This window comes from Sphingomonas sp. T1 (genome assembly GCF_902506585.1).
GTDB lineage: Bacteria > Pseudomonadota > Alphaproteobacteria > Sphingomonadales > Sphingomonadaceae > Sphingomonas > Sphingomonas aerolata.
Genome location: NZ_LR733875.1, coordinates 2,236,391 through 2,294,061 on the forward strand (window position 1 = coordinate 2,236,391; position 57,671 = coordinate 2,294,061).

Sequence of the window (57,671 nt, forward strand, 5' to 3'; positions counted from 1 at the left end):
ATAGCCGGCCATGCCTGCGCCGATCATCATGCCGAGGAAGGTCATCGACATGAACACCGCGGCCTGCGCCAGCGTCGAGAAGCCCTCGGCCTTCAGCGCGGCGATGACACCCCCCGCGAGATACACGTCGAACGCGTCTAGGAATGCGCCCGCGCTGATCAGCCCCAGGATGCGCCAGTGGAATCGGGAGATAGGCAGACGGTCCAGCCTGGCTCCTGCGTTGACGGCGATGGTATCGGCCATGGGGCTACCTCTCTTCGTAATGACGACGGGCCGGGACTTCTTATGTCGAAGTTCTCGCAGGCCGCGCTGGGGGCGTCCGGTCACCAACGGCGACCGGTTAGTCGATCAGTCAGGCTATTTGTCGTCGGGAGATTCGCCGCGCTTGTAGACCAGCGAGTTGCGCGTGAACTCCATGATCTGCGTGGCGTCCTGGTTGAACGCCCGAGTGCGGGTGGTGACGATCCCCTGCGTCGGGCGCGACTTGGACTCGCGGATTTCGAGTACCTCGGTTTCCGCGGTCAGCGTGTCGCCGCCGAACACCGGATGGGTAAGCTTGATCTCGGTCCAACCGAGATTGGCGGGGGACTTGCCGCTCACGTCGTTGACGGTCATGCCGAGCACGATCGCCAGGGTCAGCCCGCTATTCACCAGCAGCCGCCCGAACTCGCTCTTGGCGGCATATTGCGCGTCGCAATGCATCGGGTGCGAATTCATCGTCATCAACGAGAACTGGATATTGTCCGCGTCGGTTATCGTCCGCCCGGGGCGATGCTCGTAAATGTCGCCGACGACGAAATCCTCGAGATACCGGCCATAGCTCGCGCGGTAGCGCTGCTCGCCAACCTTGATAGCCGAAAGGCTCATACATCCTCCTTATCGCTTTGTACGGACATTATCGAACTTATGATACGCTGGCAAGGTGAAGCCGGCGTCGACGGTCAGAACGCCACTTCGGCCCTTGCCGCGAACGTGTCGCCGCTATCGCGCCCGATGAAACTGCCGGTCCGGTTGTCGGTACGGAAATGGGTATAGTCCGCCATGAATCGGAAATTGTTGGTCAGCGACCAGTTCAGGCCGAGCGTACCCGCCGTACCGGTGCCGCCGAGCGGGAGGCTCGAACTGTCGAGATCCTCGTAGCGTATCACCGCCTCCAGCGCCCCCCATCCGCCATCGAGCACCGAGTTCAGCACGTTCGGCGCGACATAGGTGCCGCTGCGCGAGGCATAGGTCGGCGTCTCGCCGGTGATCCAGAAGCCGCCATTGACCGACAAGGCCTTGATCTTGCCGCTGCGGAAGGTCGAGGTCGGGCCGCCATGCACGGTCCGCTGACCATATTCGCCGAACGCGTAGAATGGCCCGAGCGTGCCGCCGAGTTCAAGGCCGAACGCCTTTGATCCGTCCGCGCCAGCCAGCGCCGCGGACTCGACACGGACGCTGTTGTTGAGCGCCCCCGCCATGCCTTGCGCGAACGTGGTCGGCAGCGTCGTATCGGGGATGTTCTCGCTATACGCCCAACCGCCGATGTGGATCAGGCCATGCTTGGTGAGGATCGGGTTCCAGTGCGCACGGCCCAGCAGCATGCGATTGTCGCTACGCGTGAAATCACTGTCGATCGCATCGCCGTGAACGCCAAGGCTAGCATGCCAGTTCTTGCCGCCCGCACGGCCGACCGCGCCCATCAGGAAGACCTTGCCGCCCTGCGTCGCGAGCGCGGTGGTGTTGATGTTGGTGGTGATGAAGGGGTTGGCGGTCGACGCGGTGCCGATGTCGATGCCGCGATCGGTGATGAGGTTGCCGAACCGGACATCGGCGTCGGTCTTGCCGAACTTCTGGCGGTAGCCGACGAACGCCTGCACGACCTCGGTCGCGTTGCGCCGGAAATCGGTTTCGAACTGATAGAAGAGGTGATCGCCGATCGTGCCAATCGCGCCGACGCGAAACTGGCGCAGCGTCGAGACGGTGATGTTGCGACGGTCGAAATCCGACCCCCCGGTCGAAGAGATATCGGCCAACGACCGCCCGCGCATCTTGAACGTGAACTTTCCGTCGCGGCTGCTGAACACGGGGGCCCCCCGGCTCCAGTCGACCGCGAGATCGGCGGGCAGCGCGACCCCGCCGGCGTTGACGACCTGCGGGTTACCGACCGGCACGGGAGCGATCTTCGCGTCGGGATCGGCCGTCTGGTTGGCGACCTGCACGCGGGTCGGGGCCGCTGACGGGGGTGCTGGCACAGGCGCTGCCAGTTGCGGGGCCGTTGATGGCGCAGCGGCCGGAGGTGGGGCATTCGCGGCAAGCGCACGGCCGGCTTTCGCCTTGGCATTGGCGATCAGCGTATCGGCGCGCTCGCGGCTGACCAGCTTGTTCTCGACCATCTCGTCGATCAGCGCCAGCATCGTCTGGTACGACGGATCGGTATCGAGCGGCGACGCCGTCTGCGCCTGCGCTGCCGATGGCAGCACGGCTAGCAACGCGCACAGCGATACGGCGTACGAATGACGCATACAGACATCCTCATCGATTGGGATCGTCCGTCTTGCGCGGCGCGACATCCTGGAACCAGCTTCCCTGGCGTAAGATGATCCTAATGTCCGTACAAATGCGCTGTCAACATGGTTTTACGCGGCGACCCGATCCGGGGTGCACCGATCAGGGCATATGCGGGATCGTCGTACGTGGCGCGAGATCGGGCCGCATCCGGATCAATCCCTCTTGCGTGACATGTGCGATCGCTCGCCCGTCGCGGCTATGGAAGACACCGCGCGCGATGCCGCGGCCATGTCCCGACCACGCGCTTTCGCTGGTATAGAGCAGCCAATCGTCCAGCGGCACATCCTCGTGGAACCACATTGCGTGATCGAGGCTCGCGGTCTGCATGCTGTGCTCGAACATGTTGACGCCGTGCGGGATCAGCGACGCACTGAGCAGCGCATAATCGGACAGATAGGCGAGCACGCCGCGGCGCACGACGGGATCGGTTGGCACACTTCCCCGAAACCGGATCCAGACATGGGATACGGGCGTGCCGGGCTTGGTCTGGAGGAACGCGGGCACGCCGCAGGGCCGGATATCGAAGGCGGACGGCTGGCCGAGGAACGCGACGGCTTGCGCGGAGATACCCGCATAGTCACCAGCGAGGATGTCGAGCGAGCGCAGTTCCTCTGGCGGGGGAAGGTCGGGCATCGCGACCGCATGCTCCAGGCCGGCTTCCGGGCGCTGGAACGATGCGGCCAGCGTCAGGATCGTCGCGCCGTTCTGGCTTGCGGTGACGCGGCGGTTCGCGAACGACTTGCCGTCGAAATCGCGTTCTACCTGGAAAATGATCGGTTGCGTCTCGGTGCCGGCGCGCAGGAAATAGGCGTGCATGCTGTGCGCCACGGCGGGTGCGTCGACCGAACGCTGCGCCGCCATCAGCGCCTGCGCCACGACCTGACCGCCGAAGACGCGCGCGGTTGCGCCGGGTCGCTGGGGTCCGCGGAACAGGTCGGTATCGAGCGGTTCGAGGTCGAGCAGCGCGACCAGTTCGGCGGCGAGGTCGGGCGTCGATAAGGTTTCGGTCATCGCCGCCCGTACCGCGCGCGGGGCCAGTGGCAAAGTCGCGCGGTCAGCTTTGTTCGGCAGCGAGCACCTTGGTCGGGGCGATTTCGTCGACGCGACCGGCAAGGTCGAGCAGGTCGCGGTGAAGCCGACCCGCGGCGAAGGCGAGCCCGAATACGCGGCCCGATGCGTCGAAATCCAGGGTCGCCGCGGCCTCGCTCCGTCGGAACAGATCGAGCGCGGTACCGAACATCCGATAACAGGCTTCGACGTCGCCCCGATCGACCTTACCCCGCGTACGCAGCGCCTCCGAACACCGGCTCGCCAGCGCGGCATGCGCGGTCAGCATCGCCGCCGATGGCTTGGCGAGCGCTGCCATCGCAGCCGGGGGCAGCGGCTCGTCGAGTGCGCGACCGCTCAGCACCAAATCATTGCGGATACGCCAGAGCGTGCGCGGTACGGCGGCGGGGATACCGTGATCGGCGAGACGCGAGGCGCGTTCGCGGTCGGCGTCCTTCATCGCCAACTCCACCGCGGCGAGCGCATGACGCAGCGCGGCGTGTTCGGGGGACAATGGCAGCGCCAGCCCGGTGGTCAACGCGTCGGCCTGCGCCCGCAGCATCCGTTCGATATGGCTCAGCACGGCCAAAGTGCGCGCGATCACAACGCCGTGCGAGCGTGCCGGCAGGATCAGCATCGCCGCCAGCACACCGATCATGCCGCCCAGGCCGATCTCGATGATGCGATCCCGGACGAAGATCTCCACCGAAGAGCCCGGCGGCGCGCTGAGCAGCATGATTGCCGCGGTGACCGGCGCGATGCGCAACCGCGGCCGGAGCGACGCGACGAGCGCCGCGATGCCGGTAACGGTGACGAGCACCAGCCCGAGTTCGAGCGTATCGGTTCGTCCGAGCGCCGCGCCGATGCCGCCCAGCACCGCGCCCAGCAAGGTCCCCAGCAAGCGATCGGTCGCTGCGCCGAGCGTTCCCCCGATCGATGCCTGCATCACGATCAGCACGGTGAACACCGCCCAATAGCCTTCGTGCAGGCCGAGCGTCTTGTACGCCGCAAACGCTGCTGCAGTAGCGACGATCACGCGGACCGTCTGGCGCAGGCTATCCGCATTCGCCTTGATCAACGCGCTTGGTCGGAGTTCCAATGTCAGCGCTTTTCCCCCCAACGTTCTGTAAATCAGTCCGTCGGCGGTAATGCTCTTACCTGCAATCGTAATTCGCCTTGATTGGCTTAGTTACAAGCCGATTGGCTGATATCGTCGCCCCCCGGGCTTGGTCTTTGCTTCAGCCTTACGCTCGCGCAGGACGCCTAGGATCTGACTCTCGGAAGATCGGCCATGCTGCATCACTCCCCCTCCATCTGACGAGATAACTTACCAATCGGATGAATTCTGAGGAGCGGGTCAAGGGAGATCGCTGCACCGTTTATAGGTCGCTGGCCCGCTCAAGCTGCTCCGTACCGCTGGCATGATCGAAAGCTCAAGTCAGCGGCGAACATGAACGGATGTCGGAAGCTGGAACGGCAAAAGCCGCATCGGGATGACCGAATGTTGGTCTTGGCAGCCCTGCAATGCCCAACAGTTTCGCCCACTTCCGGACTTTTAGGCTGGCGATCCGGGCGCCAAATAACGGCTATTCGTTCAGCGCGAAATTTCCCGTTTCTCCGTCTCCGATTGGCCATCTTGGGAAAGGCCAATCGGGAACGGATCTTGGGACGTAAGCTGCCCTAAGCTGTCTGCGTGATCGCCGGGGCGGCTGTCCCACTCTAGGTTCGTCTTTGGGAAGGTCTCTACAGTCACCCCGCCTACATCATTTTTCTTTTTGCGGGCCTCGCAGATCGGCATCGATCAGGGCCGCAACGTCGGTGACCGGAAGACCCTGCCGATCATTGAACGTGCCTGCCTTCGGCCAGGACACACCGCGACCGATCGCGAAGGCGGCGCGGTACTTGCGCATCATGTTTTTCGGATCGTTCGCCAGCTCTTCCATCAGGAAAGGCACGGTCCAAACCGACCGCTTGAAGGCCCGGCCCAGTGCCACCTCCAACTTGTCTGCGACCTCACCATAACTGACGGTGTCACCGGCCAGGAAGACGATCTCGTTGCGGATCGTCGGCTCGAAGAACACGATCTCGGCAGTCAGCACACCGATGTCATCCGGCGTCGTCAGCGTCACAGCGGTATCAAGGCTGCCGAGCGCGTGAACTTCGCTATTCTCCAGATCGACGACACCAAAGTCCGGCTCGAACAGGTAGCTCATGAACATGCCCGTGGAGATGATGACCCACTCGGTCTTGTCCTGTGAGCGCAGCAGCTCGCGCACGTCGAGCTGCGCATCGAAGATGTCCTGCGGCCCGCCGCGGCCGATCGCCTCGAAGTCGACGCCGAATTGCCACGGGAAATAGCGCGGGACACCGGATTGCAGCGCCGCCTTGGCGAGCTTCATCGGCGTGTTGATCCCGGCTGCGTAGCCCGCGCAGCCGATCACCGTATCGTAGCCCGAAAAGAGCGATGCCAGCTCATCGATGGTGTCGTTCACCAGGTCGCCGAGCACGATCTCGATCCCCGCTTCGCGGATCTCGGCGATATCACGCTGCTTGGAGGGATCGCCCGACTCGACGGCACTCTCGCGGAGAAGGACGCTGATCCTAGCGCCGTCGATGTTCTTGGCGTGACGCGCCAGATTGCGAAGCACGGGCATGCCAAGCTCGCCGGCACCCAGAACGAGGATATTGCGTGATTTCACATTGGAGACTGTATCGTTCATCGTTCTAACTCGTTTCACCGTGGATGCTGGTGATCTGGCAAGACACGGGCAAGCGTGAAAGATGGGTACATGCGTGATACTGCCGTTCAATCTCTAAACGAGGAGGACATCCTCCGATATTCGCAAACGGTTTGCGATGGCCTCCGGGACGATGACGACGGGGTGCGCCGTGAGGTGTTGGCCCATGCCGGTAACCGCTGGTCGCTTGGTGTCATCCATACGCTCGGCGTGTACGGCCAGCTTCGCCACGCGGAAATCGGCCGACGGATGGACGGTATTACGCAGCGGATGCTGACGCGCACGCTGCGCCATCTGGAGCGCGATGGATTGGTGGTGCGTCACGACTTCGAGGAGGTGGTTCCTCATGTAGAATATGCTCTATCCGAAACCGGATTGAAGCTACTGGTCATGATGGTTCCCCTGTGGACGTGGATCGTCGAAAACGTCGACAGCTTTCGCGCATCACGAGAGATGTTTGATCGGGAACATGCGGGAGAAGAGCCCTGAAGGCGACATCGGCTTACAGGCTTAACTTTCCAGAAATACCATCGTCTTTGGAAAAAGACCGCGCCCCGCTCTGTCTGCTATTGCAATAAACCGCTCCGTAAGCCTCCCGTCGACGCGCTTTCCTATGCTCGAACCGGCGACATTCTCGTAGTGTGGAAGCTCGACCGGCTTGGCCCTATCATGAAAGAACTTAGACGGTGTCTGAGCCTTCATCTCGGAAGCGCCATTGAAAAGTCAGCGAATTTAGACGCTGTCGGTGATCGGCAACAAATATCCAAGCTCACTAAGCATTGATGTCGACTGGCTCGGTCGAAAAATCACTGAGATCAACTTATATCGTTTAAAGAGCCCTAATTGCTTCGCCACCCGGTACAAGAAGTCCGCTGCCAAATTATTATTAAATGTGGCACTTTCCACCGTCTTGGCATTCTGGCCCTGAACGAGGCTAGGCCCTGATGATCAGTTTTGGCATCTTGGCTGTTGATGACTGCTGAGTCAATCAGACGAAACCGAGTTCTGCAGCGGTCAAATCCTATCCCTGCAACCAACCCAACGACAGCCCCGCAGCGAAAGCTTCGGGGCTGTCGTCGTCATTATGCCAACGCATAGTGCGAACACGAAGACCAACTCGCCCCATGGATAGATGGTGGAAGCAGCGCTGGTCAAAGCCGGAGCGCCGGAGCGTGCCTGCCCGAACCGGGCATTCGTTCACCGTGATGGATGCGACGCCGTAGCTATGCTCGACAGATCGGTTGTCGGATCGATCGGCACGCCGGAAGCCTTCCGTTCCGAATACCGGTCGACGAGCTGGGCCGCGTGAGGGCGGAGCAGGACCGTGAAGCGGACCATCTCCTCCATCACGTCGACGATGCGATCATAGTAGCTGGACGGCTTCATCCGGCCGGCGTCGTCAAACTCCTCGAACGCCTTGGCGACGCTCGACTGGTTCGGAATCGTCACCATCCGCATCCAGCGGCCGAGGATGCGCAGCGTGTTCACGCTGTTGAACGACTGCGATCCGGCCGACACCTGCATGACGGAGAGCGTCCGGCCCTGCGTCGGTCGCATCCCGCCCATCGACAGCGGCAGGTGATCCACCTGCAGCTTCATGATACCGGTGATCTGACCGTGCCGCTCGGGGCTGCACCAGACATGCCCCTCGGACCATAGCGACAGCTCGCGCAATTCATGGACCGCCGGATGGTCGTCGCCAGCCACCTGATCGGGCAGCGGCAGGGTCGAGGGATCAAATATGCGCGTCTCGGCTCCGAAGAACCGGAGCAGGCGCGCGGCCTCCTCGACGCAGAGCCGGGAATATGACCGCTCGCGCAGTGAGCCGTAGAGCAGCAGGATGCGCGGGGGCGGGTCTCCCGCACCCAGTCCGATGGCGGGCCGGTCGAGCGTGTAGCGTCGATCGAGTGCGGGCAGATGGTCGGGGTCGGAAAGCGTGCGCAGGGGCATCAGGGGTATGTCCTGTCATTGGTTCGATTCCACGGCATCAGGCGGCACCGAGCCGCAGGGCGAGCGCGGCGAGCGTTACCAGCAGCACGGGGATCGTTAAGGTCGCGCCGATCCTGAAATAATAGCCCCAGCCGATGCGGATGCCCTTCTGCTCGAGCACGTGCAGCCACAGCAACGTCGCGAGCGAGCCGATCGGCGTGATCTTGGGGCCGAGGTCGCAGCCGATCACGTTGGCGTAGATCATGGCGTCCTTGATCGCGCCCGTGGCGTGGGTCGCGTCGATCGACAGCGCGCCGACGAGCACGGTCGGCATGTTGTTCATGACCGACGACAGCAGCGCGGCGATGATGCCGGTGCCGAACGCCGCGCCCCATACGCCGCCTTGGGCGGTGCGGTCGAGCAGACCGGCGAGGTGGTCGGTCAGGCCGGCGTTCCGCAGGCCGTAGACGACCAGGTACATGCCGAGCGAGAAGATCACGACCTGCCACGGCGCGCCGCGCAGTACCTTGCGCGTCTCGATGACGCGGCCGCGCCCGGCGACGACGAGCAGCAGCACCGCGCCGGCAGCGGCGACTGCACTGACCGGTATGCCAATAGGTTCGAGCAGGAAAAAGCCCGCCAGAAGCGCCGCAAGGACGACCCAACCGGCCCGGAATGTCGCCCGATCGCGGACGGCGTCGGCCGGCGCGCGGAGCTGCGCCACGTCGTAGTTTGCTGGGACGTCACGGCGGAAGTACAGCAGCAGCACGATCAGCGTCGCACCGATCGACGCGAGGTCGACCGGCACCATCACCGACGCATAGTCGGCGAACCCGATGCCGAAGAAGTCGGCCGACACGATGTTGACCAGGTTGGAGACGATCAGCGGCAGGCTTGCCGTGTCGGCGACGAAACCGGCCGCCATGACGAACGCCAGCGTCGCCCTGTCGCGGTAGCCCAGCGCCCGCAGCATTGCGATGACGATCGGGGTCAGGATCAGCGCCGCGCCGTCGTTCGCGAACAGCGCCGACACGGCCGCGCCGAGAAGGACAATCAGGACGAATAGCCTATGGCCATGTCCTCCCGCCCAGCGAGCGACGTGCAGCGCCGCCCATTCGAAGAAGCCGGCCTCGTCCAACAGCAGGCTGACGATGATGATGGCGACGAACGTCGCGGTCGCGTTCCAGACGATACCCCACACCACCGGGACGTCGGAAAGCGAGACCACCCCGACGAGCAGCGCCACGACCGCACCACCCAGCGCGCTCCACCCGATACCGAGCCCCTTGGGCTGCCAGATGACGAGCGTGATCGTGGCGACGAAGATGGCGAGCGCGAGCAGCATCAAGCGATGCGCTGACCCGAGGCGTCCACCACCGCTTCGCCGTCTTCCTTGGCAAAGGCCCCCAGTTGCGGCTCGGGAAGCAGACCGAGGACCGCTTCGGATGGTCGGCACAGCTGCACGCCGAGCGGCGAGACGACCAGTGGCCGGTTGATAAGGATCGGATGCGCCATCATCGCGTCCACCAGCGCGTCGTCCGTCAGCGTCTCATCACCAAGCCCCAACTCCGCATAGGGCGTCCCCTTCTCGCGCAGCAGTTCGCGAGGCGTCATACCGGCGCGGTCAATCAGCTGGACCAGCAAAGCGCGCGAGGGCGGGGTTTTCAGATATTCGATGACGTGCGGCTCGATGCCGGCATTGCGGATCATCGCCAGCGTGTTGCGCGACGTGCCGCAGGCGGGGTTGTGGTAGATCACGATGTCGACGGCCATGACGCGTCCTTTCAGCAGCAGGGGGTGAGTTCGGCCAGAAGCGGCACGCACAGCTCGGGCGAGCCGGCGCAGCAGTCGTTGACCAGGAAGAGCGTGAGTGCGCGCAGGCCGTCCAGATCGGCGCGGTAGATAATCGACCGGCTCTGTCGCTCGGCGCGGACGATGCCGGCGCGCGCTAGGATGCCGAGATGCGCGGACATGGTGTTCTGCGGCACGTCGAGCCGGCGGGCGATTTCGCCCGCCGCCATGCCCTCCGGTTCGTGGCGCACCAGCAGCCGGAATACGTCGAGCCTGGTGCCCTGAGCGAGCGCAGCAAACGCAACGATAGCCGAATCCTTATCCATAAATCCAGCATAGCGGATATATCTGACGGCAACAGCGCGAACTTCCGACATGCCGGTTTTAGAGACTGCCGACCGTTTTCGATAAGGGCGAGGGCGCTGCGGATCTCAGCCATACCCAGTCGGACACCCCCGTGGCAATTCATACGGCCGAGAGCGCGGACATTCGCTCAGCCCGATGACGTCTGATCGTTCGTTGCCAGCGGTAACTTCCGAAAAGGTCTATCGAGAGAGTATTTCGTGAAAGCGGACTGACCCGGCGGATGTCAGCGCCAAGGAGCGGGCTGTCCAACAGCGGGCTTCTGCTCCGGTAAACCGGCTCAGTGGAAACCGGCAAGATTTGCTAGCCGCCCAACATTCACTATCTCTGCTGAACCGACTTGGCTGCCGATAAGCACTAGTGCTAATATCAACCGGCAGCTCAATAACGGAGACAAAGATGTTTGCCGTTGCTCTTATGTTTTCCGAGGCGGTGGCCGTCGCTTCCAACCCGCTCGAATCCGGCAACGTCGTCAGGAGCGTGCGGGAATCGATATGTGAACTGCGCGCACCCTCGATTGCCGATGACGCCATTGGTCTTCTGGCGCTGCCAGCGCCGAAGCAAAAGAACGAGATGGGGGTCTTGCTTCTGGTCAATTGTTCGGACCGAAAGATCATAAGCCTGCGGGACCCAAGTCGATCACGACGGCACGTGAACGAGTTTCCGTACGACCCGCGGGTCGTGACAAAATTGCGACATGACCCGGGGCGCTACGAAATCCTCAACTTCAATGAGAGGGCCAACAATTCCGTTGGGGACCACACGACCCATTCAAAATCGACATATTGGACGGGACCTTGCGAATATACGGGGCTTCAACTGACAACCGCCGCCGCAGGCGACGATCACAGCCGGCAAACGGTCGTCTTCGATCTCAACATCTGCGAGAACCAGATTCTCGCGATGCTCGAGCCGAACAAGGCGGTAATATCCCCGTAAGGAGACGCCAGAAAGCCGCCTGCAGAATACCACCGCGTGCCGCGATCAACGTCCTGCCCAGTACGTGGTTGGGCGAATGCCACTCGTCAGGGCGGCGCCGCTGAAGTCATAGACAGGCGGATGCGGTGGCGCATTTAACACTCCACGCTCTAAAAGCGGCCACCCGGTTTACCGCTCATCTATCGAGAGAGTCGGCATTCCTCTTCTGATCAGTCATTCGCTGCTGCAAAGATAAAAGTTTCGCAATACAGTCACTGATGCGAGGTCAGGCTTGCAGCGGTGCAAGGTGCGACTCGAAGTGGAGGCCTGGTGATGATTGCTTTATTCTTCGCATTGTCGCTGCAGGCCGCCACCCCCGATATCGTAATTTCTGGCAGGCAGCTTTCGGAAGCGTATGCAGCCTGCGTCGAGCACGGCTGTCCGCCGTTGCGAGATGCACAAGCGTCGATCGCCTTTGCCGAGCAGCAATTCCGGGATGGTGCGTATCTCAAGGCGCGTCACACGCTTATGCGCGCCATATCTCGCAACAAGCGTCACGCTGCGACCGACCCGAAACCGGTGTCCGCATTGTATGAAGCATATGCGACCGTCTCTTTGCACGACGGTGATCTGGATGCGTTCAAGAGCGCGGTCGGTGAGCAGGTTCGCACGCTGCGCGACAATCTGCCGGCCAATGACCCGGCCGTCGTTGCAGCCGCATTTGCGACCGGCGATATGTGGCTCGCGATGCGCAAGGGGCGTAGTGCCGAGATTTCGTATAAGGCGGTGGAGCGTCAGGCGTTGGCGGACGGAAACGCGGTGCTCGCCCTGCAGGCGACGTTGCGCCGCGTCAGACTGGCCAACGCACGAGGCGACACGGCCGGTGCGGCCAGGCTTATGGCCGAAGCAGAAGCCCGGCCGATCGCGGCGGATCCAAAGCTGCGCAATCTGCTGCAGGTTGTCCGGTTGCGCTTGGCGGCGGGGCAACAGGACAACGCGCAGATTGACCAGCTGGTGCGTGCGATCGGCCGCGACGGCTCGACCCGCCCTGAGCTGGTATGGGCGCCGCCTTATCGACCTACGGCGCTGGCGGCTGCGCAAGACGAAGCGCGCAAGTTGGGCTTGCCCAATCCGTTTCCTGCGAGATCGTCCGACGTCGATCCGATCCAATGGGTCGACATCGGATTCTGGATCCGACCCGACGGCAAGACGGACGAACCCGAAATCCTGCGCGGCTCGCGTTCGACGGGTTGGGCGGGGTACCTTCTCAAGCAGGTTGCCGAACGACGCTACACCGGCTTTTCGAGCAGCAGCACTGATCGGGGTGTCTACCGTGTCGAACGGTTCACCTTGCGCGGTACGTACCAGGTTCCAGTGGGGAGCCTGATTGCAAGGAGAGGGGGCGCTGCAAGGTTGGAAGTGCTCGACTTGACCCAGCCAGATACATCCGGCTCGTCGAACCGGTCATAACGGCAGATGTGAGACGGGCACCGAGGGCGGCTGATGAAGCAATAGCTGCTTCGCTGGGGACGGCCGTTTGGCGGGGCAGTTCGGCCACGTTCATCGTTCGCCGTGCAACGTTGCAGGTACGACACCACGTCATCCGCGCCGACGATCGCGTTCCGGCGTCAGGCCATCACCCCATCCAGGCCGACGATGTTTGCAAAAGGTCGTCTGGAACTTCTGATGGTGCGATGGTCGCCGGAATGCGTATCGGCCGTCTGTATGTCGTTGCAGACGAAGGAGCACCAGCGTCAAAGGGGCGGCGCGATGGTGACCGGACGCCTTACATTGCATCGAACGCGAACTATCTCACAGCGGCGCATGACACTCGACGGACCTTTGATTCTCGCGATCGGCGACAGCCTGATTGCCGGTTACGGCCTGCCCACCGCCGATAGCTTTCCCGTACAGCTCCAGGCTTCGCTGCGGCGGGCATGTCCTTCTGCCCGCGTAGTGAATGCCGGGGTGTCCGGTGATACCACCGCTGATGTCCTACGACGCTTGCCCCGAATGCTCTCCGCGCTCGACCAGCGACCCGCACTCGCGATCGTTCAGGTGGGACCGAACGATGTCCTGCGGCAGGTGCCGGTGGGTCGCACCCGAGCGCAGCTCGGGCAGGTCCTGCTGAGCCTGGGCAGTTGTGGCATTCCCGTTTTGTTGACGACCGTCGATCCCCCGATGTTCATCCGTGATCGGGCTGCTGCATATCTGGACATTCATGCCGCGTTGGCGGCCGAACACGGCGCGACCGTCTGGCCGTTCTTTCCGCCGGGCATATTGGGACATGCCGATATGGTGCTGGCGGACCGGGTGCATCCCAATGCCAAGGCGATTGCTGCGGTGGTCACAGCGATGCTGCCGATCGTGGAGAGAATGCTGTAATGCCCGCATTTGAGCGTAACCGCAGACGCGTTCGTATCTCTGCCCCAGGGGCGGGCGGATCATGGTGACGGATCCGAAGTGGTTGAGAGTGGCGCGCACGAAGCTCGGCACGAAGGAAGCTGCGGGATCAGCGAACAGCGCGACGATCCTGGGTTGGGCAAAGCGGCTTGGAACGCGGGTGCTGGGCATGGTCTACAACGCCGACAGCGTCCCGTGGTGCGGCGTGTTCGTCGCCCAGTGCCTGCAGGAAGATGGCATCGAGCCAGTCTCTATTGCGGTGCGGGCGACGTCATGGTCGACATGGGGATTGTCGTTGCGGCCGGAGCGTCTGGCGCCGGGGGCTGTGCTGGTGTTCGAGCGTCCTGGTGGCGGGCATGTCGGTTTCTATGTCGGCGAAGACGCGACGGCCTATCATGTCCTTGGTGGCAATCAGGGGGACGCGGTGACCATAGCCCGGATAGCAAAGGATCGCTGTATCGCGCGCCGATGGCCAGCCGGTCGCTCCGTGATAGGCAAGCCGGTCCAGATGGCGGCACGGAAGCCGATCTCGACCGACGAAGCCTGATGGAGATGCGCTGATTTCGTAGTGCGCACATTGGATCCAGATCCTGTCGTAACAGACCGTATTGGTAAGTGGTGGGTTCGGCCTGACCACGCCGTACGGCCTCGACGATGAGATCCCCCGATTTGAGCCGTTGTGTCTGCGGCTCGCAGATTCCAAAGCTTCGATCGCCCGGTAGATACGGTGACCGAGACCGGCACGGATTTCCGACAGTGCGATTCCCACCTCTGTCGCGGTCAGTGCTCGTTCGTGCAGGACGACCTATCCGTCTGCCGCGGCGAGATCCGTTGATACGACGCAATATGCGCGCAGTGGGTCCGACCCTGCCAACAGGACGCCGGCGAAATTTGCGGGGTTCAGGACGATCGGGATCGGATGTGTCGTCCCATCCCGCAGCAACGAACAGGGCACGCGCACGGGCGACCAGTGCTGCCTCCACAGCGGCATTGCGGGTCGCATCGCCCTGCATCATGGTCGGGCACATGCTTCAGTGGCGTCGAGCTCGACCATCCGATCGTCGATGACCACGATTGTCTCGGGATCCGCTCCACGCTTGACGAGTTCGTCGACGGCTTCCGCGCCTCACCCGCCATAGCAGCCGGAGCTAAACGGCGTTGTGCCGCGCCGTCTCGGGGTAAAACTGAGTCGAGGCGGGCGACTCATGACGTGGTCTACGCAGAGTTACGAACGACCCAAGGGGCTACCGATCAGTTTTCGCCGTCGTGGCTCCGCGCCCAGGGTTGATGGGGCAGACGATACGATCTTCCGAAGTCGTGCCGGCCTATCGCAGACCGAACCCCGCGGTGCTGTTTGCGCCATCGTCGGTCCGCTCACGACCAGCCAGCACGTTCTCGAGTTCAGCCAATGAATGGGGCACGTCGAGGTGCTGCGCCCCGATGAACAGGCGTGACCCGTTCCCTTCGGGTACTGCATGGGTCAGCTTGTCGATATCGACCAGCGCCTTGCCCTGCGGCAGTATTTCGATCTGAACAAATCGCATGTGATTTCCCATCTTGCGTCTGAGGGCTGGAGTGTCGCGCGGTCGATAACGAAGTTTTGTGCCCTGAAGCTACCCGACATGCTGACTTACGTCGCTCAAGTCAGCCTAAGGGCGAGGTGATGAATCCCGGAGTCAGAAAGCGGGTAGGGCGGTCGGAATGCCTGCGAGTCGGTCTCTTTTTCAGCGAGATTAGTGGAGTTTGCTCTCACGCTCCCGTCTGCCTTGAGCATCCCACGCCACCATTGCGTGTCCGATGCCGGCCCGCAGCGTCTCGGTCGGAACGCCGTCCCGCGCCTGGATCGAGATCCCCAGCACCAGCCCGTCGTACAACGCGGCGAGACCCGCGACGTCCGTGGCGGGATCGAGATCGCCGGCGCTGACGCCAGCGGCGATACACCGCTGCAACGCCTGCCGGGTGATCTCCCGCTCGGCACGAGTCAGCGCCCGGGTCGGCGCGCCGGCCTCGGACGAAACGATCGATGACAGCGTCATCATGCACCCCTTCGGATGGGCAGGATCGGTCTGCACCGCAACCGACGCGATCAAGGCCTGTTCGAGCCGCGAGCGTGGCGGTAGCGTCTCGTCGTCGAGCGCACCGACGATGCCGCCATGCACGGCGAGATAGCGCGCGAGCGTTTCGCGGTAGAGCGCTTCCTTCGACCCGAAGGCCGCGTAGAAACTGGCCGACGAGATGTCGCCCATCGCCTGACGCAGCGTGAGCAGCGACGCGCCCTCATACCCGTGTTCCCAGAACAGATGCATCGCGCTGTCCAGTGCTGCAGCCCTGTCAAAACCACGCGGTCGTCCGCTCCGTGCCATATATGTCCGCTCCTGATTGTGGACTAATCAATCTATTACTCGTTGACAAGCCACGCCATGTGGTTGAACGCAGTGGACCAGTCGATCCAGAAGTGAGTGTTGCGTGATTCCAAGATCCGGTCAGACCGACGATGGCGCGAGCGAGACGTTGCCGATCTCCGCGTTGCTGGCGCTGGCAATGACGGGCTTCACCGCGATCCTCACCGAAACGCTCCCTGCCGGGCTGTTGCCACACATGGCCGCCGGGCTCGGCGTATCGGAGTCGCTCGCGGGGCAGACCATCACAGTCTATGCGGTCGGGTCGCTGCTCGCGGCGAAAGCCGACCCTGCTCGTCGCGATCGTCGGCTTCCTGATCTTCAACTGCGTGACCGCGGTGTCCACGTCGTACGCGCTGACGCTCCTCGCGCGGTTCATGGGCGGGGTCGCGGCGGGACTGGGGTGGGGAATCATCGCGGGCTATGCCAGGCGGATGGTCGCCCCGCCGTTGCGCGGCAAGGCGCTCGCGATCGCGATGGTCGGTACGCCGCTGGCGCTGTCGATCGGCGTCCCCTTGGGGGCGATGCTGGGCACGACGCTGGGCTGGCGCATGGCGTTCGGGCTAATGGCGATTACTACCATCATCCTGATCGGCTGGGTTTTGTGGCGGGTGCCGGACTTTGCCGGCCAGCCTGCCGAACAGCGGCTGTCGATCGCCAGCGTGTTCCGCACGCCGGGCGTTCGTCCCGTCCTGATCACGCTGTTTGCGTGGATCACGGGTCACAATATCCTGTACACCTACATCGCCCCGGTCGCCGCCTTGTCGGGTGCGGGGAAGAGGCTGGATCTGTTGCTGCTCGGATTCGGGCTCGCCGCGCTGGTCGGGATCTGGGTGACGGGCGTGCTGATCGACCGAGCGCTGCGTCGGCTCGTGCTGGTCAGCCTCGCGATGTTCGCAGGTGTGTCGTTGGCCTTCGCGCTGTTCGCGACTACCCCTGCGATGACGATCGCGGCGACGATCCTGTGGGGATTGTCGTTCGGCGGCGCAGCGACACAGCTGTCGACCGCGCTCGCCGATGCGGCGGGTGAGGGCGTCGACCTCGCCAATGCGATGCTCACGACGGTCTGGAACGGCGCGATCGCGACGGGCGGGATCGTCGGCGGGGTGATCCTCGACCATGCGGGGGCAGGACCGCTCGCTTGGGCCGTAATGGCGCCGACCCTTCTTGCCCTGGCGCTCGCAGCTGGCGCGCGCCGCCATGCCTTCAAGCCCGGTCCCCGTGCCTTCGAATGACGTGCCTTCGAATAACGCGCCCGTCGTGCGCGCCCATCAGGAGAAGATTGCGATGAAAGCCTTTCACATCGGTGCCCAGAACGGCATCAGCGGACTTGTCGCCACGACCCGGCCCGCGCCGGTCGCCGGTCCCGGCGAAGCGCTGGTAGCGCCGCGTCTCGTCGGCCTGATAAGCCGCGACGTTCAGCTGCTGTGCGGCACCTACGGCGCCCGACAGCGCGAAACCCGCATTCCGATGTCCGAAGGCGTGGGCGAGGTCGTGGCGATCGGTGCGGGCGTGACCGAGGTCGCAGTCGGCGATCGCGTCGTCTGCGGTCATTTCGCGACTTGGCTGGACGGCCCGTTCCGGTCGGACGTCTTTGCGCATGATATCGGCATCACGCATGACGGCTGGCTTGCCGAAAGGGTCGTGCTTCCCGCGGCTGCGCTGATCCGGGTGCCCGACGCGCTGGCCGATGCGGATGTCGCAGGCCTCGCCTCCGCCGGCCTGACCGCCTGGAATGCACTGGTCGAGGTCTGTCGGGTCGAGGCCGGCGACACCGTGCTCTGCCTCGGCACCGGTAGCGTTGCGCTGGCGGCACTCAAGATCGCCAAGACCCGTGGCGCGCGGGTGGCGATCACGTCGTCGCAGGACGCGAAACTCGAGACGGCGCGCAGCCTCGGCGCGGACATCACGGTCAATTACCGGACGTCACCGGATTGGGCGGCCGAGGTGATCGCGCAGACCGAGGGGAAGGGCGCCGACATCGTGATCGAAACCGGCGGCGTCGACACGCTGGGGCACTCGATCGCAGCCGCGGCGATCAATGCGCGGATCATCGTCATCGGCGTTTCACCGGGCGGGGGGCCGGCGATCCCAGACTATCTGTCGCTCATCACGAAGAACGTGACGATCCGCGGGATCGCCAATGGCAGCCGCGCGATGTTCGTCGATCTGCTCGACGCGATGGCGACGAGCCGGATGACAACCGTCGTCGACCGGACGTTCGCCTTCGACGACGCACCGGACGCCGTCCGCTATTTCGCTGCGGCAGGGCATCTGGGCAAGGTGATGATCGCGTTTTGATCGCGAAAGTCCGGCCACTTCGGCGCACGTCTCTGACGGGGTTTCCTGCGATACCGCGGTTGATCCGGATGGCATGAATGACCAGCGTTGGACAGCTTGGAGCGTTTTTCAAATGACCAACCCTCGGTCAGACCTGCGAAGACGGCTTTCGTTCAGGCGCGATCCAAGCCGCGCACATGCTCCCAGACATTGGAGATGACGACCGATCCTTCCCCTACCGAGGACGCCACGCGTTTCACCGATCCGGCGCGCACGTCCCCGACGGCATAGATGCCCGCGCAGGACGTGGCGAAAGGCGATAACGCGCCAGCCCCTTCGCCGGTGAGCACGAAGCCCTTGTCGTCGAGAGCGACCAGTTCGGAGAGCCAGCCCGTATTGGGTGCGGCGCCGACCATCACGAAGACGGCGCAGCTTGCCACGGTGCGGTCGCCGTCTTCGTTGCGGATCGTCACTGCCTCCAGATTGTCCCCGCCATGAAGTTCGACGGCATGGGTGCCGTATTCGATGGTGATCGCGGGGTCTGCCTCGAGCCTGCTCGACAGATAGCTGGACATGGACGAGGCCAGGGTATCGCCGCGCACCAGCAGGCGAACGTGGCGCGCCGTACGGCTGAGGAACATCGCCGCCTGCCCGGCCGAATTGCCGCCGCCGATGACCAGCACCTCCGTATCCCGGCAGAAGCGGGCCTCATTCTCGGTCGCTGCATAATAGATGCCCGTGCCCTCGAACTCGGCGAGGCGTGCGATCGGCAGGCGTCTGTACTGGACACCGGTGGCAACCACGACAGAGGCGGCTAGTACGCGCCGACCATTGGCGAAGGTCGCACAGAAGGCGCCGTTGTCGAGCTGGTCCAGCGACTCGATCCGCCGGGGCATGACGAAGCGCGTGCCGAATTTCATCGCCTGCACCTCGCCGCGCCACACGAGATCGGCACCGGAAATGCCGGTGGGAAAGCCCATATAATTCTCGATCCGGCTGGACGTGCCGGCCTGGCCGCCGATCGCGGTCTCGTCGACCACCAGCGCGCGCAACCCTTCGGCTCCCGCATAGACGCCCGCCGACACGCCGGCGGGGCCGGCCCCGACGATGAGCACGTCGAAGGCCTCGTCCTCGGGAACATCCTGATCGAGTCCGAGCAGCCGTGCCACCTTTTCCGGCGTCGGATCGCTCACCACCACGTCGCGGCCGAACACGACGACGGGCTCCAGCGGCGCGGTTCCGCAACTGCTGGCGACATGGGCAGCCTCGGCGCTGCCGAGCGGGTAGGAGCGGTAGGGCAGGCGGTTGCGCGCAGCGAACTCGGCCACACGTCTGACGGCCCTGTCCTCGTCTTCGCCAACCAGAACCAGCATGCCATCGCCGGCATCCAGCTGCCGCCGGCGGCGTGCGGCCAGGACCGTGATGACGATGTCCGACATCTCCGGTATCGCCGCCATCAGGCGCAGCATCGCGGATCGCGGGACTTCGATGACGGTCGTGTCGCTCGCGGCGCGCATCGGGAGCGACCATGTGCCGCCGGACAGCAGCGAGATCTCGCTCATGAACTGGGTGGGCCCCAGCGTCGAAGGCACCAGCCGATCGCCCGTGAACGGGTTGACGACCTCGATCTCCCCCTCTTCGACATACACGAAGCGGTCGGCCGGCGCGCCGATCTCGGCGAGCATCATTCCCTTGGGATAGTGCTTACGCGTCCCTGCGGCCCGGATGGCGGCAATATGCGCAGGCTGTAGCGGAACCCGCTGCATTTCCCGCAGGTCACGGCCGATCGTTTCCATGAGCGCTGTCCCCTCTGCGCGGCGACACTAGCGCGGCGAACGTGACGACGGCAATCGCCCGGGAACGGCCCAGTCCAAATGCGCGCGCGGCCCGATCGCATTGACGGCATTCGGGACAGCTTGCAGGACCACCGGGCGGGCAGAAAAAGGGGCGGCTCTGTGCATCCAGCGGCAAATTTTGAGCTGATCATCCTCATGTTTCTGGTGGTGCTGGGGCTTCACTATCTGGCCCGGCGTCTGTCGCTGCCACCAGCAGCCGCGCTGATCGTCGGCGGATGCGCGGTCGCCTTCGTGCCGGGTGTGCAAGGGATCGCGATCGATCCGGAGCTGGTCCTTGTCCTGTTTCTCCCGCCCCTGCTGATGGATGGCGCGTGGTTCACCGCGGTCGCGCCATTCCGGCGGCACATGGCCGGCATTCTTTCGCTGGCGGTCGGCGCCGTCTTCTTCACCACGGCGGTTGTGGCGATCGTGACCAGGCTGCTGATGCCGGAACTGCCATGGGCCGCCTGCGTCGCGCTGGGCGCGATCCTGTCGCCGCCCGATGCGGTATCCGCGCGTGCCGTGTTGCAGCGGGTGACGCTCCCGCGCAGGCTGACCACGCTGCTCGAGGGCGAGAGCCTGCTCAACGATGCCGCGGGTCTTGTGCTGTTCCGTTTCGCGGTGGCAGCGGTGCTGACCGGCAGCTTCCATCTGGGGGCGGCGACCGGAACGTTTTTCGTGCTGGTGGCGGGCGGCATCGCGGTCGGCGCGGCGATCGGCGGGCTCTGGGTCGTTCTGCTCCGCCGGCTCGGCGATGATACGCTGATGATCGCAGCGACCGTGCTGGTCTGCTGGAGCGCTTATATCGCGGGCGAACTGCTGCACGTGTCCGGCGTCATTGCCGTCGTCACCGCGGGCCTTGTCTGCGGCTGGTATCAGCATGTCGTCTTCAACGCCCGCGTGCGCATCCGGGCGATGGCATTCTGGCAGGTGCTGGTGTTCCTTCTCGAAGCCACGGTGTTCCTGCTCATCGGCCTGTCCTTGCGGGGGCTGCTGGACCGGGTCGGCGGGCTCGACATCGTCATAGACACGATGGCGCGGCCCGTGCTGCTGATCGTCCTGGCGGTCGTTGCCGCGCGGTTCCTGTGGATCTTCGCAGTCGATGCCGGCGTCGCCACCGGTCGCCGCATCGGGTGGACGCGACAGCAACCGCTCGGAACGCGGGCGGCGGTGGTGATGAGCTGGGCCGGGATGCGCGGCGTGGTGACGCTTGCGGTCGCGCTCTCGCTGCCCGAGGCGATGCCGGCGCGGGATCTGATGCTAGTCACCGCCTTTGTCGTGATCCTCGTTACCGTCCTGGTGCAGGGCACCTCGCTCGGCTGGGTCATCCGGACCCTGAAGCCCTATGACGACGGCAGCGCGCGACCGCCGCTCGATCTGCACGCGGCGGAGATGATGCTGTTCCAGGCGCAGTTGGCGCTTGTCGAGCGCGAGGCGGTGGCGGTCGACGGCACGGTCATCCACCCGCAGCTCCTGCGGCGCTACCGGACCCGTGCAACGGCGGCGGATGCGTTCGACGGTACGGCGGAGGAGCGAAACGTGGCGATCGCCAGCCATTTCGACGTCATCATCGCCGCGGTCGCGGCCGGCCGCGCCGAGCTGGTTCGCCTGCACCGTGCCGGCCGCATCGATGACGAGACGCTCCACGACCTAGAACACGATCTCGACCTTGAGGAACTTGCCGCAGCGGCAGCGAAGGGGTGAACGAGTTCGGTTGCCCGGCGCCGCGATGAAGAGGCGCGGACATCGGCCGGGTCAATAGGGCGGGTCGAGCCGCTCACGCTGGGCGCGGGCGGCCTGCGTCCACCAGCCGAGATCGTCGGCGAAGCGCGGGAAGGCACGGGTGAGGGCGGCGCCACCGTCGCCCGCCGGTTCTCCGGTCGCATCGAAGGCATGGCCGATCCCACCCACGGCGATCGTACTGGACACCACCACCATGCCCATTTCGGACAGGATGCCGTGCCATGCGAGGCCGGCACGCGCACCGGCGAAACGTCCGGCCGAATAGCTGACGATCGCCGCCGGCCGCCAGTACCATTCCTCCAAGAAATGGTCGGTGAGGTTCTTGAGCCCGGGCTGCACGCCCCAATTATATTCGCCGGCCACGAAGACGAAGGCGTCGGCCGTCCTGATCTTTTCGGCGAGTGCCTCCAGCGCCGGCGGTGCCTCGCCGGTGGGATGTTCCTTGTACATGCGGTCGAGCATGGGAAGGTCGACCGCCCTGGCGTCGATGAGCTCGGCCGATGCACCGCGTTCGGCAAAGGCGCGGACGAGCCACTCGGCGAGGCGAATGCCCTGCCGGTCGGATCGATAGGAGCCGTAGAAGATCAGAACCCGATCGGGCATCGCGGCAATTCCTCGTTAAGCGTGTCGTGCAGAAGCACGGAGCGCGCCATCGCTCCGTGCTTCTACCATGGATCAGCCTTCGATGAAGGCGAGCAGATCGGCGTTGATCCGATCGGCGTTGGTAACCGGCATGCCGTGGGGAAAGCCGGGGTAGGAGATGAGCTTGGCGTCTTTCACGATTTCAGCCGACATCTTGCCGGTGGTGGCGAACGGAACAACCTGGTCGTCCTCGCCGTGCAGGACCAGCGTCGGCACGTCGATCGCCTTGAGATCGTCGGTGAAGTCGGTCTCGGAGAAGGCCTTGACGCCGAGCGTATGGGCGAGCGCCGAGCCCATCATGCCCTGGCGCCACCAGTTGAGCCGCACCGCCTCCTTCACCTCGGCGCCGTCGCGGTTGTACCCGAAGAAGGGAAGCGTGAAGTCGTAGTAGAATTGCGAACGGTTCGTGGCCGTCTGCTCGCGCACCATGTCGAATACGTCCATCGGCACGCCGTCCGGGTTGGCATCGGTCTTGACCATGATCGGTGCGACCGCACTGACCAGCACGGCCTTTTTGACCCGCCCGGGCTTGGCGCGCGCGACATAGCGGGCGACCTCGCCACCGCCGGTCGAATGGCCGATATGAACGGCATCGTGCAGATCCAGCGCGTCGGTCAGCGCGATGACATCCGCGACATAGGTGTCCATGTCGTGACCGTCCGCCGACTGGGTCGAACGGCCATGCCCGCGGCGGTCATGTGCGATGACACGATAGCCCTTCGTGACGAAGAACATCATCTGCGCGTCCCAGTCATCCGAACTGAGCGGCCAGCCGTGGTGGAACATGACGACCGGCGCGTCCGTGTTGCCCCAGTCCTTGTAGAAGATTTCGGTCTTGTCGACGGTGGTGACGAACGGCATTCGATGTCTCCTCGGGCTTGGTCGGGTACGCGGCACGCTACAGAGTGAAGGTGACAATCAGGCGGCGTCGACGAGGACGATCTCTCTATCCTCGATAGCGGTCATGCGCAGCACGGCCTAGTCGGCAACGGCGGGTCCCTCTCGCCGATCGAGACGCGTGAAGGTGACCTTGATCGACCCGATCGCCGGTATCAAGTCGCTACGCCGGTCGGCGCCGACCGGATATTCGGCGATTGCCTTTGGCAGGGCCTGCACCGCGTCGGAATGCGCCGCCTCGCGCGCATCGCGACACCGACGGAATAGACGTTGGCGAGGCAGAATTCGTCGGTCGCGAATTTGGGAAGCACGCAGACGTCAGCGGCTGCGAACCGATCGTGCGGGGTGAAGCGGACGATCTGTATTGGAACTGCATTTATCGCAGTTGAGCAGTTCTATTGTATTCATCCGTCCAGGCTTCGTCCCCGCCGGGCAGCTGTTCAATGTCGGGCGAATGTGCATGATTGGCCATGACCGCAGCGTATCGGCAAGGCGTCCTTCGCTATCTGGGCATTTGGGCCGCGTGGCTGGCTGTCGCGGTGGTGACGGCGTTCCAGACCTATGCCGCGGGTTTCGCGGGTGGGCCAAAGCTCGCGCTGGGGCAGGCATTGGTCAATGGGCTGATCTGGTATTCGGCCTGGGCAGCACTGATGCCCGGGGTTGTGAGCGTGGCGCGAGCGTTCGCCGACGAGCGGCGGCTGGGCAGGCTGCTGGTCGTCCATCTGGCCTTCGGGCTGCTCTTCGCGGTGCTGCATGCGGTGCTCTACAGCGCGATGAACGCGATGATCTATGTCCGCGCGCCCTGGGCGCCGTGGAGCAATGGGCTGCTGATCACGAAGCTGGCGACCAGCATCCACGTCCATCTGATGATCTACGCGCTGCTCGTCGCGATCGTGCTCGGCGCGCGCGCCTATCGGACGATGCGCGATCGCGAAGTCGCGGCGGCGCGGCTGGAGGCGCAGCTCGCAGAGGCGGAAACGGCGGCGCTGCGCGCGCAGTTGCAGCCGCACTTCCTGTTCAACACGCTCAACGCCATTTCCGCGCTGGTGCCCGACGATCCGATCGTCGCCCAGCGGCTGATCGCGCGGCTGGGCGATCTGCTGCGGCTGTCGATCGATCAGCGCAGGTCGCAGCACAGCGCGCTCGCCGATGAACTCGACTTTACCGACACCTATCTGGCGATCGAGGAAGCCCGGTTGGGCGAGCGACTGCGGATCGTCCGCGCCATCGCGCCCGGGTTGGAGACCGTCCAGGTGCCGGCGCTGCTGCTGCAGCCGCTGGTCGAGAACGCGGTGCGCCACGGAATTGCGCCGTCGATCGAAGGTGGCACGCTGACGATCGAGGCCAAGCCTGCGGGCGACATGCTGCGGATCAGCATCGCCGACAATGGCAAGGGCGCGGGAGCGATCCGCGAGGGCGTCGGGCTCGGCAACGCACGGCTGCGATTGCGCCAGCTCCATGGCGAACGCCAGTCGCTTGAGATCGACACGGCGCCGGGCGAGGGCTTCCGCGTCACCATCCTGGTGCCGCGATGATCCGGACCCTGATTATCGACGACGAGCCGCTGGCACGCCGCGCGGTGCGCCAGTCGCTGGCCGGGTTCGGCGATTTCGAGATGGTCGGCGAAGCGGGGCACGGGGCGGAAGCGGTGGCGGCAATCGGCGTGCTGCGGCCCGATCTTGTGTTCCTCGATGTACAAATGCCCGAGATGGACGGCTTTGGCGTGATCGAGGCGATCGGGGTGGATGCGATGCCGCTGGTCGTGTTCGTGACGGCGTTTGACGCCTATGCGGTGCGCGCGTTCGAGTCGGAGGCGCTCGATTACCTGCTCAAGCCGTTCGACGACCAGCGCTTTGCCCGCGTTATCGAACGGGTGCGGCGAGACATCGGCACGGGCGACGGCCAGCGCGGCGGCCAGCGCGACGGCCAGCGCGACGGGATGCGATCGCTGCTCGGCGGGCAGGGCCGGCTAGTCGCGCGCGGCGATCGCGCGACGCAACTGGTTCGGCTCGACGAGATCGACTGGATCAGTGCGGCCGGCGACTATGCCGAAGTCCATGCCGGCGGACGCAGCTTGCTGATCCACGAATCATTGACGTCGCTCGAGGCGCGGCTGCCCCAGGCTGCGTTCGCGCGGATCCATCGCGCCGCGATCGTCCGGCTCGACCGGTTGGTCGAAGTCCGGCCCGGCACCCATGGCGACGGCTCGGTGCGGCTGGCGTGCGGCGCGGAGCTCCGGTTCAGCCGGCGATATCGCGAGCCGATCGACGGGTACCTTACCCGCTGATCCCGCTCGACGATCCGCCGGACCCGCCCGGCGAAAATCCATTGCCGGCGAACCCCGTTCCGGGCCCGTATGCCGCTCAACCAAGACAGGGGGTGGGCATGGGGTTGAGGCACAGGGCATATGCCCTTTTCAGGTTTCCGACGGCGGTATTCGCGCTGGCGATCCTGTTCCACGCAAGCCCTTCATCGGCGCAACGCGCCAACCCCCGGGCCATGATCAAGCTTCACGCCGAAGGTCGCCAGGCCCCGCGTGCGACGATCGCCGACATGGCGTGGATCGAGGGCCACTGGATCGGCGACATGCCCGATGGCCCGGTCGAGCATGTGCTTCTCAGTCCTCGCTTTGGGCAGCTTCCAGGCTTCGTCCGCGCGCTCGCTCCCCAGATCCTGGCCTTTTACGAGATCGGCGTGTTCGCCGAGATTGGACATTCGCTCACGCTTCGGGTCAAGCACTTCACGCCGGAACTCGCCGGTTGGGAAGCGCAGGCGGCTTACATCGACCGTCCGCTGGTCGATCGCAATTCGACCAGCTTCTACTTCGACGGCGCGACTTTCTCGCGAACCGGGCCGGATAGCTTCACGGTCTATTTCCTCAATCGCTCGGAGGGGCAGGAACGCGAGACACTCGTGATTCCCTTCCGGCGTACATCAGGCCCCACGCGGCAAAGCGATGGAGCGTCGTCATGAGCGGGTTACGCAAGCTTTACGCCGTTGCCTGTTGCTTGCTGGCGCTGTTCGTCGCTCCCGCGATGGCGCAGCCGCAGGGCCGGCTGGTTGCCAGCACGCTGCAATCGACCGGCTTCGCCGGCAGCAAGATCGGCATCTCGCCAGTCCGCAACCTCACGGTCTATCTGCCGCCGCGCTACGCCGAGCCGGGCAAGCGATTTCCCGTCCTCTACTTCCTCAACTATTTCTTCGAAGATCACCGCGAACCCTTCGCCAGCCATGGCGCAAAGGCGTTGCTGGACAAGGCGATAGGGCAGGGTCTGATCGGCGACGTCATCGTCGTGACCGCCGACTTCACGACCCCCGCGGGCAGTTCATGGTACGTGAATTCGCCGGCGACGGGCAATTGGGAGGATTTCATGGTGCGCGAGCTGGTGCCGCACATCGATGCCACCTACCGCACGCTCGCCACCCGGGATTCGCGCGGGATCGCGGGGGACGGTCCGGGGGCGTATGGCGCGATCCGCTTCGGCATGCGCCATCCGGACATGTTCGGCGCGGTCTATGGCATGCAGCCGGTGGCGAGCGGCCCCAATATTCAGCCGACGCACAGCCGCCCGAACTTCGAACGCATGGCGCGCGCGACATCGCTCGACGATCTGCGGGACGACGGCTTCTCGCTGATCTTCACGTCGATCTATCAGGCCTTCGCGCCGAACCCGAACCGACCGCCGCTGTTCTTCGATCCACCGGCGCGGCGTGTCGACGGGCGCATCGTAGTGGACAGCGACCGTACGGCGCGTTTCAAACAGGGATTCGCGCTGACGGCCTTGCTCCCCGCTTATGCCGACAATCTCAAATCGCTGCGGGGCTTCAAGTTCGACTGGGGGCGTCAGGACACGCTGGTCGATCATGTCTATGGCGCGCAGGCCTTTTCCAATCTCCTCGCCGAATATGGCGTGCCGCACGAAGCCGAGGAGCATGGTGGCGGCTTTCGCGACCGGCATTGGGGCGAGCAGGGGCGCTTCTACACCGATGTGCTGCCCTTCTTCGCGCGGCACCTGTTGTTCGGACCTCCCGCGACGCCGACCGAACGCGTCAACGCCGCGCACGCTAAGCTGCGTCAGGCGATGCTCGCCAATGATGTTGATGCCCGCGCCATGCTCTACCGCGCAGATGCGCGCTCGATGCCCGAATATCAGCCGGTGCTGATCGGCACGCGCCAGATTGCGGCCTATCACCGCGCGATGCGCGAGCGGCGGCGTGTGACCAGCTATGTGCCGGTGGCAAGCGAAGTCCTCGAGCTGGACGACACTTTGGTCGAGATCGGAACCTTCACGATCCGCTGGTCCGACCGCATCGATGAGGAGCGGGGAAAATACGCGCATGTCTGGGGCGTCGAGCGGGACGGCAGCCTCAGGCTCAAGGCCGACACCTGGGGCTATTTCCGCCCACTGGCCGATCCCGCGGGCTTCTTCACCGCGATCCCGGAGCCGTCGTCCTCGCCCATCCCGCTAGCCGCAGGCGATCGGTCCGTGGGCGAATTCCTACGGGCGCATAACGACCGCGACGCCGAGGCCGTGCGGACCAAGGATGTCGAGGCGAAGCTCGTGGATTACACCGACGACGCCGTCTTCATGCCCTTCGCCGATACGCCCAAACGCGGCATGGCCGAGATCCGCCCCTATCTGACCGCCTATACTGCAGCGGGAAGCGGCGCGACCTTCCGCGACGTGCGGGTCTGGACCCTGGCATTCGAAAATCACGGTGCGTGGGTGATCGAATATCCCAAATTCCGCGTCGAGTGGACCGCGGGGGGCCAGTCGGGCACCGTCAAGGGCGGGGGCATCCGGCTGTGGCAGCGTCAGGCTGGCGGCTCGCTCAAGCTGCATCGCCAGATCGGAACACACGACTATGTCGTCCCGGCCCGTTGAGGCGGCGCCCCGCTTGGTCTGGATCGAAAGCAGGCATTCCGCTATCAACCTGACATCGGAGGTCTTCGATCGAGGCGGGCATTTACAAGCCTAGCGAGGCGCTCAGATCACGACGGGGCAAGGCTCAATAAACGTGGTTTTCTCAAACAGATCACGGCATCGCGTATTCTAGCAATTGTGCACCGCTGTCGGCGAACTAACCGGGCATGAACGGATGTCTGAAGGTAGGGCGCGCAAACGCCGCCTGGAATGTCCTGAAGGCGGTCGTCCTGACCGTTGTTCAGGCGGGCACTCCTTGTGCTGCCGGCAGAGCAGTGATGTCAGATGATCCCGACCAGAGATTGACGCCGCCATCGTCGGCCGCGTTGTCGATCGCGGTGAGTTCGTCGGCGGAGAAATCGAGCGTCTTTACAGAGTCCAGCGAGTCGTCGAGCTGTTCGACCGTCCGGGCGCCGATCAGCGCCGACGTGACGCGCGGGTCGCGCAAGACCCACGCGATCGCCATCTGGGCCAGCGTTTGTCCGCGCTCACCTGCGATTTCGTTCAGGGTACGGATGGCAGCAAGGTTCTGATCCGTGAGCAAGGCCTGCGACAGCGACCCGTCACGGGTTGCTCGCGCATCCTGTGGAACGCCCCTGAGGTATTTATTCGTCAGCATGCCCTGCGCCAAGGGTGAGAAGGCAATGCAGCCGACGCCCAGCTCCTCCAGCGTCGCCAGCAGATCGCGCTCTATCCACCGGTTCAGGATCGAATAGCTGGGCTGGTGGATGAACAGCGGCACCTTTTCCGCGGCCAGAATCTCGGCCGCACGGCGGGTAAGCCCCGGCTCGTAGGAGGAGATGCCGACATATAGTGCCTTGCCCTGTCGATGGAGTTGCACCAGCGCGCCCATCGTCTCCTCGAGCGGGGTCGCGGCATCCACCCGGTGCGAATAGAAGATGTCGACATAGTCGAGGCCCATTCGCTTGAGGCTCTGGTCGCAGCTCGCAATCAGGTATTTTTTGGATGAACCGACATCGCCATACGGTCCGGGCCACATGTCCCAACCCGCCTTGGTCGAGATGATGAGTTCGTCGCGATGGGCCGCGAAATCGGAGGCGAGGATGCGACCGAAATTTTCTTCGGCCGAGCCATAGGGCGGGCCGTAATTGTTGGCGAGATCGAAGTGGGTCACGCCACGATCGAATGCCCGCCGCAGGATGGCTCGCCCCGTCTCGAACACATCCTGTCCGCCGAAGTTCTGCCACAGCCCCAGGCTGATTGCCGGCAGCCTCAGCCCGCTTCGGCCGGTGCGTCGATAGGGCATGCCGCTGTCATACCGGAGCGGGGACGCGACGTACGGACGGGGAAACGACATTGGTGACTCCTTGTAAACGTCTTCGATGCGCAACGCGCAAACCGTTTCGGCGCAGCGTGCATCACTCTTCTGAACTGCCTCGATCGCGTCGGGCAGGTGCGCGATGCAGCGCTGCAGTTAGGCACGGAAGCTGCCCTAAGGCCTGCCTAGATCAGCCATTCGAAAGCACGCTTCAGTCGTGCCGCACCATTGGTGTCGAACGGCTGACCATGAGCGAAGATCACCCGGTCAGGCTCGAGCGCCACGATCGCTCGCACCGCGTTTCTAGCGTCCGCGCCGCCTAGCCGTACTGGTAGCCGAAGGTACCGTGCGGTCGTGCCGTTCGTGGCAGCGGAGGCCTGCATCAATAGCCGCGTGACAGGCGGCAGCTTGTCAGGATCGAGGTTTTCGATGAGGTCGACGAGCACGAGCGTCCTAGTCTGCCGGTGGAAGAACCAAATCTCGTTGAAGCCAGCGCCCGCCGGCACCATGCCTTGATCAAGTGTGTCCGACCATTCCGCCGGGGCCGTTCCACCGAGTTCGGCATCGAACCGCACCGACGATGCGCGGACCTGTGCCCGGTCCCGCAGCCCTGGCGCACCCCAGCTGGTCGCATCCGGGTAGGCCCGTTGCCAATCGGCAATGTAGGTCCAGTGCGCGATGTTGGGGGCAACGAGATGCCGTACCCGGCCCAGCGCTTCGATCGCCTTGGCCAGCGCGGCCGAATAGGGGGTCGGCGAATGCAGAAGCAGATCGCCATTTTCGAGGCGGACGATCGTCATGCGCACGGGCAGCGCTATCCCCATCGCGTTTATCGGTCCGCTGTCGACGATCCAGATACCCTCGGCAAAAGCTTTCGGGACATCCAGTGGCGGGTAGGTCGCGCGATGCCGGGCTTGGGTATCGTCCGGGCGTCGATGACTGTCCGCCAACGTCCAAAATCCTATAGCGGCAACGCCGACGACACCCGCCGCGGCGGTGATCCGACGCCGCCTGCGCGCTTTCGAGGACGCCTGGTCGGCAAAGAAGCGTCGCATATCCGCCAGCAGAAGCCTGGGCTGTTCGAGCGCCGCGAAATGGCCACCCGCCTCCATCTCGCTCCAGTGGACGATGTTGTAGGTCTTGCGTGCCTGCGAGCGCGGGGGCGGCGGGAAAACGGGGTCGGGGAAGGCTGCGACGCCGGTCGGCACCTTGATACGGCTGCCTGCCGGAAGTTCGCCCGAACCCTCCAGCATGCGGCCGCGATACATCCAGGTGGACGTGATGAAGGACCCCTCGACGAGGTACAGCATGATGTTGGTGAGGAGCGTATCTTCGTCGAACGCCTGCCAGAGATCGGGCCGACCCTGTTCATCACGCGGCACGTCCGCCCAAGCGCCGAACTTCTCCAGAATCCAGGCGGCAACGCCGACGGGACTGTCCGACATGGCAATGCCGAGCGTCTGCGGACGCGTGCCTTGTTCGTGCGCGTAGCCGGTTTCTTCTTTCGCCAAGGTCGCCCGTCGTGCCGCCCAAGCAAGTTCGTCGGGCGTCTTCGGCGATATGTCCGCCGCCTGAAGGAGAACCATGTTGAGGTGCAGCGCTGCCACGGCTTCGGGATGATCGTGCGCCATCCAGCTTCCAATCGCCGCGCCCCAGTCACCACCTTGCACCAGATAGCGCGCATCGCCGAAAAGCTCGGTCATCAGACCGTGCATCAACGCGCCTGTTCGGCGCGGTCCGATCGGCGCGGCAGGGCGCCCGGAAAAGGCGTAGCCCGGAAGCGAGGGCACGACGACGTCATGGCCGTCGGCGACCAATGGCGCGATGAGCGCCTCGAATTCCAGGAACGAGCCCGGCCAGCCATGCAGCAGGAGCAGGGGTGGGCGCGAACCATCGCCCCGCGCATGGATGAAGTGAAGCTTTTCGCCCAGCACCTCCGTCGTGAACTGGGGTAGAGCATTCAGCCGACGTTCCTGTGCGCGCCAGTCGAACCGCATGCGCCAATGGTCCACGAGCCGCTTGAGGTCCGCAAGGCCGACCCCTGACGTCCAGCTTCCGGCGTCCGGCAGCGCGCCCCAGTCGAACGATGCGACCTTGGCGTTGATGCCGGCGAGCCGCTCGTCGGGTACTGCAATCTTAAAGGGCTTTGCCATCTCGTGTCCTAGCGTTCCAAGGGCGCGCGCCCCGTCTCAAGCAACACCAACGCACGCACCTGCGTCGCGTTCAAATCGGCCGGTATTCCGCAGTGAGAGCACATCTCGAAGCTCGAGCCCGATACGGTGAGATGGGTTCTGCGGCGCTCGTGGGACACCGCAGCGCCTTCAGAACGTTGGAGGGGCTATGCATGATGACAGGCCAGCCCCTCCGACGCCACAGCGTCTTCTCGCCGACGCAGTGCGGCCAAACACCCCGAGCATGGTCCAATGAGCGCGGATCACACGCTCGCCGGGCACCGGGTGGTGATCACCGGTGGATCGAGCGGTATCGGCGCGGCCACGGCGGTGGCCTTCGCGGCGGCGGGCGCACGGGTCGTCCTGGGTGCCCGCGGCAGGGAAGGGCTGGACGACGTCGCTAGCCGCTGTGCCGCGGCGGGCGGCAGCGCGATCGTCCGGCCCGTCGACTGTACGGATGCAGCCGCGGTGGCGACATTCGCTGCCGAGGCCCGCGACCTGCTCGGTGGCATCGACCTGTGGTTCAGCTGCGAGGGGGTCGGCGTGCTCGGCCGGTACGAGGACGTGCCGATCGCAGACCATGCGCGCGTCGTCGACGTGAACCTCGTCGCTCACATGAATGATGTGCACGCGGTGCTGCCGATCTTCCTGGCGCAGGATCGCGGCACCTGGGTCAACATGATCTCGGCCGGCGGCTTCGTTGCGACGCCGTATGCGGCGGCCTATTCGGCGAGCAAGTTCGGGTTGCGCGGGTTCAGTGCGGCACTCCGCGGCGAGGTGTCGAAGCGCCCGCACATCCATATATGCGACGTCTGTCCGACTTTCGTCGACACGCCCGGCGTCGACCACGCCGGCAACTATACGGGCGCACGGCTCGCGTTGCCGCCGGGTTCGCTCGCACCCGAGACGGTTGCGAAGGCCGTCGTGGGGCTCGCCACGCGACCCCGCAATCTCACCGCAGTCGGCGCGCCGGCGATCGCCTTCAAGCTGGGGGAGTTCGCAGCGCCGAACCTGCTGGCGGCGATCCTGAGCGGCTTCCTCGACACCTGGTCAGCGCGCGCACCCGACGGTGACGACAGCGACGGGGTATTGTTCGAGCCCGGCGTCGCAGCCGGTCCGGATGGCGGCCGACGCGATCCGCACCGGGGGCGCAAGGTCGCGGCTGCGACGTCCGGTATCGCGGTGCTCGGCCTTGCGGGTATCGGCATCTGGCTCGGTCGTCGCCGGTGAGCGACAACGACCGCGATCCTTCACTCGCGCCCGGCCAGGAGAGCGTGTGGCGCTTTCCTCGCCCGGCCATCGCCGAAGCGAGCGAGCGGTGGATCCGCATCGAGCATCGCGGCGTCCTCGTCGCCGATACGCGCCGGGCTGTCCGCACGCTGGAGACCAGCCATCCGCCCAGCTGGTACCTGCCGCCAGACGCTCTGAACCTCGGCCTGCTTCGCCGTTCGGAGCGACGTTCGTTCTGCGAGTGGAAGGGCCACGCGGTCTACTGGCACCTGGCGATCGGAGCCGAAGTGCTGCGCGACGTGGCGTGGAGCTATCCGGAGCCGACGCCGGCCTTTGCGGTCTTGCGCGACCATGTCGCCTTCTATGCCGGTCCGCTCGATAGATGCACGGTGGACGGCGAGCAGGTGGTCCCGCAGCCCGGCGGGTTTTACGGCGGCTGGATAACGTCGGACCTTGTGGGGCCGTTCAAAGGCATACCGGGCAGCATGGGATGGTGACGGCCGTTCTGCCTGCCGGTCTTCGCGACTGGCGAGAAGCGCCGCGCGTGCGGGTGCTGAACGACCGCGCGATGAACGTCAGCGGCCGGTACGTCCTGTGCTGGCTGCAGCAGGCGCTGCGGGCTCGCGACAATCCGGTGATTGATGCGAGCATTCTGCTCGGCAGCGCGCTCGGTTTGCCGGTCCTGGTGTACCACGGCGTGCGCGAGGACTATCCCTATGCCTCCGACCGGCTGCACCACTTCATCCTGGCGGCGAGCCGCGACCTTGGTACCGGGTGCACGAAGCGTGGTCTGGCCTGCGTTCATCACGTCGATCGGGCTGGGCACCGTGAAAAGGGTCTCGTGCACCGGCTTGGCGCCGAGGCGGCGGCGATCCTAGTGGAGGACCAGCCGACCTACGTCGCCCGCTGGCAGTCCGAGCGCGTCGCCGCCCGCGCCGCGTCGCCGGTCTATGCGGTCGAGGCTGCGTGCCTGGTACCCCCGGCCGTGCTGGGCGGCGACATCCGTGGACGATCGGGGTTCCTGCGAAGCCACGAACCCGAGCGTTCCAACTGGGTGGAGGCGGAGGAGGCGGTGCCGGAACAGCCCGCTTACGCCGGGACGCTGCCCTTCACGCCGGACAGGTTGGACACATGCGATCTCGACGCGCTGGTGACCAGTCTCGCGATTGATCATACGGTGCCGGTCAGCGACCTGCACCCGGCTGGTCGGGGCGCGGCAGAGGAACGGTTGCGGCGGCTGGTGACCGAGGTGTTGCCCGGCTATGCATCAGCGCGCAACGACGCCACGCGCGCGGACGGCGCCAGCGGATTGTCGCCCTATCTGCACTTTGGTGTGCTGGGCCCGCGCGAGGTGATGGCCGCGGTCGCCGCGGCTGATGCAGGTAGCAGGCACAAGGCAAAGTTCGCCGACGAGCTTCTCGGATGGCGCGAGTGGTTCCACTATCAGGCGCAGGATCTTGCCGCGCCGGAGCGCTACGACCGCGTCGCCGGCTGGGCAGTCGACACGCTTGCAGATCATGCCGCCGATGGCCGCCCCGAGCTGGAGACGTTGAGCGCGATGCTCCACGGCGAAACGCGCGACGAGACCTGGAATGCCTGCCAGAAGCAATTTCTAGTCGACGGCTGGATGCACAACAATTTGCGGATGTACTGGGGCAAACGTATCATCGCGATGACGCCCAGCCCGGAAGCGGCATGGTCCACAGCCTGCTATCTCAACGACCGACTCAGCCTCGACGGTCGCGACCCGTCGACCTACGGCAACATCGCCGCGACGTTCGCGGGCTCGCCATCGGACCGCGAACGACCGATCTACGGGCGCGTCTCGACACGCAGTGACGGCTCCACCCGGCGCAGGGACGGCGGCGACGAATGGCTCGCTGCGGCAGCGTCAAGGGCGGTGCCGCGGGTATCGGTTCCGGCGGAGGTGCCGGTCGATCCATATCTCACCGGCGAGCCGACCGTCTGAGCGGTCGTGCGACAGGGGGGCTTTGACCTGCAGATGCGGCCGAACAAACGCCTGCATTCCCGGCCTCTCTGCCATAGCTTCCCATGCGTCACCACCGCGCCCGTCTTCAGAATGCCAATGATTTGCTGCTTTACCCGTCCATTCCGAGTGCGGATCCCGGTTCCAAATCGAGGGGAAAAACGGGGCGCGTCTCATCCGGCGCCCGCTGGCTTTCTCTCGCATTGGTTTGTCAGGATCGCGGATAGTCGATCGCCGAAAGTCGGAGCCGCCCGACCCGACCGAGCCTGCGTCCCACGAAAAAACGGGGCGGCCGTGCGCCGCCCCAAGGGGGGGTGTTAGCGACCAATGTACCGGTCGATCGAGGGTGTCCGATCGGCACGCTGCTCGTTATTTGCGTTTTCCCCGTATCTGTTCGATCACGTCCGCAGCAGCATAGATTGTCGGCTGCACGTTGAGTCCTGGGAATGTAGCCTGGTCGCCCGATCCCATCTGGATCACGACCGTGGTCTGTGCAGACTGGCTCGGACGCCAGCGTTCCAACACCTGATAGGGAACGTCACCGCCGCCAAAGCCACCCGTCGTAGGGCCATTCGGCACGGCTGCATCGGCCACCCCGGGAGGGCTGCCCGCCTGACTGGCCGAACCCATCGAAGCGCTGGCGCCGGTCCCTGTAGAGAAGCTCGGGCCGGTTTTGTCGCGCAGGTCGGAGCCGCCACCGGCAGCAAGGTCGCGCGTCTCGGCCTTGATGACGGCGAACCACTCCTTACCGGCATCCTGGGTGAGTTCCGCCGCCCGCAACATGGCGAATTTCGCGACATCATCGGGCTTTGCGCCCTTCGCGCCGGTGTAGACGATGGTCACCCTGCCGTCAGTGCCAACGGACGACTGATAACCAACGTCACTTGCCGCCTTCGCTGCTTTATACCCCTTCTGCGCAGCAGCCGGGGTGCAGATCAGCGCCGCTACTATCAGGACTGCATATTTCATCATGCCCTCCATCACGAAAGAAGATCGGGACGGTTTCGACCGTCCCGATCGCATAGCTTCAATACTGCAACAGGATGCCGAAGACGATTCGCCGATCGTTCAGGAAACTGAACCGATCATATAATTGTCCGCTCTGGTCGATTTGAACGCGCGCCTTGCTTTTCGTGTCGAGGATGTTGGCGACCGACGTGCGCAGCGTCAGGGGGCCGATCCTGTATCGAACCGAAGCGTCAAGGAACCCGGCCGCTGAGTTATAGACGGGGTTGCCCGTCACATAGTCGCGGTAGGTCGTGAGGTATTTCGAGCGCCAGTTATACGCCAGACGCATCTCGAGCGCGGAGTCCTGGTAAATTCCGACTACGTTGAGGATGTGATCGGATTGTCCGAGAAGATCATCGACGCCGAACCGGAAGAAGGTCGTCTGGTCATCGACATTCCCGTCGCCATCACTGTCGATGCCGTTCGCAGGCGGTGTCGTCGACGAGTCGATATAGGTATAATTCCCCTGGAAGCCGAGATGGCTCAGCACGCCCGGCAATTTGTCGAAGAACTGCTGGTAGCTGACCTCGATGCCTTTGACCTTCGCTTTGGCCTGATTCACCTGACCATTGTAGATGATATTGACCGTCTGCCCGTCAAGCGTCGTCGTTCCCAACGCCAGATCGCCATTCGTGACGATATTCGACAAGCTCTTGTAGAATCCGGCGACGGAGAAATATCCCCCGCGGAAATAGCGCTCGATCGAGAGATCGAAGCTGTCGGCCGTGGTCGGTCGCAGCAGCGGATTTCCGCGATTCACGCGGATGTCGCCAGCCGTGATGTTCTGGGCACCACGATCAATGCCGAACAGCGGGTCATTCTCATCGGTGATCGGTGGGAAGTTCACGCGGTTCGTAGTCACGACATATTCCTGCGACGCACGCAGGTCCTGTACGTTCGGCCGGCTCAGCCCCTTGCTGTACGCGAATCGGACGAGTTGCTGCGAGTCGACATTCCAGCGCAGGTTGAAGGACGGAAGCCAGTTCTCGTTGGTCTGCTTGAAGCTGATCGGTACAGCCGCCTGAGCCCCGTACGCGATTGACTGGGGCAGGAAGTCCGCGGGATCGTCGCGGCTCTCCGCATCATCGGTTCTGGTCCGCTCAAGAACGCCATCGCCATCGGTGTCGGCAAACGCGGGTGTCTGGGCATCGGCCACGAATGGCCGGAACGCCTGGAACCCGGTCGATCGCAATTTGGTGCGGACGTATCGGACGCCGAAGTTTGCGGCGATCGACATGCCGTTGTCGAACTCGTGCTTGAGATCAAGGCGAGCGTACGCGTTCGCCGTCTGCTCCGTGATATTGGACGTGTCCTCGGGGCGGAATATGGGGACCCCGAATTTACTGCCGTCGTCCGTACCCCTGGGCACCCAGTTGTAATTGCCGTTGGCCAGCTGCGGCTCTGCGTTCAGATATTTGCGGAATGCGGAATAGTCGTTGAGAAGTGCGGAGTTCGCAAAGACGAAGGTCTGGTTCGGACCTTCGACCACGCCGCCCCGGAAGAAGTTGGCGAAGCTGATGGCTTCTGCAGCCTTGGTGGGCTCCTGAAAGGTGCCGACCACGCCGTAACCGCCGCGACCATCCCATGCAGGCGAAATGGCACCCCAGTTCAGCGCCATTTCCGAGTTCGTCTGGCTCCGCTCGGAGTAGCGACCGCCGAATTTGACGCTGTCGAACCAGCCGGCAAGGCCGTCACTCCCCGACACGTCGTACGCGGTATCGGCACGGAAGGCGTAGAGATCGCCCTTGCCGACCTGGAACTGGTCGGCCGCAAATTGCCAGGTCGCGCCGTTCAGATCGCCGGACGATGTCGGCGACGCGAGCGGATTGGCATCGCTGTCACCGCTGAAGCGCGTATTGCCCGGATTGAAGCGATGGGCCGGGTTGACCGAAAAGGCGATCCGCGGGTTATCGAGATCGGGCGCAATCTGCCAGTCGAGATAGGTGTTGAAGCCGCCCCAGATCTGACGCTGCCGTGCGCTTGCCTTGGTATATTGCCCGTCGACCGTCACCAGCAGGCGTTCGGTCGGCTGCCACCGCAGATTGAGGCTGAAATCCTCGGTCTTGCTTTCTTCCGTCCTGCCGATGCCGAGCGATCCGACCGGCGATCCGACCGCGCCCGTCCAGGCATCGATCCGGTTGGTGACGAAGCCCGACTCCATCAGACCGCCGCGGATCGGGATCAGCGTCTCGCAGTCGCCGGGGTTCGAGGGGAAGCCGCCCGCGCCGCTGCACATCGCGACACCGTCGGACCCGAAGCCCGGCTTGACCTTGAGATTGCTGATCCCTGCCGTCGTGCCCGTATCGTGCTCGGGGAACCACTCGAACGTCCGCTCGATGCTGTCCGTGTCCTCCTCAACCCGGATATACTTGGCCGTGAGTTGCAGCGTGTCATTCTTCCACTGCAGCGCGCCGTAATAGCTTCGGCGATCACGATCGACATCGTTCGTACGCAACTGAAATCCCGGCGTCGTACCAAGGATGCGTGACGGATCGACGCCTGTGAACTCGGACAGCTTCGCCGCGCCGGTCAGGCTTGTCTGCGGAACGTTTCCGGTCGCGTCGAGCACGCGCGGAAACGGCGAATTCTGCTGCCAGCCGTTGATACGCGAACTCAGCTTTGACCGCGAAACCGACGCTACCACGCCGAATTCACCGATCCCCGTCTTCCATCTGCTGCCGCCCGTGATGCTGCCCGACGGCGACGACTTTTTACGAAGGTCGGTGTAGGTATTGTCCGCCGAGATTGCGAGAAACGGCTTCTGGCGATCGAATGGTTCCAGGGTGCGCAGGTTGATCGTGCCGCTGATGCCGCCCTCGATGAGATCGGCCGTCTGGTTCTTGTACACATCGACTGCGCCGATGAGCTCCGGCGGAATACTCGAGAAATCGAGCACGCGCCCGCCATTGGCGCTGAACGCGTCGCGGCCGTTGAACTCGGAGCGGACAAAGCCCAGGCCGCGGATCAGGTTGCCCTGGCCTTCGGGTGAGGGGAAATCGGGTGACGCGCCGCCGGTCGCGAACCGCGAGATCGTCACGCCCGGGACGCGCCCGAGCGCCTCTGCCACCGACAGATCGGGCAAGGTGGCGATGTCGGAGGCTGTGATCGAGTCGACGACCGTGTCGGCGTTGCGCTTGATGTCCTTTGCGCTTTCGAGTGCGGCTCGGATGCCCCTGACGACGATGTCCTCGGTCGTCGTCTCGTCGAGTTCGGTCGTCTGAGGCGCGGTCGCCGGGTCGGTATCCGGCAAACCGGATTTCGGCGGCGAGGTCTGCTCGTTTGCCGGTGACGAAACCGTCTGGGCCATGGCTGGTGACCCGATCAACGCTATCGATAGCGCCGAGGTCGAAAGCAGAAAACGCTTGGTCGAGATTGATAACGCCGGAAAAACCGAATTTTGCATCACAGCATCCCCTCTTTGTCCGGTTTGTTCCGGGCTTCCTCCTCACCTGCGCCAGCTTCTGAGTGATCTGAGCTTTTGAGCTCTTCATCACGACCGGTCGTCAAATGTAAGAGTAATGCTACGTCCGCTTTCTGCGACAATCAAGACCTGAATATTGCGACAGAATGCTTGTCTTTTAATCACTTGCCGACGTTCGCGACCGCGCTTGCCTTCCCGCGCTCAGGCTTTAATCAGGCGTAAGGCGCCAATAGGCGCGGGGAACAGGAGGGGCAGCGGCGATGCCATATTGTGGTGCACCCGCAAGATACGTGGTGGGCGTTCGTGGCAGAACAGTCTGACATTAGCAGCATCTGCATTGTCGGGGGCGGCACCGCAGGATGGATGGCCGCGGCCGCCCTGGCGGCCAAGCTGGCGGGGCTCCCGATATCAATCACTTTGGTCGAGTCGGACGAGATCGGCACCGTTGGCGTTGGCGAAGCAACGCTGCCGCATATTCGTGCATTCAACCTCGCGCTCGGCATCGACGAAGCCGAAATGATGCGGGCGACGGAGGCCACCTACAAGCTGGGGATCGAGTTTTGCGACTGGGGCCGCCGCGGCGATCGATATATCCACCCGTTCGGTGATTTCGGGCCGACGACCAACGACGTGCCCTTCTACCAATATTGGCTGAAGCTGCGCCAATCGGGAGACCGGAGCCGGATCGACGAATATAGTTACCCGGTCATCGCCGCAGAGCAGGGCCGCTTCCGACGACCCGCTGGTGACCTGGACGCCGTCGAGTCGACCTTCGGTTACGCCTACCAGTTCGACGCGGGGCTTTATGCGAAATTTCTCCGAGGCTTTGCCGAGAAAAGGGGGGTGTCGCGCATCGAGGGGAAGGTGGTCAGGGTCGTACAGGATGGCGAAACCGGGTTTGTGCGCGATGTCGTGCTGACGAACGGCACGACGCTATCCGCCGACCTGTTCATCGACTGCTCGGGGTTTCGAGGGCTGCTGATCGAGACCGCTTTGCAGAGCGGCTATGACGATTGGAGCGCATGGCTGCCGTGCAATCGGGCGATCGCGGTCCCGACGCAGAGCAATGGCGCGCTGCGCCCGTTCACCCGCGCGACCGCACGCACCGCCGGGTGGCAGTGGCGGATCCCGCTGCAACACCGTGTCGGCAACGGCCATGTCTATTGCAGCAGCTTCATTTCCGATGACGAGGCACATGATCAGCTCGTTGCGGGGCTCGACGCACCGATGCAGGCTAAACCGCGCCGGCTGTCGTTCACGACGGGGCGGCGGCGTGAATTCTGGAAAAAGAACGTCGTGGCGATCGGGCTGGCAGGCGGCTTTCTCGAGCCGCTCGAGTCGACGTCGATCAACCTGATCCAGGATGGCATCACCGAACTGCTCGCGGTCTTCCCGGACAAGGGATTCGCGGCGCGCGACATCGCGGAATATAACCGCCGCATAGGCCTCCACTATGAGCGCATTCGCGACTTCCTGCTGCTGCATTACGTCGCGACGCAACGCGACGACTCCGAGATGTGGCGCCATTTCCGCAATCTTCGCCTTCCCGACAGCCTGTCCGAGCGGATCGAGGCCTGGCGTAGCCGCGGTCACCTGATCCAATATGAATTCGGCCTCTTCCTGTCGCCGAGCTGGGTCGCGGTGTTCCTGGGTCAAAATCTCGTTCCCGACCGGCATGATCCGCGCGTCGAGAACATGAGCGTCGATGCTCTGACGGCCAAAGCATCGGACGTGCGCGCCAAGGTAGATGCTGCGGTACGGCGGACACCCGATCATACCGCCTTTATCCGGGAAAGCGGAGGAGCGGCGCGTCTGGCCGTTGCCGGGGCTTGATCGACGGACCGGGCGCATCCGCTGCGTTTACCTCGGGCAACGGCGTCAGCCACGTCGTGGTCTGCGGTGGAGGGCTTGCCGCCTGGATGACGGTGGCGACGCTTGCGCGCCAGCTCCCGGACACCGTGCGGATCACCTTTGCAGAGATCGATAGCGATCACCGGTGCACCGACCTTTTCTACGGCAGCGTGTCCGGTCCAGGCAGCTATGCGTTCAACCTGGCGGCCGGTGTCACCGAGCCCGCTCTCGTACTCCGCAGTTCCGCCGCCTTTTCCTGGGGTAGCAAATATGTGCACTGGGCCGAAGGCGGGCGATCCTGGATCCAGTGCTTCAACCTGACGCTGCCGGTGATCGACGGCGTCCTGATGCACCAGTATCTGGTACAACAGGGCATGGCGCGGCTCGACCCGTTTCTTCTCGGTGCAGTCGCCGGAAGCCGGGGCACGTTTGCGCATCCCCCGCGATCACCTGGTGCTGCCGGTCAGCAGCCGCTGGCGCGTGCCGAATATGGCTATCATTTCGACCCGGCAAGCCACGCGCGGTGTTTCGCCGCCGCCGTACCGCCCGGTCGCATCCACCATCTGAAGGGGGCGCTGACCCAGGTCACGGTGAGCGACGGAGCGATCACCGGCATCGCACTCGATGGTGCCGACATGGTGACGGCCGACCTGTATCTCGATTGCAGCGGACCGTCGGCCGAACTTCTATCCCGGCTCGATCCCGCGTGGCTGGGCGGACGCGCGCTGCAGATCTCCGCTGACGACGTGGCCGAGGCCCGGCTCGGCCCGCCGGTCCGCAGCGTTTCGTTTCACGACCAGGGCTGGGCGGCACAGACCCCGCTGCGCGGATCGACGCGATCGCTGACGGTCTCCGATGCGCCGGCTTCGGCGAGTGCGTCGCAGGACACAGGCGGCGGGCTGAGCGCGTCTGCGACGCTCGGGCGGCGCCGATGCGCCTGGGCGGGGAACTGTGTCGGTATCGGACACGCGGCCGGCATCGTCGAGCCCCTCACGCCGGCGCCCATGATGCTGCTCGAACGCGACATCGAACGGCTGATGACGCTGATCCCCGTTTCGACTGCGTCGATGACCGTCGAAGAACGCGAGTATAACCGCAGGCATGGCGAGGATCACGATCATGCGATGCGCTTCACCCGCGCGCTTCTCGAAACGTCCGCCCTGCCGGACAGCGATTTCTGGCGCGCGGCGCGCGACACGCCGGACGCGGAACTCGAGCACAAGCTCGCAATGTTCGCCGAACGCGGGTTGCTCGTCTCCTACGATCTCGAGCCCTTTCATCCCGAGGACTGGCTGATCATGCACTTCGGTATCGGCCGACGTCCGCGACGCCATGATCGTCTGGCGGACCGCGCCGATGCCAAACGGGTCCGCCGCTATCTCGACGATGCGGCACAGCAGGTCGCGACTGCCGCCGCCGCGTTGCCGTCGAACCACGTCTATATGACGCAGCTGGAACGCTATCTCCGCCAGGATCCACGAAAATGACGCAGGCCCCCCTAGGATCCATCGTCATCGTCGGCGGCGGCTCGGCCGGCTGGATGACCGCCGCCGCGCTTTCCAGCCTTGTCGAAAGCAAGGACGTGTCCATCACGGTCATCGAGTCCGATGCGATCGGCACCGTTGGTGTCGGAGAGGCCACCATTCCGGACATGCTGGTCTTCAACCAGATGCTCGGCATCAGCGAAGCCGAGTTCATGCGTGCCACCGAGGCGACGTTCAAACTCGGGATCGAGTTCGTCGACTGGGGTCACAAGGGCGACCGCTACATTCACCCCTTTGGCCAGCACGGTGTCGACATGGAGGGGATCGACTTCCACCAATATTGGCTGCGCCTGAACAGGGAGGGCGGCACTGCACCGATCGAGGACTACAGCCTCTCCGCGGTTGCCGCCGGCGCGGGTCGCTTCGCCCTGCCTGACCCGAACCCGCGATCGGTGTTCTCGCATCTTCGCTATGCCTATCATTTCGATGCGACGCTGTACGCGCGATATCTGCGGCGTTACGCCGAGAAGCGGGGCGTCAAGCGCATTGAGGGCGTGGTGAAAGAGGTTCATTTGACCGCGCAGGGCGACGGCATCGCCGCCGTGACGATGGACTCGGGTGCGCACGTCAAGGGCGACTTCTTCTTCGACTGTACGGGATTTCGCGCGCTGCTGACCGGGCAGACGTTGGACATCGATTTCGTCGACTGGAGCGCCTGGCTCCCGTGCGACAGCGCGCTGGCGGTGCCGAGCGCGCATGTCGGACCGCCTCCGCCCTATACCCGGTCCACGGCGCGCCCCGCCGGTTGGCAGTGGCGGATCCCGACGCAACGCCGCGTGGGCAATGGCCATATCTACAGTCGAAGCTTCATGGACGATGACGAAGCGGAGAGGGTCCTGCGCAAGGGGGTCGAGGGCGCGCTTCTCGCAGAGCCCCGCTCGATCCGTTTCAAGGCCGGGCACCGGCGGCAGTTCTGGCGCGGCAATTGTATCGCTATCGGGTTGGCGGCTGGTTTTCTGGAACCGCTTGAGTCGACGTCGCTGTATCTGATCCAGGAAGGAATCAGCCGCTTCATCTCGCTGTTCCCCAACGGGGATATTCCCGATATACTCAGAGTAGAATATAACCGCTACATGCAGAAGAAATTCGAGCAGGTGCGCGACTTTATCGTGCTGCACTATGTCGCGACGAACAGGGACGATACGCCGTTCTGGCGCTATTGCCGGACCATGACCGTGCCGGACAGCCTCAGGCACAAGTTGGAACTGTTCCGCGAAACGGGGCGCATCTTCCGCTATGATGACGAGCTTTTTGCCCGCCCGAGCTGGGTGGCGGTGATGCTGGGCCAGGGAATCATGCCCAAACGATGCGATCCGATCGTCGCGGCGCTGCCCGCGCGCGACGTGGCGAACAGCCTGCAATCCATGGCGTCGGCGATGAAGGACGCTGCATCGCGCATGCCGACACATGCGAGCTTCATCGCGTCCTACTGCGCCGCGACGGAGGGCTGAGCGATGGACGAACTTGCCATTCGCAGGATCGTGGTGGTCGGTGGCGGCACCGCCGGCTGGATGGCGGCTGCAGCCCTGTCCCGCGTCCTGGGCCACGCGGTCGAGATCGAGCTGATCGAATCGGAGGCGATCGGCACGGTCGGCGTCGGCGAAGCGACCATCCCGCACCTGCAATATTTCAATCGGCTGCTCGGGATCGACGAGGACGACTTCGTCCGCCGCACGGCCGCGACGTTCAAGCTGGGGATCGAGTTCGTCGATTGGGGTCGCATCGGCGACCGCTATTTTCATCCGTTCGGCACCTATGGTCAGGAAATGGAGGGTTTGCATTTCCATCATTTCTGGCTGCGTCAGGCTCAGCTCGGCGGGGCTCTCGATCTCGACCGATTCAGCATCGGCGCCGATGCCGCGCGGGCCCAGCGTTTTCAGCGTCCCGACCACAGCCGCGCCGGCTCGCCGCTCGGGACGATCAGTTACGCGTTCCAGTTCGATGCATCGCTCTACGCCGGCTATCTGCGTGAGCGGGCCGAGGCCGGTGGCGTGCGGCGCACAGAAGGGCGCATCGTCGATGTCGCCCTCGACAGCGGCAATGGTCATGTCCAGGCGGTGACACTGGAGGACGGCAGCCGCGTTGCGGGCGACCTGTTCATCGACTGTTCGGGCTTTCGCGGCCTCCTGATCAGCGAAGCGCTTGGCGCCGGCTTCGAGGACTGGAGCCATTGGCTGCCCTGCGATCGCGCGGTGGCGCGCGCCTGTCGCCGGACCACCGACCCGCTTCCCTACACCCGCGCCACCGCCAAGGCGGCCGGCTGGCAATGGCGCATCCCGCTCCAGTCCCGCACCGGCAACGGCTACGTGTACTGTTCCGATCACCTGAGCGACGATGAAGCGCTCGACGGTCTGAACGCCGCGCTCGACGGTGATCCCTTGTCCGAGCCCAACTTCCTGAAGTTCAAGGCCGGCGTCCGGCACAAGGCCTGGGACCGCAACGTCGTCGCGCTCGGCCTGGCGAGCGGTTTTCTCGAACCGCTCGAATCGACGTCGATCCACCTGATCCAGTCGGCGATTGCGCGCTTGCTGACCAACTTTCCGGATCGCCGTTTCAACCAGCACGACATCGACTATTATAATCGCCGCACGCGCGTCGAATATGAGCAGGTGCGCGACTTCATCATTCTGCATTACGCCACCACGACCCGCGATGACTCCCCGCTGTGGCGGTACTGCCGGAGCATGGCGTTGCCCACGTCTCTCGAAGAGCGCATCGCGATATTTCGCGAGAATGGCCGGCTATATCGCCACGACAATGAACTGTTCAGCGAGACGAGCTGGCTCGCGGTCATGCACGGGCAGGGGCTTGTCCCCCGGCGCTACCATCCGCTCGCCGATCTGCTGCCCGAAAACGAACTCGACAAGCGCATGGCGCACATCGCAAATGCGATGCGGCTGGCGGTCGACCGTATGCCCTCGCACCAGCAGTTCCTTAACCAGATCGGTCGCCCTGCGGCCTGACGTTCGGCCGGCAGCGGTGACGCCGGGAAGGCTTATCGCGCGCCTAATGCGTGGAGCAGATACTGCTTGATGCGATCCGTCCGCGATGGCGACGCTGCCCCGAGCACGCCGCGTGCTGCCTCGGGCAGGTGATCGGCAACCCGGTCGGCCGCGTCGTCGAACGCATAATGATCGAACCATTTCCGCCAGACCGCGCGCTCGCGCGGCGGTAGGTCGCGTACCGCCATCAGCGCATGGATCATCGCGGTAAACGGGCTCGTCGCCTCGTGCCCTTCGGCCCAATAATTAACCAATATGTTGAGCGGCTCGTACGAGCGCACATTGTGCCACCACAGTGCCGGAATGAAGATCGCGTCGCCCGGCCCAAGGTCCGCGACCAGCGCATGGCGCATCGCCTCCGCAAAGCGCGGGTAGCGTTCCAGATCGGGCTCATCGGGGTCGACCATGCTCGCCGGCTGCCCCGCCATCGTGTGGTCGAGCGGCCCGACATAGAGATTTTCGAGCTGCTCGGGCGGGAACAGGACGAAGCGGCGACGGCCTGCCACGACGCACGCCATGTTCGCCGATCCGTCGTAATGCGTCGAAATCCGCGTCGCGTTGCCGATCCACACCCGCGCCTTCGCGCCCGGTAGCGTCAGGTCGAGCGGGTTTGCCTCGCTCCAGCCGGGCAGGAGCTGTCCTGTCGGCGCAGACCCAGCATAGAGGACGGGCGCCGCGGGATCGTTTTCAAACCGAAGCAATTCCGACAACAGCAACCGCAACGGAACCATCTGACGGTTGAAGTTGAAGCCCTGGACGGCATCGTCGTAGAAGAAGCGGCCCTGTATCTCGGGCCGCCCCGCCATCACCTGAACGGGGACACCACCGTCGAACTTCTCCATATAGTGCGCTGCGTTCCGGGCGCCGCCGCGTGCCGCCACGACGGACGGCCAGGTGGAAACCTGAGCACGCAGTACTACCGGCTCACCACGGTTGAGGATTTCGGCTTCGAACGTTGCTGAGTCCACCCGCGCACGCTCGGCAAGCGGGCGCGCCCAGTCCAGATTGCTCACCCCTCGTCATCCTTTCATCCCGCCCCGCCAAGAAGTTCTGGCGCAACGCTACCCAGGTTTCTTCGGATATACCTGGCTGCGAAGCTGGTGGCGACCGCGTATTCGACCTTCGAACGCCCGCTCGAGGGCGAGCAATGGCCGACCCCCGAGAAACCCGACGCCCTAGATCAGGCCGCGGCCCTCGATTTTGACGACCGGAACGAAGACGTCGCCGCGGTCGGCGGGCATTGCGAAATGCAGGCCGTGCGGGTCGCGGCGGTGCGCTATGCGGTCGCCGCCGAGCAACATTACGCGCTCGACGACGCCGTCGGCGAAGCGGTGGCGTGCGAGGGCCTCGATCGTCACGTCGCCGCGTGGCCAGCCGAGGAACAGCACATAGAGCGCGCCCTTGTTCGTGGTGAAGCGCACGTCGCGCGGCGTGAACACCCCCGCAGACTGCTCGTTCTGCATGCCCGTCTGCAGCTTGGTCGGGCCTTCGCCATAGATCCGCCACGGTCGCGAGCCGAAGATCGCCTCGTCGTTGATCGCGATCCAGCGGCTCATGCCGTCAAGGATCTTCTCCTCCTCGCCGTCGATCGAGCCGTCGCCGGGTTGCGGGATCGAGAGCAGCAGATTGCCGTTCTTCGACACCACGTCGGCAAGCCGCTGGATGACCTGTTCGGCGGTCTTGTAGCTTTTGTCGTTCAGGCGCGCGACATTGTAGAACCAGTCGCCGATACACGTATCGGTCTGCCACGGCTCGTCCCACAGATGGTCGGTGAAGCCGCGTTCGACGTCCTGGACCAGGCCAAACCGGGCATAGGGTTTCAACTGCTTGGCGGTCAGCACGACATCGATCTTGCCGTGCCAGGCGATCGACCGGTTATAGTAATCCGCCGCCGCCTGGAGCCCGATCGGGCCGAACGGCAGCTCGTAATCGTCGAAATAGCAGAAATCCGGCTTGTACTTGTCGATCAGGTCGGTCTGCCGCAGCAGCCATTTCGCGGCATAGGACGGGTCGTTCGGCGGCGGCGTCTCGATCCACTGGCCGTCATGCGCATCGTGCCATGCGTTCATCGCCGCAATCGTGTCGATGCCGTTCGGCAGGACCGCGTGCGCGCCCGTATAGAGCTGTTGCGGATCTAACCCGTCCCACCATGTACCGTGGCCATCGGCGGCCCGGAGCGTGAACGCGTCGTAGCGCTGTCCCTTGCGCGGCCCGACCGGATCATAGCCATAGGCGGTCTGATACCAGTGCCAGCTGTGCGCCGCGTGGTTCGAGACACCGAACTTCAGCCCGGCCTTGCGCGCGGCCTTCTCCCAGATGCCGACGACGTCGCGCTTCGGCCCGACGCGAAGCGAATTCCAGGCGTGATAGCGACTGTCGTAGCAGTCGAGATTGTCGTGATGATTGGCGAGCGAGACGAAATATTTCGCCCCCGCTTTGGCATAGCGCGCGATCAGCGCGTCTGGCTCCCAGCGCGCCGCGGTCCAGCAGTTCATCACCTCCATCATCCCCGATCGGGTCGGATGGCCATAGGTCTTGAGGTGATGTTCGTACGCTGGATGGCCCTGCATATACATGAAGCGCCCATACCAGTCGCCTTGCTCGGGCACCGATTGCGGGCCCCAATGCGACCACAGGCCAAGCTTGGCATCACGAAACCACTCGGGGTAGCGATAGTGATCGACCAGCGACTGCCAGGTCGGCTGCACCGGACCGCGGACGAGCCCCATCGGGCTCTGCGCGAGTGCGTGCGTTGCGGGCCCGAGTGCAGCGATGCCGGCGAGAACCGAACGACGGCTGAGATCGATGCTCACGGAGTTGCGACGGATCTGGCGGGCGCGCCGTCAAAGCGCGCGCCCGTTGACGTCGGCAACTCCATCAGGAGCTGTGCGATGACGCGGCTACCGATCACTTCGGTGCTACGATCTGGACCAGGGATGCGGCGTCCTGCCCGGTCGGCAGCTTGCCCGACGCGGTCAGGCGCCGGGTCTTGTCGTCCCAGCGGAGGGTCGCCTTGCGTCCGCCCTTGGTCCGATAGTCGTTGGTCACGCCGTCGTCGTCGTAGAGCGCGAAACTGGCATCTGCGCCGGGATAGACGCGAATGGCCTCAAGCGACTGCGCCGTCGCGGTGCTCGGGACCTGGACGCCCATCGGAATGATCGACCCGGCGCGCACGAACAGCGGGATCCTGTCGATCGCTGCGTTCGCGGTGACGGTCTGCCCACCGGTAAAGCGCTGGTTGGTCCAGTAATCATACCAGTCCGCCCCGGCCGGCAGATAGACCTGGCGGGTCGTCTTGCCCTGTTCGGTGACGGGGGCGACGAGGAAGGCGGGGCCGAACATATACTCATCGCCCATGTCGGCGACGTTGGGATCGTTCGGGAAATCCATGAACAGCGCGCGCATCATCGGCGCATTGCTCTCATAGGTGTGGCGCCCGAGCGAGTAGATGTACGGCATCAGCGAATAGCGCAGCTTCAGGAAGTTCGCGAGAACGAGTTCGGCCGCGGTACCATATTCCCAGAGTGCAGTGGCCGGGCGCTGGCCGTGGATCCGCAAGGTCGGCGTGAACACGCTATAGGCGAACCAGCGTGTGAACAGCTCGGGATAATCCGCATAGTCGGGCGCCATCGCGGTCGCGCCTGCCGGATCGAGCAGCACCGGACGGGTCGCCTTGGGCCCGTTCGGCCATTGCCAGCCGCCGATGTCGCTGCCCCAATAGGCCATGCCGCTCGCGGTGAAGCCAAGCCCGGCGGGCACCTGCCGGTGCAGCGCCTCCCAGGTCGACTTGATGTCCGACGACCAGAACAGCCCGCCATTGCGCTGGGCGCCGAGATAGGCGGCGCGCGACAGGATCAGGTTGCGCACGGTGGGGCGATCCCGTGCCGACCCGTCCGCGACGCTCATCGTGTGGAGCAGCGGAAAGACGTTGTGATAACGGTCGCCCGAACCGATCGAATAGAAGCTACCGTCGGGCACGAGATCGGGCTCGGTCTCGTCGAGCCAGAACCAGTCGAAGCCCTGGCTGGCGATATTGTCGCGGATCCGCTCCCAGAACCAGTTGCGCGCGTCGGGGTTGGTGCTGTCGAGCAACGCGCCGGCGCGATCTGACCGGATCGGCAGTCCGTCGACGGCGTTGCCATCCTTGTCCTTCAGCAGCCAGGACTTGCTCGACAGCAGATTGAAGTAGCGCGATTCCTTTTCGAACCGGGGCCAGACGCTGATGATCGAGTGCATCCCCATCGCCTTGAGCTTGTCGTTCATGCCCTTGGGATCGGGGAAATAGGTGCGGTCGATGTCGAGCTGACCCATGCGCGACCAGTAGAACCAGTCGAGCACCATGATGTCGAGCGGCAGGCCGCGGCTGCGATACCCGTCGGCGATGCCCAGCAGTTCCTTCTCCGTCTCGTACCGCGCCTTGCTCTGGATAAGCCCGAACGCGGCCTTTGGCGGCAGCGGGGTCGTCCCGGTCAGCGTGGCGTAGCCGGCATAGATCTCGTCGGTGGTCGCGCCGGTGATGACGAAGAAGGAGACGCGCTCGCCGACTTCCGACTGCCAGTGCGTCGCACTGTGGAGGCCGGGGGACACGACGGTCGAGGATGGATTGTCCCAGACGATGCCATAGCCCTTGTTGGTGACCATGAAGGGCACGCAGACCGTCTCACCTGCGGGCGCATCGTAATTGTGGCGGCAGTCGATCGTGCGGCCGCGCAGGTCGAGCTTGCCTTCCTGGTTCTGGCCCAGCCCGTAATAATGCTCGTCGGCGGGCGAGGCGAAGCTTGCACCGACGCGGAACGTCTTTTCGCCGTTGACGGTATGCGGCCCCATCTCCCACCCGGTCATCTGCGTCAGCATCGTGCCGTCGGGCTTGCGGATCGTCACCGACACCGGCGGTAGCGATGGCGCGAAATAGCGCTCCATCTGCGTGGGCGCCTTGGGCCAAGGCTTGGCATCGACCGAAAGCGACAGCGCGGCGGACGTGAAGATATCGGCCCCTGCATCGTTGCGGTGCGTCCAGCCCGCGGCATTGGGCTTGGCGTTGGGACCGTCGCCCGGGGGGGCGTCGACCTGCCCGCGGTCGGTCGCGATCGTCACGCGGACGATGTTGGGGGCATAGGCCTCGACCGAAACCAGGCTGCCGTTGCGATCGACCGTCGCGATCGGCGCTGCGAACCCGCTCGTCGCAATCGTCGCCAGCGAAACCCCAACGGCAAATCGCGCGATCAGGCGCGACCAGCCCGGCGATACCGTGCTGCGGGAATCGTCGGACGGCTGCGTGACGACACGGGATGGGGCGATATGCATTGAAATCCTCTCCGCGGGTCTGTGCCCGTTATGGTACCGCAAACTTCGCCAAAGCGGCAAATTTGTCGTATAATTGCAGGTCCGCGCGACAGATCAACCGAATTCTCTGCCAAAAATATGACTTGTCAGACAATTTGTCCATTGATACCGATACCACACTTCGACCGCAGAGCGCTTCATGGCTCAAATGCGGCACAAATTTCGAGCGGTGGTCCGTTCGGTATCCTGGGGAGATGGTGTTTGAACCGCGTAAAATTCCGTTCGGCTTGTGTACTCAAGGCGCTGGCAAGCGGGGCATCTGCCCTCGCGATTGTCTCGGCATTCACGGTAGCCGCGAGCGCCCAGCAGGCGCCCGCTATCGTTCCCGACACGGCCGAAGAGGTCGCCCCGTCACCGATCGATCAGGGCGCGCAAGCGGGTACCGTCGCACCGAGCGGCGACGTCGCGAATGCGGATGCGGATGCGGACATCGTGGTCACCGGGGTCCGCGCCAGCCTTCGGAGCGCACAGGCGCGCAAGCGCAACGCCAGCCAGATCATCGATTCGATCGTCGCAGAAGACATCGGCAAGCTGCCCGACAACAACGTGTCCGAGGCGCTGCAGCGGATCAGCGGCATCCAGATCGAGCGCAACCAGGGCGAGGGCAGCCGGATCGCGATCCGCGGCCTGACCCAGGTCCGTACCGAGCTGAACGGTCGCGACTATTTCACCGCGGGCGACGGCCGCACGATCAGCCTTGAGGATATTCCCTCCGAACTGCTCGCCGGGATCGACGTCTACAAGAACCCTGCCGCCGACGTGATCGAGGGCGGTCTGGGCGGCACGGTCAACCTGCGCACGCGGATGCCGTTCGACTTTTCGAAGCCGACGATCAGTGGCAGCGCGCGGGTCACGCATCACGATCTGGCGGACAAGACCAAGACCTCGTTCTCGGGTCTGATCACCGACACCTACCAAACCGGTCTGGGCGAGATCGGCTTCCTGCTCAACGGATCGCTCCAGCGCGGCGCCTATCGCACCGATGCCTTGTCGATCGAGCCCTATCAGCTGCGCACCGGCATCGTCGATCGGACCGGCAATGGCAGCACGGCCGATGCCGCCGACGCGGTGATCGTGCCCAACGGCGTCGGCCAGTTCAACAATGTCGGCGATCGCCGCCGCATCGGGATTTCCGCGGCAGTCCAGTGGAAGCCTGCCGACAATCTCGAAGTCTATGGCCAGTTCGACTATGCCAACTACAAGTTCAACCAGGTCGGCTATCTCGTCTACCCGTTCGGCCGCGGCGGTGCGCCGATCACGCCGGGGCCGGCGAGCAGCTTCACGTTCGACGAGAATGGCGAGTTCCAGAGCGGCACGTTCCAGAACGTGTTCGTCGAGGGCAATACCTATCGCAGCGATCGCCGCTCGAAGACCGCATCCTATTCGGGCGGGCTCAAGTTCAATCCGACGAGCCAGCTCACGCTGACCACGGATGTCAGCTATGTCGACAGCCGCACGAAGACGGAATTCTTCGCGCTCGGCGTCGGCAGCGACCAGCCCAACACGCTCAGCGTCGACATTACCGGCAAACTGCCCGTGATCGGCGTGACCGGGGCAGGGTCGCCCAGCTTCCTCACCGATCCGGCGAACTTTTCCTATCTCTACATCCTCGATTCCAGCAGCCGCAGCCACAACGACCAATGGTCGGTACGGCAGGACGTCGAGTATGAGACCGATGGCGGCTTCTTCACGTCGATCAAGGCGGGTGTGCGGTACACCAAGCTGAACGCGGTCGTCGAAAATCCGGTGTTCGGCTATGTCGACCTGTTCGATACGCCACGCGTGCCGCGTACGCCGCTCTCGGCGATCCCTGGCTATTCCAATCCCGTGCCGGTCAAGAACTTCTTCCGCGGCGATGCGGCCGGGCTCGGCAGTTTCCTGATCCCGCCGTTCGACGTGATCCGCGGCGATCTGAACGCGGTGCGCCAGACCTTCGCCTCCTATTATCCCAACGGGCAGGTCGCCGTTCCGGAATATCTGCCGACCGGTCGTAACGACGTCTCGGAGCAGACGATCGGCGGCTATTGGGTCGCGCGGTTCAAGTCCGAGACCATCCTGCCGTTCGACGGCAATCTCGGTGTGCGCATCGTGAACACCAAGACCAACGTCGCCGGCTTCCAGACGCCGTCGGGCGGTCCGACCATTCCGATCGACCAGACCAACAGCTACACCTCGGTCCTGCCGAGCCTGAACATCCGCTTCCCGATCACCGAGACGCTGCAGCTGCGTCTGGCCGCGTCCAAGGGCCTGACGCGACCGGATTACAATCTGCTCAACTCGGTCCTGACGTTCGATCCCGTCAGCCGGCGGGGCTCGTCGGGCAATCCCGATCTGAAGCCGCTGCGCGCCGATCAGCTCGACGTCTCGTTCGAATGGTATTTCAACAAGACCAGCTCGGTCTACGCAGCCGCATTCTACAAGGCGGTCAACGGCTTCATCGCGCGTGTGGACGATCCGGTGGTGATCGACGGCACGCAGTATCAGATCAACCGGCCGGTCAACGGCGCGAACGGCAAGATCAAGGGGTTCGAGGTCGGCTATCAGCAGTTCTTCGATTTCCTGCCGGGGCCGCTGTCGGGCTTCGGGGTGCAGGCCAACTACACCTATGTAGACTCCAAGGCGCCCAATCCGAGCGCCGGTGCGATCCCCGGCGCGCCGATCTCGGTGCCGCTCGAGGGGCTGTCGAAGAACAGCTACAATCTGGTCGGCATCTACGAGAAATACGGCCTGTCGGCGCGCGTCGCATACAATTGGCGCGACGATTACGTCCGCACCACGTCGGCCAGCGGGACGGGCAATCTGCCGATCTACGACCGGGCGTTCGGCCAGCTCGACGCCTCGATCAGCTACGACGTCACGCCCAACATCACCGCGTCGGTGGATGCTACCAACCTGCTCAACACGCGGCGTGAGACGTTCTTCGGGTTGGACAGCCGGCCGCGTGACTATTCGGTCGTTGATCGCCGCTTCGGCGCGACGCTCCGCGTGAACTACTGACCGGCTGAAGCCCGGGGGTCTCGAAAGGCTCCCGGGCTTCAGGCGCAATCCCGTGCGATGTCGCCACCTGAACCTGTAGCACAGCACCGCGATCCGCGCCGTGGGGGTTGCAATGCCGTCGCCAGGGCGCCCACCAGTGTCCGACGAATGCGAACGCCAGCATTGACGGTGCAACGAACGGGGCTCGCCCGGCAGCGATGGATAGGAAGCCAGAGATGACGGATGCGCACGAGACGGGTCGGCTGAACCGGCGGCACTTCCTGGGAAGCGGCACCGCGATCGGCATGGCGCTGGCTGCGGACGGTGTCGCTCAGGCTGCACCGGTGCAAGCGCCAGCGATCGGCGCATTGCCGATGCCGGCAACCCGCGACGACCTGCCGCTGCGTGCACCGGTCGAGGATCCCAGCCGGCTGCTGCTCGATCGCAGCTGGCGCTTTCACCTCGGCGATATCCCGATGCCGGAAATCCGCGGCCATGGCTGGTCCTACAACAGCGCCAAGGCGGGGCAGGCGCAGGGTGCGGCGGCGATGCAATATGACGATTCGGACTGGCCCGAGGTCGATCTGCCGCATGACTGGGCATCGACGATGCCGTTCGAGGAAAGCGCCAATGTCTCGCAAGGCTATCGCCGGCGCGGCTTTGGCTGGTACCGGCGCGCGCTGCGGCTCGATCCGGCGGACCGGGGGCGGTATCTGGAGCTGCAGTTCGGGGGGATCGCGACGAATGCGACAATCTGGTTCAATGGATCGATCGTCGCGCACAACTGGAGCGGCTATAACTCCGTCTATATCGATATCACGGATCTGGCGCGGTATGGCGATGATCTGAACAGCATCGTCGTGCGGGTCGATGCGCAGACGATGGAGGGATGGTGGTACGAAGGTGCCGGGCTATACCGCCATGTCTGGCTGGCGAAACCCGATGCGACCTACATCGCGACCGACGGCATCCACGCCGACCCGCGCCGCGCGGCCGATGGCAGTTGGAGCGTGCCCGTCACCGCGACGCTCGGCAATATCGGCAAGATCCCGGCCGAGGCGAGCATCGAGGTGTCGCTGATCGATCCCGACGGCCGCACGATTGCGACGCAGACCGCTTTGGCGCACCTACCGTCTTTGAAGCCCGGCACGGCCACGCTGACCATCCCGGTCCCCGCGCCGCGGCTATGGTCGATCGACACGCCGACGCTCTATACGCTGCGGACGCGACTGATGCGTGGCGGCAAGCCCGTCGACGAACGCACGCTGCGGATCGGGTTTCGCACGCTGCGCTTCGACGCCGCGACGGGTTTCCATCTCAACGACCGTCCGCTCAAGATCAAGGGCACGTGCAACCACCAGGATCATGCCGGTGTCGGCGTCGCGGTGCCCGATGCGCTGTGGGACTGGCGATTGCGGCGTCTGAAAGAGCTGGGATGCAACGCGATCCGCTTCGCGCACAGCGCGATCGCGACCGAGGTGCTCGACGCGTGCGACCGGCTCGGCTTCCTGGTGATGAGCGAGAACCGCAACTTCAACACCAGCCCCGATTACATGGACCAGCTCGAATGGCTGGTCCGCCGCGATCGCAACCGGCCAAGCGTGTTCATGTGGTCGGTGTTCAACGAGGAGCCGATGCAGGGGACGCCCGCCGGCTACGAAATGGTCCGCCGCATGTCGGTCGCGGTGAAGGCGCTCGACGACAGCCGACCGGTCACCGCGGCGATGAACAGCGGGATGTTCGCCCCGGTCAATGTCAGCCAGGCGGTCGACGTGGTCGGCTTCAACTATCAGCGCGACCAGTATGACCGGTTCCACGCCGCCAACCCGACGCTGCCGCTGACGAGTTCGGAGGACACCAGCAGTTTCATGACACGCGGTGCGTGGGAGACGGACCGCGCCGCGCACGTGATGGCGTCCTATGACGAGGAACCGGCGGACTGGGGCAGTACCCACCGCGAGGGCTGGAAATCGGTTGCCGAGCGGCCGTTCGTCGCGGGGACGTTCGTGTGGACCGGGTTCGACTATCACGGTGAGCCAACCCCGTTCGAATGGCCGTCCGCGGGCAGCTATTTCGGGATCATGGACCTGTGCGGCTTTCCCAAGATGGCCTTCTATCTGCACCGCGCGCAGTGGGTCGACGACGTGCCTCTGCTCGATCTGATGCCGCACTGGAACTGGCCCGGGCGCGAGGGGCAGGTGGTCAAGGTGATGGCGCTGACCAATGTCGAGACCGTGCGGCTGATGCTCGATGACCGTCTGATCGGCGAGCAGAAGGTCGATCGCTACACGATGCCGAGCTGGCAGGTGCCCTATGCGCCGGGCCGGCTCGAGGCGATCGGCTATCGCGGCGGACGCGAGGTCGCGCGCAGCGTGGTCGAGACGACCGGCGCGGCGGTCTCGCTGCGGATCACGCCCGACCGGCGTGCGATGGCGGGGGATGGCGAGGACGTGCAGCCCTATACGATCGACGCCGTCGATGCGCGCGGCCGGCATGTCCCGACCGCCAATCTCGACGTCACCTTTGCGGTCAGCGGCGGCGCGATCATCGGCCTCGGCAATGGCGATCCCGTCAGCCACGAAGCCGAACAGGGCAATCGTCGGCGCCTGTTCAACGGCCTGGCGCAGGTGATCGTTCGCGCGGGCGGCGGCGGCGCGGGCACCGTCAAGCTCTCGGCCAGCGCGGCGGGACTGCGCCCTGCCACCAGCATTGTGCGTCGCCTCGCCACGCCGGCTCGTCCGTTCGTCGCGCCCGCCCGCATGACGCTGACGGTGCAGGACTGGCGGCAGTCGCCTGCCGCCACCGCCAGGCCCTCACCCGACATCGTGCTGGCGGACAATGACATGAACAGCTGGCTGTATGTCCGCGCGGGTGAGATCCAGCCGCCGCAGGGCAGTGGCCGCTGGACCGTGTTGCGCGCCAAGCTCACCCCGCGCCGCGGCACGCGCGAACGGGGCGGGACGATCGTGTTCAAGGATCTGGTCGGTCGCGGCGAAATTTGGATCGACGGCAAGCGCGCCGCGACGAAGCCCGATTTCGCCGCCGCCACGCTGCGCGCCGCCTTCCCGCCAGGACCTGGCGAGCGGACCGTCACCCTTCTGCTCGAAAGCGACGGCACGGTCGCATCGGGCCTGGGCGGCCTCGTCTTCGTCGAGGACTGATCCGTGCCGACTTTCCCGTTTCCCGTTCGAGGTACTGCATCATGATCTTCCGCTCCTCCCGCACACTCGCCGGCCTGACCCTCGCCGCCACGCTGTTCGCCGGCACCGCGCACGCGCAGACCGCGACCGAGGTGCCCAGGCTGGTGACCCGCGACGGGCATCACGCGCTGATGGTCGATGGCGCGCCGTGGCTGATGCTCGGCGCGCAGGTCAATAATTCGAGCAATTATCCGGCGAT

The 57,671-nt window shown here is 64.5% G+C and carries 44 protein-coding genes (2 of these 44 running past the window's edge); 22 read left to right on the forward strand and 22 right to left on the reverse strand.

Annotated elements, in window-relative coordinates; genetic code table 11:
• The 6 genes from GV027_RS10155 to GV027_RS10180 form a co-directional block, all read right to left on the reverse strand.
• Nucleotides 1-243, reverse strand: the 5' end (the start) of a protein-coding gene (locus tag GV027_RS10155) for an MFS transporter (protein WP_159511779.1). It extends 1,131 nt beyond the left edge of the window; the window shows 243 of its 1,374 coding nt (coding positions 1-243); the start codon lies at nucleotides 241-243; its stop codon lies beyond the left edge, outside the window.
• A 114-nt stretch (nucleotides 244-357) separates the two neighbouring features.
• Nucleotides 358-867 (reverse strand): MaoC family dehydratase, encoded by a 510-nt coding sequence (locus GV027_RS10160; protein WP_159511780.1) that lies wholly within the window; start codon nucleotides 865-867, stop codon nucleotides 358-360.
• 74 nt (nucleotides 868-941) lie between these two features.
• A complete protein-coding gene (locus GV027_RS10165; RefSeq protein WP_159511781.1) occupies nucleotides 942-2,504 on the reverse strand; it encodes an OprO/OprP family phosphate-selective porin in 1,563 nt (520 codons plus the stop codon).
• Nucleotides 2,505-2,649: 145 nt separating this feature from the next.
• Entirely contained in the window at nucleotides 2,650-3,561 is a 912-nt protein-coding gene (locus GV027_RS10170; RefSeq protein WP_159511782.1) for an acyl-CoA thioesterase, read from the reverse strand.
• Nucleotides 3,562-3,604: 43 nt separating this feature from the next.
• On the reverse strand, nucleotides 3,605-4,696 hold the full coding sequence (locus GV027_RS10175) for an FUSC family protein (protein ID WP_236559154.1): 1,092 nt from the start codon (nucleotides 4,694-4,696) through the stop codon (nucleotides 3,605-3,607).
• Nucleotides 4,697-5,360: 664 nt separating this feature from the next.
• Entirely contained in the window at nucleotides 5,361-6,317 is a 957-nt protein-coding gene (locus tag GV027_RS10180) for an aromatic alcohol reductase (protein WP_159511783.1), read from the reverse strand.
• Nucleotides 6,318-6,386: 69 nt separating this feature from the next.
• On the opposite strand from GV027_RS10180, the gene GV027_RS10185 reads away from it, so the two are divergent.
• Nucleotides 6,387-6,824: a winged helix-turn-helix transcriptional regulator gene (locus GV027_RS10185; protein ID WP_159511784.1), complete on the forward strand. Its 438-nt coding sequence runs from the start codon at nucleotides 6,387-6,389 to the stop codon at nucleotides 6,822-6,824.
• Nucleotides 6,825-7,532: 708 nt separating this feature from the next.
• Here the strand turns inward: GV027_RS10185 and arsH are convergent.
• Genes arsH through GV027_RS10205 form a run of 4 tightly spaced genes read right to left on the reverse strand, consistent with a single transcriptional unit; the run spans nucleotide 7,533 to nucleotide 10,381 of the window.
• The gene (arsH, locus tag GV027_RS10190) at nucleotides 7,533-8,285 is read right to left on the reverse strand and encodes an arsenical resistance protein ArsH (protein WP_159511785.1); all 753 of its coding nucleotides are present in this window, start codon (nucleotides 8,283-8,285) and stop codon (nucleotides 7,533-7,535) included.
• A gap of 37 nt (nucleotides 8,286-8,322) precedes the next feature.
• Complete coding sequence (locus GV027_RS10195) at nucleotides 8,323-9,609, reverse strand: arsenic transporter (RefSeq protein WP_159511786.1); 1,287 nt, start codon at nucleotides 9,607-9,609, stop codon at nucleotides 8,323-8,325.
• Nucleotides 9,609-10,037: an arsenate reductase (glutaredoxin) gene (gene arsC / locus GV027_RS10200; RefSeq protein WP_159511787.1), complete on the reverse strand. Its 429-nt coding sequence runs from the start codon at nucleotides 10,035-10,037 to the stop codon at nucleotides 9,609-9,611. Before arsC ends, GV027_RS10195 begins: the two co-directional genes overlap by 1 nt.
• Before the next feature lie 11 nt (nucleotides 10,038-10,048).
• On the reverse strand, nucleotides 10,049-10,381 hold the full coding sequence (locus GV027_RS10205) for an ArsR/SmtB family transcription factor (RefSeq protein WP_159512852.1): 333 nt from the start codon (nucleotides 10,379-10,381) through the stop codon (nucleotides 10,049-10,051).
• 436 nt (nucleotides 10,382-10,817) lie between these two features.
• Between GV027_RS10205 and GV027_RS10210 the strand changes: the two genes are divergently transcribed.
• The 4 genes from GV027_RS10210 (at nucleotide 10,818) to GV027_RS10225 (ending at nucleotide 14,286) form a co-directional block, all read left to right on the forward strand.
• Nucleotides 10,818-11,357, forward strand: a complete 540-nt coding sequence (locus GV027_RS10210; protein WP_159511788.1) for a hypothetical protein — start codon at nucleotides 10,818-10,820, stop codon at nucleotides 11,355-11,357.
• 312 nt (nucleotides 11,358-11,669) lie between these two features.
• Nucleotides 11,670-12,806: a hypothetical protein gene (locus GV027_RS10215; protein ID WP_159511789.1), complete on the forward strand. Its 1,137-nt coding sequence runs from the start codon at nucleotides 11,670-11,672 to the stop codon at nucleotides 12,804-12,806.
• Between the two features lie 354 nt (nucleotides 12,807-13,160).
• Complete coding sequence (locus GV027_RS10220) at nucleotides 13,161-13,721, forward strand: GDSL-type esterase/lipase family protein (RefSeq protein ID WP_159511790.1); 561 nt, start codon at nucleotides 13,161-13,163, stop codon at nucleotides 13,719-13,721.
• A gap of 88 nt (nucleotides 13,722-13,809) precedes the next feature.
• Nucleotides 13,810-14,286 carry a TIGR02594 family protein gene (locus tag GV027_RS10225; protein ID WP_159511791.1) on the forward strand — a complete coding sequence of 159 codons (477 nt, stop codon included), beginning with the start codon at nucleotides 13,810-13,812 and terminating at the stop codon, nucleotides 14,284-14,286.
• Nucleotides 14,287-15,064: 778 nt separating this feature from the next.
• Here GV027_RS10225 and GV027_RS10230 read toward each other — a convergent pair.
• Both GV027_RS10230 and GV027_RS10235 read right to left on the reverse strand, forming a co-directional pair.
• Complete coding sequence (locus GV027_RS10230) at nucleotides 15,065-15,283, reverse strand: hypothetical protein (protein ID WP_031395698.1); 219 nt, start codon at nucleotides 15,281-15,283, stop codon at nucleotides 15,065-15,067.
• Between the two features lie 189 nt (nucleotides 15,284-15,472).
• Entirely contained in the window at nucleotides 15,473-16,045 is a 573-nt protein-coding gene (locus GV027_RS10235) for a TetR/AcrR family transcriptional regulator (protein ID WP_236559155.1), read from the reverse strand.
• A gap of 347 nt (nucleotides 16,046-16,392) precedes the next feature.
• On the opposite strand from GV027_RS10235, the gene GV027_RS10240 reads away from it, so the two are divergent.
• Both GV027_RS10240 and GV027_RS10245 read left to right on the forward strand, forming a co-directional pair.
• Entirely contained in the window at nucleotides 16,393-17,373 is a 981-nt protein-coding gene (locus tag GV027_RS10240; RefSeq protein ID WP_236559156.1) for an MFS transporter, read from the forward strand.
• 52 nt (nucleotides 17,374-17,425) lie between these two features.
• A complete protein-coding gene (locus GV027_RS10245; RefSeq protein WP_159511793.1) occupies nucleotides 17,426-18,439 on the forward strand; it encodes a zinc-dependent alcohol dehydrogenase family protein in 1,014 nt (337 codons plus the stop codon).
• 152 nt (nucleotides 18,440-18,591) lie between these two features.
• Here GV027_RS10245 and GV027_RS10250 read toward each other — a convergent pair whose 3' ends face one another.
• Complete coding sequence (locus tag GV027_RS10250) at nucleotides 18,592-20,214, reverse strand: FAD-dependent oxidoreductase (protein ID WP_159511794.1); 1,623 nt, start codon at nucleotides 20,212-20,214, stop codon at nucleotides 18,592-18,594.
• 159 nt (nucleotides 20,215-20,373) lie between these two features.
• Here GV027_RS10250 and GV027_RS10255 point away from each other — a divergent pair, with 159 nt between their 5' ends.
• The gene (locus tag GV027_RS10255; protein WP_159511795.1) at nucleotides 20,374-21,957 is read left to right on the forward strand and encodes a Na+/H+ antiporter; all 1,584 of its coding nucleotides are present in this window, start codon (nucleotides 20,374-20,376) and stop codon (nucleotides 21,955-21,957) included.
• Nucleotides 21,958-22,008: 51 nt separating this feature from the next.
• On the opposite strand, the gene GV027_RS10260 is transcribed toward GV027_RS10255, so the two are convergent.
• Both GV027_RS10260 and GV027_RS10265 read right to left on the reverse strand, forming a co-directional pair.
• Nucleotides 22,009-22,599, reverse strand: coding sequence for an NADPH-dependent FMN reductase (locus GV027_RS10260; RefSeq protein ID WP_159511796.1), 591 nt, complete (start codon nucleotides 22,597-22,599; stop codon nucleotides 22,009-22,011).
• A 72-nt stretch (nucleotides 22,600-22,671) separates the two neighbouring features.
• The gene (locus GV027_RS10265) at nucleotides 22,672-23,499 is read right to left on the reverse strand and encodes an alpha/beta fold hydrolase (protein ID WP_159511797.1); all 828 of its coding nucleotides are present in this window, start codon (nucleotides 23,497-23,499) and stop codon (nucleotides 22,672-22,674) included.
• Nucleotides 23,500-24,005: 506 nt separating this feature from the next.
• On the opposite strand from GV027_RS10265, the gene GV027_RS10270 reads away from it, so the two are divergent.
• From GV027_RS10270 to GV027_RS10285, 4 genes are all read left to right on the forward strand, one after another.
• Entirely contained in the window at nucleotides 24,006-25,070 is a 1,065-nt protein-coding gene (locus GV027_RS10270; RefSeq protein ID WP_159511798.1) for a sensor histidine kinase, read from the forward strand.
• Nucleotides 25,067-25,822, forward strand: a complete 756-nt coding sequence (locus GV027_RS10275) for a LytR/AlgR family response regulator transcription factor (RefSeq protein WP_159511799.1) — start codon at nucleotides 25,067-25,069, stop codon at nucleotides 25,820-25,822. Before GV027_RS10270 ends, GV027_RS10275 begins: the two co-directional genes overlap by 4 nt.
• Before the next feature lie 212 nt (nucleotides 25,823-26,034).
• Nucleotides 26,035-26,508, forward strand: coding sequence for a DUF6265 family protein (locus GV027_RS10280; RefSeq protein WP_159511800.1), 474 nt, complete (start codon nucleotides 26,035-26,037; stop codon nucleotides 26,506-26,508).
• Complete coding sequence (locus GV027_RS10285; RefSeq protein ID WP_159511801.1) at nucleotides 26,505-28,421, forward strand: alpha/beta hydrolase-fold protein; 1,917 nt, start codon at nucleotides 26,505-26,507, stop codon at nucleotides 28,419-28,421. The genes GV027_RS10280 and GV027_RS10285 overlap by 4 nt, the downstream gene beginning before the upstream one ends.
• A 280-nt stretch (nucleotides 28,422-28,701) precedes the next feature.
• Here the strand turns inward: GV027_RS10285 and mgrA are convergent, their stop codons facing one another.
• Complete coding sequence (gene mgrA, locus GV027_RS10290; RefSeq protein WP_159511802.1) at nucleotides 28,702-29,778, reverse strand: L-glyceraldehyde 3-phosphate reductase; 1,077 nt, start codon at nucleotides 29,776-29,778, stop codon at nucleotides 28,702-28,704.
• Between the two features lie 146 nt (nucleotides 29,779-29,924).
• Nucleotides 29,925-31,892, reverse strand: a complete 1,968-nt coding sequence (locus GV027_RS21230) for an alpha/beta fold hydrolase (RefSeq protein ID WP_201302606.1) — start codon at nucleotides 31,890-31,892, stop codon at nucleotides 29,925-29,927.
• 270 nt (nucleotides 31,893-32,162) lie between these two features.
• Between GV027_RS21230 and GV027_RS10300 the strand changes: the two genes are divergently transcribed.
• Genes GV027_RS10300 through GV027_RS10310 form a run of 3 tightly spaced genes read left to right on the forward strand, consistent with a single transcriptional unit; the run spans nucleotide 32,163 to nucleotide 35,109 of the window.
• Nucleotides 32,163-33,140, forward strand: a complete 978-nt coding sequence (locus GV027_RS10300; RefSeq protein WP_159511803.1) for an SDR family oxidoreductase — start codon at nucleotides 32,163-32,165, stop codon at nucleotides 33,138-33,140.
• Entirely contained in the window at nucleotides 33,137-33,637 is a 501-nt protein-coding gene (locus GV027_RS10305; protein WP_159511804.1) for a DUF427 domain-containing protein, read from the forward strand. The genes GV027_RS10300 and GV027_RS10305 overlap by 4 nt, the downstream gene beginning before the upstream one ends.
• Entirely contained in the window at nucleotides 33,634-35,109 is a 1,476-nt protein-coding gene (locus GV027_RS10310; RefSeq protein WP_236559157.1) for a deoxyribodipyrimidine photo-lyase, read from the forward strand. The genes GV027_RS10305 and GV027_RS10310 overlap by 4 nt, the downstream gene beginning before the upstream one ends.
• Before the next feature lie 387 nt (nucleotides 35,110-35,496).
• Here GV027_RS10310 and GV027_RS10315 read toward each other — a convergent pair whose 3' ends face one another.
• Nucleotides 35,497-36,096, reverse strand: coding sequence for a CC0125/CC1285 family lipoprotein (locus GV027_RS10315; RefSeq protein WP_156363414.1), 600 nt, complete (start codon nucleotides 36,094-36,096; stop codon nucleotides 35,497-35,499).
• A 58-nt stretch (nucleotides 36,097-36,154) separates the two neighbouring features.
• Nucleotides 36,155-39,442 (reverse strand): TonB-dependent receptor, encoded by a 3,288-nt coding sequence (locus GV027_RS10320; RefSeq protein WP_201302607.1) that lies wholly within the window; start codon nucleotides 39,440-39,442, stop codon nucleotides 36,155-36,157.
• Nucleotides 39,443-39,859: 417 nt separating this feature from the next.
• Between GV027_RS10320 and GV027_RS10325 the strand changes: the two genes are divergently transcribed.
• The 4 genes from GV027_RS10325 to GV027_RS10340 are packed head-to-tail and all read left to right on the forward strand — an operon-like array spanning nucleotide 39,860 to nucleotide 45,914.
• Nucleotides 39,860-41,389 (forward strand): tryptophan halogenase family protein, encoded by a 1,530-nt coding sequence (locus GV027_RS10325; protein WP_268893561.1) that lies wholly within the window; start codon nucleotides 39,860-39,862, stop codon nucleotides 41,387-41,389.
• Nucleotides 41,386-42,894 (forward strand): tryptophan 7-halogenase, encoded by a 1,509-nt coding sequence (locus GV027_RS10330; protein ID WP_159511808.1) that lies wholly within the window; start codon nucleotides 41,386-41,388, stop codon nucleotides 42,892-42,894. Before GV027_RS10325 ends, GV027_RS10330 begins: the two co-directional genes overlap by 4 nt.
• The gene (locus GV027_RS10335; RefSeq protein WP_159511809.1) at nucleotides 42,891-44,402 is read left to right on the forward strand and encodes a tryptophan halogenase family protein; all 1,512 of its coding nucleotides are present in this window, start codon (nucleotides 42,891-42,893) and stop codon (nucleotides 44,400-44,402) included. The genes GV027_RS10330 and GV027_RS10335 overlap by 4 nt, the downstream gene beginning before the upstream one ends.
• A 3-nt stretch (nucleotides 44,403-44,405) precedes the next feature.
• Entirely contained in the window at nucleotides 44,406-45,914 is a 1,509-nt protein-coding gene (locus GV027_RS10340; RefSeq protein ID WP_159511810.1) for a tryptophan halogenase family protein, read from the forward strand.
• 32 nt (nucleotides 45,915-45,946) lie between these two features.
• On the opposite strand, the gene GV027_RS10345 is transcribed toward GV027_RS10340, so the two are convergent.
• The 3 genes from GV027_RS10345 to GV027_RS10355 all read right to left on the reverse strand — a co-directional run bounded on the left by GV027_RS10345 (nucleotide 45,947) and on the right by GV027_RS10355 (nucleotide 51,257).
• Nucleotides 45,947-46,966 carry a cupin-like domain-containing protein gene (locus GV027_RS10345; RefSeq protein ID WP_236559158.1) on the reverse strand — a complete coding sequence of 340 codons (1,020 nt, stop codon included), beginning with the start codon at nucleotides 46,964-46,966 and terminating at the stop codon, nucleotides 45,947-45,949.
• A gap of 162 nt (nucleotides 46,967-47,128) precedes the next feature.
• Nucleotides 47,129-48,760 carry an alpha-L-fucosidase gene (locus GV027_RS10350; protein WP_236559333.1) on the reverse strand — a complete coding sequence of 544 codons (1,632 nt, stop codon included), beginning with the start codon at nucleotides 48,758-48,760 and terminating at the stop codon, nucleotides 47,129-47,131.
• Between the two features lie 100 nt (nucleotides 48,761-48,860).
• Nucleotides 48,861-51,257, reverse strand: a complete 2,397-nt coding sequence (locus GV027_RS10355) for a glycoside hydrolase family 31 protein (RefSeq protein ID WP_159511811.1) — start codon at nucleotides 51,255-51,257, stop codon at nucleotides 48,861-48,863.
• Between the two features lie 240 nt (nucleotides 51,258-51,497).
• Here GV027_RS10355 and GV027_RS10360 point away from each other — a divergent pair, with 240 nt between their 5' ends.
• The 3 genes from GV027_RS10360 to GV027_RS10370 all read left to right on the forward strand — a co-directional run.
• A complete protein-coding gene (locus tag GV027_RS10360; protein WP_201302609.1) occupies nucleotides 51,498-54,293 on the forward strand; it encodes a TonB-dependent receptor in 2,796 nt (931 codons plus the stop codon).
• A 215-nt stretch (nucleotides 54,294-54,508) separates the two neighbouring features.
• A complete protein-coding gene (gene galA, locus GV027_RS10365; RefSeq protein ID WP_159511813.1) occupies nucleotides 54,509-57,433 on the forward strand; it encodes a beta-galactosidase GalA in 2,925 nt (974 codons plus the stop codon).
• A gap of 41 nt (nucleotides 57,434-57,474) precedes the next feature.
• Nucleotides 57,475-57,671, forward strand: partial view of a DUF5597 domain-containing protein gene (locus GV027_RS10370; RefSeq protein WP_159511814.1) — the 5' portion only. Its footprint extends 1,465 nt past the window's final position; 197 of the gene's 1,662 nt are visible here — the first part of the coding sequence; its start codon is at nucleotides 57,475-57,477; its stop codon lies beyond the right edge, outside the window.

What these genes read in the sequence shown, in the direction of transcription:
- GV027_RS10320 (WP_201302607.1), bottom strand. Translation starts at nt 39,442, where the DNA reads ATGGCCCAGACGGTTTCGTCACCGGCAAACGAGCAGACCTCGCCGCCG.
- GV027_RS10180 (WP_159511783.1), bottom strand. Translation starts at nt 6,317, where the DNA reads ATGAACGATACAGTCTCCAATGTGAAATCACGCAATATCCTCGTTCTG.
- GV027_RS10170 (WP_159511782.1), bottom strand. Translation starts at nt 3,561, where the DNA reads ATGACCGAAACCTTATCGACGCCCGACCTCGCCGCCGAACTGGTCGCG.
- GV027_RS10285 (WP_159511801.1), top strand. Translation starts at nt 26,505, where the DNA reads ATGAGCGGGTTACGCAAGCTTTACGCCGTTGCCTGTTGCTTGCTGGCG.
- GV027_RS10335 (WP_159511809.1), top strand. Translation starts at nt 42,891, where the DNA reads ATGACGCAGGCCCCCCTAGGATCCATCGTCATCGTCGGCGGCGGCTCG.
- GV027_RS10195 (WP_159511786.1), bottom strand. Translation starts at nt 9,609, where the DNA reads ATGCTGCTCGCGCTCGCCATCTTCGTCGCCACGATCACGCTCGTCATC.
- GV027_RS10165 (WP_159511781.1), bottom strand. Translation starts at nt 2,504, where the DNA reads ATGCGTCATTCGTACGCCGTATCGCTGTGCGCGTTGCTAGCCGTGCTG.
- GV027_RS10220 (WP_159511790.1), top strand. Translation starts at nt 13,161, where the DNA reads ATGACACTCGACGGACCTTTGATTCTCGCGATCGGCGACAGCCTGATT.
- GV027_RS10185 (WP_159511784.1), top strand. Translation starts at nt 6,387, where the DNA reads ATGCGTGATACTGCCGTTCAATCTCTAAACGAGGAGGACATCCTCCGA.
- GV027_RS10315 (WP_156363414.1), bottom strand. Translation starts at nt 36,096, where the DNA reads ATGAAATATGCAGTCCTGATAGTAGCGGCGCTGATCTGCACCCCGGCT.
- GV027_RS10235 (WP_236559155.1), bottom strand. Translation starts at nt 16,045, where the DNA reads ATGCATCTGTTCTGGGAACACGGGTATGAGGGCGCGTCGCTGCTCACG.
- GV027_RS10260 (WP_159511796.1), bottom strand. Translation starts at nt 22,599, where the DNA reads ATGCCCGATCGGGTTCTGATCTTCTACGGCTCCTATCGATCCGACCGG.
- GV027_RS10245 (WP_159511793.1), top strand. Translation starts at nt 17,426, where the DNA reads ATGAAAGCCTTTCACATCGGTGCCCAGAACGGCATCAGCGGACTTGTC.
- GV027_RS10215 (WP_159511789.1), top strand. Translation starts at nt 11,670, where the DNA reads ATGATTGCTTTATTCTTCGCATTGTCGCTGCAGGCCGCCACCCCCGAT.
- GV027_RS10275 (WP_159511799.1), top strand. Translation starts at nt 25,067, where the DNA reads ATGATCCGGACCCTGATTATCGACGACGAGCCGCTGGCACGCCGCGCG.
- GV027_RS10250 (WP_159511794.1), bottom strand. Translation starts at nt 20,214, where the DNA reads ATGGAAACGATCGGCCGTGACCTGCGGGAAATGCAGCGGGTTCCGCTA.
- GV027_RS10160 (WP_159511780.1), bottom strand. Translation starts at nt 867, where the DNA reads ATGAGCCTTTCGGCTATCAAGGTTGGCGAGCAGCGCTACCGCGCGAGC.
- GV027_RS10300 (WP_159511803.1), top strand. Translation starts at nt 32,163, where the DNA reads ATGAGCGCGGATCACACGCTCGCCGGGCACCGGGTGGTGATCACCGGT.
- GV027_RS10230 (WP_031395698.1), bottom strand. Translation starts at nt 15,283, where the DNA reads ATGCGATTTGTTCAGATCGAAATACTGCCGCAGGGCAAGGCGCTGGTC.
- arsH (WP_159511785.1), bottom strand. Translation starts at nt 8,285, where the DNA reads ATGCCCCTGCGCACGCTTTCCGACCCCGACCATCTGCCCGCACTCGAT.
- GV027_RS10210 (WP_159511788.1), top strand. Translation starts at nt 10,818, where the DNA reads ATGTTTGCCGTTGCTCTTATGTTTTCCGAGGCGGTGGCCGTCGCTTCC.
- GV027_RS10355 (WP_159511811.1), bottom strand. Translation starts at nt 51,257, where the DNA reads ATGCATATCGCCCCATCCCGTGTCGTCACGCAGCCGTCCGACGATTCC.
- galA (WP_159511813.1), top strand. Translation starts at nt 54,509, where the DNA reads ATGACGGATGCGCACGAGACGGGTCGGCTGAACCGGCGGCACTTCCTG.
- GV027_RS10205 (WP_159512852.1), bottom strand. Translation starts at nt 10,381, where the DNA reads ATGGATAAGGATTCGGCTATCGTTGCGTTTGCTGCGCTCGCTCAGGGC.
- GV027_RS10340 (WP_159511810.1), top strand. Translation starts at nt 44,406, where the DNA reads ATGGACGAACTTGCCATTCGCAGGATCGTGGTGGTCGGTGGCGGCACC.
- GV027_RS10240 (WP_236559156.1), top strand. Translation starts at nt 16,393, where the DNA reads ATGCGGTCGGGTCGCTGCTCGCGGCGAAAGCCGACCCTGCTCGTCGCG.
- arsC (WP_159511787.1), bottom strand. Translation starts at nt 10,037, where the DNA reads ATGGCCGTCGACATCGTGATCTACCACAACCCCGCCTGCGGCACGTCG.
- GV027_RS10265 (WP_159511797.1), bottom strand. Translation starts at nt 23,499, where the DNA reads ATGCCGTTCGTCACCACCGTCGACAAGACCGAAATCTTCTACAAGGAC.
- GV027_RS10280 (WP_159511800.1), top strand. Translation starts at nt 26,035, where the DNA reads ATGATCAAGCTTCACGCCGAAGGTCGCCAGGCCCCGCGTGCGACGATC.
- GV027_RS21230 (WP_201302606.1), bottom strand. Translation starts at nt 31,892, where the DNA reads ATGGCAAAGCCCTTTAAGATTGCAGTACCCGACGAGCGGCTCGCCGGC.
- mgrA (WP_159511802.1), bottom strand. Translation starts at nt 29,778, where the DNA reads ATGTCGTTTCCCCGTCCGTACGTCGCGTCCCCGCTCCGGTATGACAGC.
- GV027_RS10270 (WP_159511798.1), top strand. Translation starts at nt 24,006, where the DNA reads ATGACCGCAGCGTATCGGCAAGGCGTCCTTCGCTATCTGGGCATTTGG.